This window comes from Microbacterium sp. (genome assembly GCF_036566905.1).
Lineage (GTDB): Bacteria > Actinomycetota > Actinomycetes > Actinomycetales > Microbacteriaceae > Microbacterium.
The window spans coordinates 1-54,893 of record NZ_DATCVK010000173.1; the positions used below are offsets into that span (position 1 = coordinate 1).

Sequence of the window (54,893 nt, forward strand, 5' to 3'; positions counted from 1 at the left end):
CTACTTGTGCGGGATGCCGGCGATCATGCCGCCGTCGACGACGAACTCGGCACCGCTCGTGAACGACGAGGCGTCGGAGGCGAGGAAGACGATCGTGCCGGCGAGATCCGACGGCTCACCCGGTCGTCCGAGCGGGATGTCGAGATGAGCGGGATCGATGCGCGTCGTCATCTGCGTGTTGATGAAGCCCGGATGCACCGAGTTGACCCGGATGCCGAACGGCCCGAGCTCGACGGCGAGCGACTGCGACAGCCCGCGCACGCCGAACTTGGCGGCGGTGTAGCCGTGCAGGCCCGGGCTCCCCCGCATGCCCTCGACCGACGAGATGTTGATGATGGAGCCGCGCCCCTGCGCCTTCATGATCGGCACGACTGCGCGGCAGCCGAAGAAGACGCCGGTGAGATTCACGGCGATGACGGAGTCCCACTTCTCGGTGGTCAGATGCTCGATGGGCGCCGCGTTGGCGATGCCGGCGTTGTTCACCAGGATGTCGACGACGCCGAACGCATCGACGGATGCCTGGATCGCGGCATCCCACTCCCCCTCGTCGGTCACATCGAGGTGCGCGAACAGCGCGCGATCGCCGAGCTCTGCGGCGAGCGCCGCTCCGTCGTCGTCGAGGATGTCGGCGATCACGACGCGCGCCCCGGACTCGTGCAGCGCGCGCACGTATGCCGCGCCGATGCCGCGTGCCCCGCCCGTGACGAGCGCGACCCGGCCGTCGAGCGCGAACCGATCCGCGGTCACGTCGACACCGAGATCACGACGCGGCCCACCGTGGTGCCCGACGCGAGCGCCGTCAGCGCCCGCGGCGCGTCGGCGAAGGGAACGACGTGGTCCACGACGGGGTGGATCCGCCCCTCGTCGGCCGACCGCGTCAGCGCGGCGCGGGCCTCGTCGATGAGGTCGGGGCGCACGCCGGGGTACAGCCCCCAGTGCAGCCCCACCACCGAGTAGTTCTTGACCAGCACGTGCCCGGCGGGCACGGTCGGGATCGTGCCGCCGGCGAAGCCGACCACGATGATCCGCCCTTCGAACGCGATGCACTTCGTCGATGCGTCGAACGCCGCGCCGCCGACCGGATCGAACACGACGTCGGCGCCGTGGCCGCCCGTCGCGGACTTGACCCCGGCGACGAGGTCGTCGACCCCGCGCACGAGCACGATCTCGGCGCCCGCCTCGCGGGCCACGGCGGCCTTGGCCGCCGAGCCCACGACGCCGATGACACGGGCGCCGGCGGCGACGCCGAGCTGCACCGCCGCGAGTCCGACGCCGCCGGCGGCGGCGTGCACCAGCAGCCATTCGCCCTGGTGCAGCGCCGCACGACGGTGGAGCCCGAACCACGCGGTCTGGTAGGCGACCGTCAGTCCCGCAGCCTCGGCATCCGAGAGCGAGGAAGGAGCAGTCCACACATCGGATGCCGGGAGCACCGCGTACTCCGACAGCACGCCGATCTTCGACCCGACCACGCGCTCGCCGACCGCGACCGCGGAGACCCCGTCGCCGAGCGCGGCGACCGTGCCGACGAACTCGATGCCGGGGCTGAAGGGCAGTTCGGGCTTCACCTGGTACTCGCCCCGGCACAGCAGCACGTCGGGAAAGTTGGCCGCGACGGCCGCGACCTTCACGAGCACCTCGCCGGTGGCGGGTTTCGGCACGGGAACGGTGTCGAGCGACAGTGCCTCGGCGGGCTCACCGAGCCGCGCCACGCGCCAGGCGCGCATCGACGCGGGCAGAGCATCGGCGACGTCGGGCCTCACGGCCTCGTCAGGTTGCGGCATCCGTTCTCCTCAGACTGGTCAGGAACAGGTCGGTCAGCTGCTCGGCGACGAGCGTCTTGTCTTCGGGCCCCTCGGGCGAGTACCAGTGCGACAGGTAGTGCACATCGCTGAAGAAGTGGGCGACGAGCATGGCGAGCGGGATGTCGCTCCGGTACAGCCCCTCGGACTGCCCGCGTGAGATGAGCTCGGCGAACTCGTCGTGGTAAGCGCGGCGGCGGCGCGTGACCTCCTGCTGCCGGGGCGCAGACAGCATGTTGAGGCTGCGGAAGAACACCGCCCCCTCCTCCATGGAGTCGATCGAGGTCTCGAGGACGTCGACGCAGACGGCGCGCAGCACCTCGTCGACGGTGCCACCGCGGGCGATGATCTGGTCGAGGTGCGCCTTCTGCAGGTTCAGCAGCCGCTCGTAGATGCCGAAGAGCAGATCGTCCTTGGACTCGAAGTAGTGGTACATCGCGCCCTTGGTGACGCCGGCGGCCTCGACGATCTGCTGCACGCTCGTGTTGGCGTACCCCTGGCGGGCGAACAGCTCGACGGCGGCGCGGGTGACGTCGTCGGCGACGTGGGAATCCTTCATGCCTTCATCCTTCACCCGAACCGGCGGCGCTCCTCGTCAGACGAGCGGACGGATGCCGGCGCCGCCGTCGATCGCGACCGTCTGGCCGGTGATCCACGCGGCGTCGTCCGAGAGCAGGAACGCGACCGGTCCGGCGACGTCGGCCGGCTCACCGAGCCGTGCGAGCGGATAGGCGGCGGATGCCTCGGCCTCGTGCCCCTCGTACAGGGCCCGGGCGAACGCGGTCTTGATCACGGCCGGCGCGACGGCGTTCACGCGGATGCCAGGTGCCAGCTCGTACGCGAGCTGCGCGGTGAGGTTGATGAGCGCGGCCTTCGAGATGCCGTAGAAGGCGATGCCGGGGCTGGCACCGAGGCCGGCGACCGAGGCGATGTTGACGACGGAGCGGGAGAGCCCGGCGGCGAGCGCGGCGCGCGTCCAGTCGAGCGTCGCGACCACGTTGACCTCGAGGATCTTGCGGGCGGCCTCGACGTCGATGTCGACGATCGGGCCGTACACCGGGTTGATGCCGGTGTTGTTGACGAGGTGATCGAGCCGGCCGTGCCGCTCCGAGATATGCGCGAACACAGCGGCGCGATGATCGGCGTCGTCGGCGCGACCGGCCACCGCCGAGGCGGTGTCGCCGAGCTCCGCCACGGCGGCGTCCAGGGCGTCCTGCTTGCGGCCGGTGAGCACGACCGCCCCGCCCTCGTCGACGAGGCGCCGGGCGATCGCGAAGCCGATGCCACGGCTCGAACCGGTGACGAGCGACACCGTGCCCTCGAAACGGCGGGCGTGGTCGTGGGTCATGGCGCCTCCTTGCGACAGAACGACTGCGACGGACCGACATACCGGCTGGTCGGTTTTCCACGTTAGCAGACGGAGCCGGGTGCGTTTCGTCTCGCTTCGCTCGCTCAACGACCGGTGCGTCGGCAGGCTCACCTTGTCGCCTACCTCGACCCCGGTCGTTGAGCGAGCGAGGAACGAGCGAGACGAAACGCGGCCAGCAGGAATCCGATGACACTGAGTACTATGGTCGGTGGGATTCAGTTCCATGCGGACCGGATGCCGCACCACCCGCCAGCACGCGTCAGGAGCCCGATCGTGACCGACTTCCAGCCCCGCCCCGGTCAGAGCGTCGAAGGCTACGACGTCACCGCCCGCCGCGGCACCGACTACTACGCGGTCTTCGCCGACATCCCCGTCGCCGATCGTGAGGCCTGGGAGCGCGCCGAGGCGTACATCGACGAGGTCGGAACGCGCATGCTCGACGCGTGGGACACCGCCGAGTACCCGCTCGACCTCGCGATGCGCATGGGCGGGCTCGACCTCTTCAACGACGGCATCGTGCACCCGTCGCTCACGCGCCTGTCGCCCCTGGCGGCGGGCCTGGTGAACATGGAGATCTCCCGCGGCGACGGGTCCCTGGGCACGGTGCTCGCCGTCCAGGGCGGCCTCGCCCTGCGCACCCTCGCACTGTTCGGCAGCGACGCGCAGCAGGAGCGCTGGCTGGTGCCCGTCGCCCGCGGCGAGGTCCCGGCATCCTTCGCCCTCACCGAGCCCGACCACGGATCGGACTCCGTGTCGCTCGAGACCGTCGCGCGGCGAGCGGGCGACGAGTGGGTGCTCGACGGCGCCAAGAAGTGGATCGGCAACGGCGCCTCGGGCGGCATCACGTTCGTGTGGGCGCGCGTCGACTCCCCCGCCGACGAGTTCCATGGTGCGGTGCGCTGCTTCCTCGTCGAGCAGGAGACGCCGGGCTATGTCGGCACGGTGATCCAGGGCAAGGCGTCGCTGCGCGGCATCCATCAGGCGCACATCGTGCTCGACGGCGTGCGTGTGGCGTCCGATGCCGTCCTTCCCGGAACGAAGAGCTTCAAGGACGCCTCGACCGTCCTCTACTCGACACGGTCGGGTGTCGCGTGGTCAGCGCTCGGACACGCGACCGCCTGCTACGAAGCCGCCCTCGCCTACTCGCAGCAGCGCATCCAGTTCGGCAAGCCTCTCGCCAAGTTCCAGATGGTGCAGGAGCGCCTCGCGAACATGCTCGAAGAGCTCACCGCGATGCAGCTGTACTGCCGCTGGATGGCCGACCTCGAGGAGCGCGGCGAACTGCGCCCCACGCAGGCGTCGCTGGCGAAGTACCACAACACCCGCGCCGCGCGGCGGATCGCGTCCACGGCGCGCGACATGCTCGGCGGCAACGGCATCCTGCTCGAGAACGGCGTCATGCAGCACATGGCCGACATCGAGGCGATCCACACGTACGAGGGCACCGAGAGCGTGCAGGCACTGCTCATCGGCCGCGACATCACCGGGATGAGCGCTTTCGCATAGTCGGCGCGCGCCACGCGCGCAACCCGCAGGCTCCGGATGCCGCCTGCCAATACCCTCGGCGCATGGGACTGTTCCGGAACGACCCCCAGCGCGTCGTCGTCGAGTCGCACGACGTGGAGCCGCACGCGACCCGCGCCCCCTGGAGCCTGTGGGCCGACGGCTTCGGCAAGCTCGGCATCCGCGCGATCCAGATCATCGTGGTCGTCACGGTGGCCGCGGCCATCTTCTTCGCGATCCAATCGCTCACCCTCGTCACGATCCCGCTCGTCATCGCGCTGATCCTCGCGTGCGCGTTCCACCCGGTGATGAGCTGGATGCGGCGGCGCGGCATCCCATCGATCCTCGCGACAGTGATCACGCTGCTCGCCATCGTGGTGATCCTGGGCCTCCTGGGCTGGCTCATCGTGTGGGCGGTGCGCGACCAGTGGGACGACCTGTACGCGCAGGCCGAAGACGGCTTCCAGCGTCTGCTCGCCTGGACGCAGACGCTGCCGTTCGACTTCGTGCAGCCTGATCAGCTCGACGAGTGGGTGAAGACGCTCACCGACTTCGTCACGAGCGCGCAGTTCGGCTCCGGCGCCCTCGCCGGCGTCGGGGCGGTCGCGAACTTCGTGACCGGGCTCGTGCTGATGGTGACGATCCTGTTCTTCTTCCTCAAGGACGGTCCGCAGATGTGGGAGTTCCTCCTGCGCCCGTTCCGCGGCGAGAACTACGTGCGTGCGCGGCGCATCGGCGACAAGACCACGACGGTGCTGGGCTCGTACGTGCGCGGCACGGCGACCGTCGCCGCCGTCGATGCCATCGGCATCCTGATCGGTCTGCTCATCCTTCAGGTGCCGCTGGCGATCCCGCTCTCGGTGCTCGTCTTCCTGCTCGCCTTCATCCCGATCGTGGGCGCGACGGTGGCCGGCATCGTGGCGGCGCTCGTCGCGCTCGTCGCGAACGGGCCGCTCAACGCCCTCCTGGTCGTCGGGGTGGTCGTGCTCGTCAACCAACTCGAGGGCAACTTCCTGCAGCCCGTGCTCATGGGCCGGTCGATGAAGCTGCACGCGTTCGTCATCCTGGTCGCCCTGACCGTGGGCACGGTCCTCGGTGGCATCGTCGGCGCCGTGCTCGCGGTGCCCATCACCGCCGCGGCGTGGGGCGTCATCCAGGTCTGGGACGGGCCCGAGCTCCCCGCACGCTGGGCGCGGCCGAAGCGGCCCGTGGCGCACTGAGGCTTCGCCGGCGGCCGTGTCGCCGGCTCGCCGCCTTAGGCCGCGGGGCGGTCCGTCTAAGGCACCGCAGCCGTCAAGACAAGGCGATCGCCCGATGGGGCGGACCCGCCTTAGCGAGGACAGTCGTACCTGTCAGCACAACCGGAACCCTCCGACGTTCCGCCGCAGACAGGAGAGACTCATGAACGACACCACCTTCACCGGCTACATCCTCGACCAGCACCGCGCCGTCGACCTCGCTCGCGAGAACGAGCTGATGGTCGCCCAGCGCGAGCAGGGCCGTCCGGCAGAGCGCCCGCACGGGCGCACGCTCGCGGCCTGGTTCCGCACCGCGACCCACCACGACCCGCGCACCGCCGCCGTCGCGTAGCCGCATCCCGCCCACGCATCGAAAGTGCCACCATATGACCATGCCCGCACTCCACTCGAGCCCGCGCATGGTCGGCCGGCACACCGAGCTGGCCGCGCTGCTCGAGGCGTTCGACGCCGGCGTCGGCGGTACTCCGCGCACCGTCGTCGTGCGCGGCGAGGCGGGGGTCGGCAAGACACGACTGGTCCAGGAGTTCCTCGCCCTCGTCACAGCCGACCCGCTCGGCGCGCGGACGGCACCCGGCGAAGGCCCCGTCGTCGCCTTCGGCCAATGCGTCGACCTCGGACCGATCGGCGCGCCGTTCGGGCCCATCCGTCGCGTGCTGCGCGACCTGCACGCCGCGGTGGGCACGGACGCCCTGCGCGACGCCGCCGGGTCCGCGGCGGCGATCGCGAGCCTCGCAGCGCTCGTTCCCGGCATCGCCGACGAGCCTGCGGAACCCGACGAGCCCGCGGCCGAGTTCGCCGAGGCGATCGAGGTGCTCCTCGAGCAGCTCTCGCGGCGCCGGCACGTCGTCGTCGTGCTCGAAGACCTGCAGTGGGCGGATGCCGCGACCATGGCGCTGCTGAAGACCCTGGCCAGCACGCTTCGGGGCCGCCGGCTCACCATCGTCGCGACGTATCGCTCCGACGACATCGACCGCTTCCACCCGCTGCGCCCCGTGCTCGCCGAGCTCGACCGCACCCGCTCCGTCGTGCGTGTCGAGGTGGCTCCGCTCACGCCGGACGAGGTGGCCGAGCAGGTCGCCCAGCTGGCCGGCGGCCTGGATCCGCGTCTCGTGGAAGCCCTCGCGGAGCGCAGCGGCGGCATCCCGTTCCTCGTCGAAGAGCTGGTCGACCTCGGCGACCGCGCCCTGCCCGACACGCTGCGCGAACTCGTCCTCGCGCGCTACGCCCGCCTCGGCGACGACGCGCAGCAGGTCGTGCGCACGATGGCCGCGGGCGGCGTGCACGTCGACGATGACGTGCTCTCGGCGGTGACCGCGCTCGACGAGCGCGCGCTCGATGCCGCGGTGCGCGAGGCGATCGACACCCGCGTCATCACCGCCGACGGCACCGGCTACGCGTTCCGTCACGCGCTGACGCGCGAGGCGGTCGAGGGCGAGATGCTGCCGAGCGAGCGCGTGCGCGTGCACCGCCGCTACGCCGAGCACCTGCGCGACCATCGCGGCGACTCGCCCGACGACGCGTCCGCCGTCGCCGAACACTGGCTCGCCGCCCGCGACCTGCCTGCCGCGTTCGACGCGACGGTCGCAGCCCTCCGCCAATCGCGGTCGCGGTTCTCGCCCGCGACATCGGCGAAGCTGACCGAGCGCCTCGCCGAGCTCTGGGGTCAGGTGCCGGATGCCGAGACGCGCGCCGGCACGACCCTGCCCGCACTGCACCTCGACGCCGCGCAGGCGTGGAACGACCTCGGCGATCCCGAGCGCTCCCTGCGGTCCGCCAACGAGGGCCTCGCGGTCTGCCCCGACGATCCGCTCATGCGCGCGGCGCTGCTGCGGCAGCGGTACGTCCAGACCTTCAACCTCGAGCACACCGGCCGCCCCGCCGACCTCGACGAGGCCGTCGCGCTGCTGGAGGGCGTGGACGACCGCCGCGCCCGGGTGCTGCTGTCGCGCGTGCTCACCAACATGGCGATCGACGAGCACGGCACGTATGCCGCGGAGCACGCCGCGCGCGCCATCGCCCTCGCGGAGGAGACGGGCGACGACCCCGCGCTGGCGGTCGCACTGACCGTGGAAGCGTGGCGGCTCGCCGGCGACGAGGATCAGGATTCGGGCGCACTGGCGCCCCTGGAGCGCGCCGTCGCTCTGCGGCTGGACCCGCCGATGCGCGCCTACGTGGGCAACGCGCTCACCCACATGCTGGTGTCGGCAGGGCGCCTCCACGAGGCCGTCGTCGTCGGAACACAGCACTACGAAGACGTCGTCCGCGCCGGCATCGAACGGGGCTCCGGAGCGGCGATCGCCCAATCGGTCGCGTTCGCCCTGTTCGCCACCGGAGAACCCGAGACCGCGCTCCATTACGCGCGACGCGCGCGACGGCTGATGAGCCGGGCCGACGCAGCCTCCACGGTGCGCTTGCTCTCGTCGCACTTGGTGTGGGACGACCGCCCGCACGAACGCGACGACCTGCTCGCGACCGAGCGCGGCCGCATCGAGGAGTCGCAGCGCCTGTATCCCGAGAAGGCCGCCTGGTGGGCGGTCGAGCGGGCAGATGCCGCCCTGACCCTTCACGCCCGGGAGGGGACGGATGCCGCCACCGCTGTGCTGGCCGCCGCCGAGCATCCGGAGAGCCGCACGGTGCGCCGCTATGCCGTGCTGACAGCGGCGCTGCTGACGCACTCCCCCGGCCGCGCAGGCGACTCCGAGGTGCGGGCGCGCGTGGAACGAGCCCTCGACGGCTGGCCCGACAACGAGCTCGCAGGGCGCGTGTCGAGATTCGTCCGCGCCGTGCTCGCGGACGGCGACGGCGCCCCGGCCGACGACCGCGTGACGGCGTGGCGCGCCATCGTGGACGAGCTGAGCCCCGGCGGCATGCCCATCTGGCACCTGCAGACGGCGCGCTGCCGCCTGGCCTGGGCGTTGATCGACGCCGGCGAGCGCGACGACGCCGCAGACCTGCTGGCCGCGATCACAGCCGAGGCGCCGCCACTGGGTGTCACGCGCGTCGCGCGCTGGGCCGCAGAGCTCGCGGCGCAGGCCCGCCTCGTTCCGGCGGACACCGCCGCCGCCGCGCAGACGAAGGCCGGGATCGTCGCATCGCTCACACCGCGGGAGCTCCAGGTGCTCGAGCTCATCGCCGAGGGCTTCACGAATCCGCAGATCGGCCAGCGCCTGTTCATCAGCCCCAAGACGGCGTCGGTGCACGTCTCGGCGATCCTCGCCAAGATCGGCGCCGCCAACCGAGCCGAGGCCGCCGCGCTGTACGCCGCGGCGGTTTCTGCGTCCGCGTCGGCCTGACCGGGTGCGCCGCGGCCGCGGCATCCGCCTGCCCGTGAGCACTGTCGGGTGTCGGCGGACCACGGCAGGATGGTGCGCATGCCGTACGAGATCCCCGCGCCGATGCTCGCGAAGTCCGTGCCCGACGTCCCCGATGCGACGAAGGTGCCGGGCGGGCTCAGCTACGAGCCGAAGTGGGACGGGTTCCGCGCCCTGATCTCGTGGGACGGTGAGAACGTCGAGATCGGCTCGCGCGGGGCGAAGCCGCTGACGAGGTACTTCCCCGAGCTCGTCGAGGCGTTCGCCCGTGTCCTTCCCGAGCCGTGCCTGCTCGACGGCGAGATCGTCGTGCCGGTCGACCGCGACGGCCGCCGCCGGCTCGACTGGGAGTCGCTGTCGCAGCGCATCCACCCCGCGGCATCCCGCGTCAACATGCTCGCCGAGCAGACGCCGGCGATGTTCATCGCGTTCGACCTGCTCGCCGTCGGCGACCGCGATCTGCAGAACGAGCCGTTCGCGACCCGGCGCGAGACCCTCGTCGACCTGCTGCGCAACGTGCCCGATCCGGTCCATGTCACGCGCACGACCGACGACCCCGACCTCGCGCGCCGCTGGCTCGCCGAGTTCGAGGGAGCCGGACTCGACGGCGTCGTCGCCAAGCCGCTCGACCAGCCGTACGCACCGGGCAAGCGCACCATGTTCAAGATCAAGCACGCCCGCACCGCGGATGTCGTGGCGATGGGCTACCGGATCCACAAGTCCGGCGAGGGCGTCGGCTCGCTGCTGGTCGGCCTCTACGGCGAAGACGGCACGCTCTATCCCGTCGGCGGCGTCGCCGCTTGGAGCAACGCGCGCCGCCTCGAGCTCATCGACGAGCTGGCTCCGCTGGTCGAGCGCGATGCCGAGGGCCAGGCGCTGCGCGGCGAGGGCGAGAAGTCGCGCTTCCAGGCCGGCCGCGCCGACTCGTCCTTCGTGCGGCTGCGCCCCGAGCGCGTGCTCGAGGTGCGCTACGACCAGCTCGAGGGGTGGCGCTTCCGCCACACGGTGCAGTTCGAACGATGGCGTCCCGACCGCGACCCCCGCTCGTGCACGTACGAGCAGCTCGAAGTGGTCGCCGCCTACGATCTGGCCGACGTCCTGGTCTGAGCCGACGATGGCCGGTGATCGCTCCCCCTCGTTCGTCGTCACCGGCGCGAGCGGCGGCGTCGGCGCCGTGATCGCCGAGCACCTCTCGTCGATCGGACACGTGGTCAACCTCGACCCGGCGCCCGCCGCAGGCCCGAACTCGCGAGTGCATCACCTCCGCAGCGATGCGGGTGATGCCGCTGCGGCCGCGGCCGCCGCCGAGCTCGCCGAGACGCACGGCGAGCTGAGCGGCTGGGTCAACAATGCCGCCGTCTTCCGCGATGCCGGCCTCGCCACGGCCACCGCCGACGAGATCGGCGCCCTGGTCGCACTCAATCTCAACCTCACCCTCGTCGGGTGCCACACCGCCGTGAGGCACTTCCTCACCCGCGGGCGGCCCGGCTCGATCGTGAACGTCTCGTCCCACCAGGCGCAGCGCCCGGTGCGCGGCGCCTTGCCGTACGCCACCGCGAAGGCGGCGGTCGAGGGGCTGACGCGCGCGGCCGCGGTCGACCATGGCCCGCACGGCATCCGCGTCAATGCCGTCGCGCTGGGCTCGATCGCGACCGAGCGCTACGAGGAGTACCGCCGCACGCATCCGGGTGCCGACGAGCAGATGGCTGCGCTGCACCCTCTCGGCCGCGTCGGCCGGCCGCTCGACGTCGCCCGCGCGGTCGCGTTCCTGCTGTCGGCCGAGTCGGACTTCATCACCGGCGCGGTCCTTCCCGTCGACGGCGGACGCGCCGCACTCGGCTTCGACCCCGAGAGCACGGAGGACGTGTCGCTAAAGCGTCATGCTCAGAACGATCCGGCGTGAACCGCTTCGGGACTGGTCGTCTTCGACGCGGTGCATCCCGATCTTCTCGGCCACTCGCTCGGAGGCGCGATTGTCCGGGTGGATGATCGCGACCAGCTCCCGTGCGTCGACGTGTTCGCGCGCGAAGTCGCGACATGCCGTCGCCGCCTCGGTCGCGACGCCGCGACCTTGCCACGGCGAGGTCACGTGGTATCCCACCTCGAGTTTCCTGACTCCGCTGACTTCTTGCCACGTCAGGCCGCAGTCTCCGACGAAGTCGCCCGCGTGCGTCTCGATGATCCAGAGTCCGTAGCCGTGTTCGGCATAGTTCCGCTGGTTCCAATCGATCCACGCCGCCGCTTGTTCACGGGTCTTCGGCGCGGGGTAGAACCGCATGACTTCCGGATCACCCAACAGGCCCGCCATCGCGTCGAGGTCCGCCGGCGTCATCTGACGGAAGCGAAGTCTCGCCGTGTCTCGGGGAAGCACCTCAGCACGATGGGTGAGTCCTTCACTCATCCTTCGGCCAGTTCTCGGGGTTGATGCGGCTCGGCTGCACGCGCGGCGGCTCGCCCGGCATCTTGGGGAAGTCGGGCGGGAAGGGCAGCTCGCCGAGTCCGTCGTCGAGATCGCGCTGCCACCACTCGAGCAGCGTGTCGATGCGTCCCGGCTTCGCCAGCAGGTCCGCCCACGGGTCGCCGATCTCGGCGAGCCGCTGCGGCACGGTTCGCACCGTGAACGCGGTCGGGTCGACGCCCGCCTCGAGCTCGTCCCACGTGAGCGGCGTCGACACGGTGGCGGCGGGCAGCGCCCGCGGGCTGTAAGCACCCGCCATCGTCCGGTCGCGGTTCGCCTGGTTGAAGTCGATGAAGATGCGCTCGCCGCGCTCTTCCTTCCACCAGTTCATCGTCACCTTGTCGGGGAGGCGCCGCTCCAGCTCACGTCCGGCGGCGATGACGGCGTGGCGCACGTCGAGGAACTCCCACTCCGGCTCGATCGGACAGAACACGTGGATGCCGCGATTGCCGCTCGTCTTGAGGAACGCCGTGAGGCCTGCCTCTGCGAGCACGTCGCGCAGGGCGGGGGCGACGGCGGCGGCATCCGCGAAGTCCGTGCCGGGCTGCGGATCGAGATCGATGCGCAGCTCTACGGGGTTGTCGGTGTTCGCCGTCAGCGAGGCCCAGGGGTGGAACACGATGGTGTTCATCTGGACCGCCCACACCGCGGCGGCGATCTCGGTGAGGATGATCTGCGGATGCCGGCGCCCGCTGTTGTAGGTGACCGTCTGCGCCTCGACGAAGGCCGGTGCACCCTTCGGCGGGTTCTTCGAGTAGAACCGCTCGCCGTCGACCCCCTCGGGGAAGCGCTCGAGCGACACCGGCCGGTCGCCGTTCGCGGCGAGGAAGGGGCCGCTCACGGCGATGAGATACTCGGCCAGCTCCTGCTTGGTGATCCCCAGCTCGGGCCAGATCACGCGGCGGGGATTCGAGATCCCGACCTCGCGATCGCCGTCCGGACCGGGCACGGTGAGGGTGATGCGCTCCGAGGCCATGGTCCGACGCTAGCGGGCAGCTGCGACAGAGGCCACCGTCACCGCGCGCTCGCTACTTCTCGACGGGGAACACCATGTGCGTGACCCGCGTGCTCGGGATGATCGTCGTCGGGTCGCCCAGCCGCACGGCGGCCGGGTCGACGTCGGCGAAGTAGCGATGACCGCTGCCGAGCACGACCGGCACGAGGTCGACGGCGACCTCGTCGACCAGCCCTGCAGCCAGCGCCTGACCGGCGATCGTGCCCGCCGCGAGGGCGACCGTGCGTCCACCCGCGATCTCCTGTGCCCGGGCGATCGCCGCCTCGATGCCGTCGGTCACGAAGTGGGCGTTGCCGGTGTGGGCGTGGGCCCAGTCCGTCGGGGCCGCGTGCGTGAGTACGACGAACGGCACACCGAGCGGATGCTCACCCTTCCAGCCGTCGGTGATGTCGAACAGCAGCCGTCCGACGACGAGACAGCCGATCTGGCCGACCCAGTCCCGCCAGTAGTCGGCGCTTGTCGGAGCGAGGTGGAACGCCGCAGGTTCGCTCGCGGTGACGACCTCGACGTCTCCGGCCTCGTACCAGTCGAACAGGCGCCCGGGGTCGTTGTTCTCGTGCGCGACGAAGCCGTCGAGCGACATCGAGGCGGAGCAGACGACCTTGCCCATGCCTCAGCTCTCCCCGGCGAGCAGCTCGTCGAGCTTCTCGTAGCCTTCGCGCATGCCGCGCTCCATGCCCTCGGACTGCATGGCCTCGAGCGCCTCGACGCTCGAGAACACGCTGTGGTCGGCGATCCGCGAGCGGCCGCCGTCGAGCGACTCGAACCGGATGGCGTCGATGCTGACCTCGTCGGGCCAGCCCTCGTACTCGAACGTCTGGATGATCAGCTCGTTCTCGCGGATGGTGTGGAACACCCCGCGGAAGGCGTACTCCCCGTTGCCGTCGCGCTGGACGAAGCGGTAGCCACCACCGGTGCGGAAATCCCAGTGGGTGATCTCGGTGCGCTCCTCGCCCGGGCCGATCCACTGCCGGAACAGCTCCGGATCGGCGTGGGCGCGGAACAGGGCCTCGACCGGGGCGTCGAATTCGCGCGTGATGTCGGCGTACGAGGTGCCGGGAACGGCTTCGATGATGAGCGGGTTGCTCATGATTCCTTCTCCTTCTTCGTGTCGGTCGTGCGAGGGGTTCGTGAGGGAGGCGAGGCGGGGACGGTCTGCACGGCCGCCAGCACCGCGTCGAGCCGCCGGTAGGCGCGCTCGGCGTCGAGCCGGTAGCGGTCGATCCACGCCGTGAGCTGCTCCAGTGCGGTCGCCTCGAGATGCACGGGGCGGCGCTGCGCATCGCGAGACCTCGTGACGAGGCCCGCGTCTTCGAGCACCTTGATGTGGCGCGAGACGGCCTGCATGGTGATCGGGAACGGCTCGGCCAGCTCGCCCACCGTCGCCGGGCCGCGGCTCAGGCGTGCGATCATCGCCCGCCGCACGGGGTCTCCCAGTGCGACGAACGCCCGATCCAGCTCCTGGTCGTCCATTGATCAACTCATCCCTTTATCAACACCTATGTTGAATAGGGTACGCCCGGACGTGCGCATGTCAACCCCCGGATGGCACGCGGGACCGCCCGGTCGGCAGCGAGCCGGGACAGGCGGATCGAGCCCTCAGTCGGTCAGGGCGAGCACCGGGCCGAGCTCGTCGCGAGTGAGGCGGATCCACGGACCCGCGGGGTCCACGACGACGCCGGTGATGGCTGTGTCACCACGCACCGCCTGCGAGAGCTGGGCGCCGGTGATCGGTGCGGCGTTGTCGCCGCGGCCCATGACGGCGACCTCGAGCGGGTGCGAGTACACCTCGAGGTAGCGCGCCCCGTCGGCGTCGCGGGCCTCGGCGAGACCCGGCACTCCCCCTTCCGCCGTGCCGACGGCGACCCACAGCGGCACTCGCGTGAGAGCCTCCGCCACCTTGCCGTTGACCTCGGGCGTGCGCTCGGCGGCGAGCAGCGTCTTGACGGTGAGCTGCGGGTCGGCCTGATCGACGGCGCGCTGCAGCAGCTCCTTCGGCAGCACGGCACGCGACGGCGACGACGCGGGGTCGATGATGATCCCGTCGTACGAGCTCTCGAAGACGTGCCGCAGCACGGTGAGCACCGGCTGGCCCATGGCCGAGGTGTCGGTGTCGCCGTCGGCCTTCAGACTGGCTTGCAGCGCGGCGCCGCTCGAGAACACGAGGGCGAAGCTTCGTTCGCCGGCGGTCGCGACAGCCAGCGGCAGTCCCTTCCCCTCGGCGAGAAGCGTGCGCGCGTCGCCCTTGACGCGCAGGAAGACGTGCCCCTGCAGCAGCTGGCGCGTGACATCCAGCAGCGCCTGCGACGCCGGCGCATCGCCGACGCGGCCGAGTGCTGCCCGCAGCAGGACGTTGTCGCGGAGGCCCGGAACGGTCTCGGTCTGCTCCGGCGCCGTCCGCATCCACTCGCGGGTGCCGAGTCGCGGACGCGGGCCCGACGGCATCGGCGGGTCGCTCTCGGCCGGATCCTGCGGTGCCGAGGGCTGAGTGGCGGCGGGAGTGACGCCAAGCCCGCCGAACGATGAGACCGAGATCGACACCGATGCCGCGGCATCCGCCTCCCCCTCCCCTGCAGGCGGAGTCGCGTCGGCGCCGTCGACGGCCGCCTGCTCGCGCCCCGGGCCTGCGGACTCTTCGCCCAGTACCTGCTCGCTCACAGCGGGAGCGTCGGGGGCGGGCGTCGCGTCGCCGGTCGCCGCGTCAGCCGGCGACGACTCGGGCGAGGGCGTCGACTGCTCGGCGGGCTTCTTCGGACGGCGCGAGAACAAGGCCATTGTGCGAGCCTAACCCGCCACTGCGAGGCCCACGCCCGGTTCCCAGGGCAGGCTCAGCCCAGTGCGGAGACCCCCGCGACGATCACGCCGATGCCGACCGCGAGAAGGGATGCCGCGAGCACCACGACTCCCGCCCACAGGAGTGCGATGGCGCGCCCCGGACGCTGTGGGTCGCGCCCGAGCACCGAGAGGAAGAACCCGCCGGGGATCAGGATCGCGCTGGCCAGCACGCCGACCGACGCCCACTGCACGACGAGCGCCGCACCGGCGGCCGTGGTGAGCAGCAGGCTCACCAGCCCGAGGAGCACGAGGACGCCGGCGTGGGCGTGCCCTGCCCGGAAGAACGTCTTCTGCAGGCCGTTGAACGGCAGACCGCCCGAGGCGATCCGCAGCAGGAACGTGCCGCCCGACATGATGCCGATGACGGTGAGGATCGTCGCGCCGGCGACGATCGTGAGGATCGGGTCCATGATGACCTCCGTTGGATAGTTACGCTCTCCAATATTAGATAGCTATAGTATCCACCACAAGGGTCGGGAGGGCCGCGATGAAGATCTCTGAGCTGTCGGAGCGGAGCGGTGTCCCCGTCGCGACCGTGAAGTTCTACATCCGCGAGGGCATGCTGCCTCGCGGGGAGACCTTGTCGGCGACGCGCGCCGAGTACGGCGAGGAGCACCTCGCCCGCCTGCGGCTGATCGCGGCGCTCGCCGATGTGCGCGGCCTGCCCCTGGTGCGGGTGCGCGAAGTGCTCGACCTCGTCGATTCCCCTCTCGACGACCCGATGGAGACCCTCGGGCGCGCGGTCGGCGCGCTGCCGCCCTACGTGGAAGGCGGCCGGGACGACTACCCGCGCGCCCGCGACGCGATCGCAGCCCTCGGTCTCACGTACGACGCCGACTTCACCGCGGTGGCTCAGCTCGACGAGGCGCTGCGCGCCCTGGATGCGGCCGGGTTGGATGCCTCACCCGCCGTACTCGGCCGCTACGGCGACGCGATGCGCCAGGTCGCGGCCCACGAGGTCGCGCCGATGGCGGGCATGTCACGCGCCGACGCCGTGACCTACGCCGTGCTGGGCACAGCGATGTACGAGCCGGTCATGCTCGCACTGCGCCGCCTCGCCCACCACCATCTCCTGGTGGAGCGGGGCGCGTCAGCGTCGGGCCGCTGAGCGAGCGGGGCGAGACGAAACGCGGTGCGCCGGGGACGACCGAGGGCCGACCCCTCCTGGAGAAGCCGGCCCTTCGTTGCCGATGAGTGCTCTAGCGCGTGGCGACGGGCCCCGTCGGCACCGACGTCTGCATGACGCTCTGGTAGCCCGGCAGTGATCCGGTCACCACGACGGTCAGGCGCGCGCCCGCCAGGTCAGGCGTGAGCTCGAGCGAAGCACCAGTCTCGTTGGCGATCGGTTCGCCGTCCGCGAGCCACTGGAACGCGAACTGCGTGCCCTCGGTCCACCCGCGCGGGTGAGCCTTCACGGCAGCGCCGACGCGGAGCTGACCGGTGACCTTCGGGATCGATGAGTCGAGCACCGGGAGGGCGGCTGAGCCGAGGACGGCGTCGATTCCGGTGCGCTGCTCGGCATTCACGAGGCGGATCGGGGTCGCCGAGTCGGAGTCCGCCGCGTTCTCCCACCACTCGGTGACGAGTGCGCCGTCTACTTCGGCCGAGAACGACACCCGGTACGAGCCCGCAGGCAGCGCGGTCATCGACCACGCTCCGCTCGCATCGGTCTGCGCGCCGTCTCCCCACGTCCCGGCGTCGACCGACACGCTGACGCCCTCGAGCGGATTCCCGGTCGCATCGGTCACAACGCCAGAAAGCGAGGCGGAGTTCGTCTCGAGCACCGAGCCATCCTCGACCGAGAGCACCGCGTCGATCCCCTCCGCGGTGGTCCCCGCGACGGTGACGAGGTCGTCGGCGGACGCGAGGTCCGGCGCGTTGTTCCACCACTCGCTGAGGAACGACCGCTCACCGACCTGGGTCCGGAATTCGAGGCGATACGAGCCCGTGTCGAGTCCCTGGAAGCGGTACGAGCCGTCGGGTGCTGTCCACGCGTTCGCGAGCCAGGTGCCATCGACGGCGTGCAAGGAGACCTGCGCGTCAGTCAGCGGAGCCCCGCTGCCATCACGAACGACTCCGCTGATCCCCGCTCCTGGCGAGAGCACCGGACTGACGCCCGCTACCGATTCGCCTTCCCCGAGCGTCAGCACGTCAGCTGCCGCCTCGGTCTTCGCATCGTTCCACCACTCGCCAGCGACGTTCGTCGCCGCCTGGTCCGTCTCGAACTGCACGCGGTAGTCGCCGGGGGCAAGCCCGCTCAGCGAGTAGGTGCCGTCCGGCGAGGTGCTCACCCCGGTCGGGAAACGTGTTCCATCGCCGGCGGTCGGCCGCGCCCAGACCGCGACGTTGCCCACCGGCTGCCCCGCCTCATCGGTGACGACGCCGGCGATCGTAGCCCCGACCGTGAGTTCGCCGTCGACGGATGTCGTCGATCCGGCTTCCACCGTCACGGGAGTAGCCGACCAGACGTCGGCCGCATCGTCGTACCACTCGCCGAGAAGAGATCCCCAAGTCGAGAACTGCACCTTGTACTCACCAACGGCCAGCCCCGTCACGCTGTACGCACCCGATGCATCGGTTGCTGCCGATCCGGCCCAATCGCCGATGCCATCGCTGCTCGCGCGGTAGACACCGATGTACGCGTTCGGCGCCGGAGCGCCTGTCGTGTCCGTCACGACACCAGAGATGGACCCCGCCCCCGCGAGCACGGCGTCGATTCCCCACACCGAGCCGCCGCTGGAGACAGTGACGACCTCAGCGTCCGCGCGAGAGGCCGCATCGTCCCACCACTCACCGGCGACCGGACCGCTCACGCCGAGCGGAGCGAACTCGATGGCGTATCCGCCCGCCTTCAAACCGGTCAGCTCGTAGGCGCCGGCGGCGTCGGTGTTCGTGTAACCGCTCCAGTTCCCGAAGGCCGGGTCGATCGCACGGACCGACACTCCCGGCACCGGTGCACCGGACTCATCGGTCACCGTGCCGCTGATCGTTGCGCCGGCGCTGAGGCTCGCGCTGATGCCGGTGATCACCGTGCCGCCTGAGACGGTGAGGGTCGTCGCCGACCAGACGTCCGCAGCATCCTCCCACCACTCGGGTGTCAAGCTCGCCGACGCGTAGCCGGTCTGGAACTCGATGCGGTACTCACCGTCGCGAAGCCCGGCGAGGGAGTAGGTGCCGTCCGCGCCGGCGGGCGCCGACGTCTCCCACATCCACGTGCTCCAGTCCGACCGATAGCGGTGGGCGACCACCTGCACGTCCGCGGCCGGCTCGCCGGCTTCGGTCGTCACGACACCCGAGATCGAACCGCTCGCCGCCGGCTCCGGCGGCGGATCCGACTCGACTCCCCACGCCGGCTGGCCCCCGATCAGTCCGGCGACAAGCGCGCCGGTGAGGGCGACGATCGACCAGGTGCGGGCGACACCGGGCGCGGAGCGCCGGCGTGGCGAGGGAACTGTCATCGGTCCTGCTTTCTCATCGGATAGGTCGCCCAGGCGACCGCGATCGGGTGGCGGAGGCTGGCCGCCGTGCCTGCACATGTAGTTGTCGGAGCGCTCGAGATCCTGACCAGAGAGGATCACGATTCGGTAACGTCGCCGGGGGTTCTCCACACGTCCCCGACCGTGGGCCCGGCGCCGCGACCGCGATGTGCTTACGTTGATCGCTTACGCGCATAAGGACCTCGAGTGACCGATCCCCCCGGCTCGACGGCGACGATGGAGTCGCTGTTCGAAACGCATTACCCCTCGCTGGTGCGTTTCGTGTTCCGTCGGGTCGGCGATCAGCAGCTCTCGGAAGACCTCGCCGCCGAGTGCTACGTGCGCGCGATCCGGCAGGCGCGACGGGCGCCGATCAACGCCGGTTGGCTCTACGGCACCGCGCGCAACCTCATCGGCGACGCCTACCGTCGTCGGGAGCGCGAGCGGCGTCTGCTGCAATCGCTCTCATCGACGATCGCCGAATCATCAGAGACGGATCATTCGCCGTTGATCGGCGCTCTGTCGGAGCTCAGCGCGCACGACCGCGAGCTTCTCGTCATGCTGCACGTCGACGACCTGCCCGCCGCCGACGTCGCCGAGGTCCTCGGGGTGTCGCTGCCGACGATGTGGAAGCGGGGCAGCAGGGCGAGAGAGCGCCTTCGCGGCATCCTCGTTCGCACCGGCCACACGTCGCGGGGCGGGGGTGTGTTCGCCGTTGAGATGGACTGACGAGCAGATCGCCGACGAGCTGCACCGGCACGACCCGGCGCAGCGCCTCACCGATGACAGGATCGACTTCGCCACCGCGCGGGCGAAGCTCGCCGCCGCCGCCGGCTCCCTCACGCCTCGACGTCGGTCGCGCGTTCCCCGACGGTCGCTCTTGATCTCGGCCGTCGCGGTGACTGCCGCCGCGGCGATCGCCGGCACAGTGTTCAGCTACACGCTCTGGGAGACGGAGGAATAGTCGCCGTCAGAGCTTCGAGATCGGCGCGATCTTGATCAGCAGCTTCTTCGGCCCCGCCGAGTCGAAGCGGACGTGCGCCACGCGCTTCGCGCCCTCGCCCGTGACGGCATCCACTCGACCCTCGCCGAAGTCGTCGTGACGGATGCGGTCGCCCGGCGCCAGCTCGAGATCGCCGTTGTCGCGCACCTTCGAGGGGATCTTGTTCGCGAAGCGCTCGAGGTTGCCGGTCGGCTCGCGGCGCGCGAGCGGCACGAGATCGTCACCGTACCGCTTGCCTGAGCCGGAACCGGACCCGCCGAAGCCGCCGCGGCGCGCGTTGAGCGCGCGCGACTGCGTGCCGCCGCGCGAGTTGACGTCGCCCGGCGACTGACGCCAATGCAGCAGCTCGAGCGGGATCTCCTGCAGGAAGCGGCTGGGCATCGCGACCGTGACCTCGCCGAACTGGGCGCGGGTCATCGCGAGCGACAGGTAGAGGCGCTGACGGGCGCGCGTGATGCCGACGTAGAACAGGCGCCGTTCCTCCTGCGGCCCGCCCGGCTCCCCCGCCGAGATGCGGTGAGGGATGAGGTCCTCCTCGACGCCGGTGACGAACACCGCGTCGTATTCGAGGCCCTTGGCGGTGTGCAGGGTCATCAGCGACACCGAGCCCGAGGCGTCCTCGAGGTCGTCGGCGTCCGACACGAGCGCCACCTCGGTGAGGAAGTCGAGGAGCGTGCCCTCGGGGTTGTTGCGTGCGAACTCGCGGGCCACGGCGACCATCTCGTCGAGGTTCTCGATGCGGGCCTCGTCCTGCGCGTCCTTGCTGGCACGCAGCGCGTCGTAGTAGCCGCTCTTGTTCAGCAGCAGCTGCAGGCCGTCGGCGACGGCGGTCGGCGGTGCGAGCTCGCCCGACGCGGGCAGCATGATCTCGGTCGCCTCGGCCAGGACCGCGTCGAGATGGGCGATCGCCGCCTGGATCTTGGGGCCGACCCCGAGCGCCGACGAGTTCGCGAGCGCGTCGCGGAACGTGATCTGCTGATCGACGGCGTAGCGCGAGATGGTCTCGATCGTCACATCGCCGATGCCGCGTCGCGGCCGGTTGATGATGCGGCGCATCGCCATCTCGTCGGCGGGATTGGCGACCGCCACGAGGTACGCGAGCGCGTCTTTGATCTCGGCGCGCTCGTAGAACTTCGTGCCGCCCATGATCTTGTACGGCAGCGCGGAGCGGATGAAGATCTCTTCCAGCGCACGGGACTGCGAGTTGGTGCGGTAGAACACCGCCATCTGCGAGTAGTCCACGCCCGCGCGCCGCAGCGCCTCGATCTCGTCGGCGACGAACTGCGCCTCGTCGTGCTGCGAGTAGCCGGTGAAGCCGATGATCTTCTCGCCCTCGCCGACGTCGGTCCAGAGGCGCTTGTCCTTGCGGTCGAAGTTGTGGCTGATGACGGCGTTCGCGGCCGACAGGATGTTCTGGGTCGAACGGTAGTTCTGCTCGAGCAGCACGACCTTGGCGCCCGGATAGTCCTTCTCGAACTCGCTGATGTTGCGGATGTCGGCTCCGCGGAACGCGTAGATCGACTGATCGGAGTCACCGACGACCGTGAGCGACGCACCGTCCTCGGCGGCCGGCTCGGCCTCGAAGATCATCATGCCGCCGGAGCCGGCGAAGGGTGCGGCATCCGATCCGGGCGGGCGCGTCAGCTCGTGGATCAGCGCGTACTGCGCGTGGTTGGTGTCCTGGTACTCGTCGACGAGCACGTGCCGGAACCGGCGTCGGTACACGTCCGCCACCTGCGGGAAGGCGCGGAACAGGAACACCGTCTGCCCGATGAGGTCGTCGAAGTCGAATGCGTTCGCCCGCTGCAGCTCGCGCTGGTACGCGGCGAAGAGGTCGACGAAGACCCGCTCGGCAGGGTCGCTCATGTTCGCCGTGCGGGCGTAGGACTCGGCATCCGCCAGCTCGTTCTTCAACTTCGAGATCTTCGACTGCGTGGCCGCGGGCGTGAGCCCGAAGGCGTCGGCCTCGTGCTCTTTGACGAGCCGCTTGATGAGCGCACGGGAATCGCCCGAGTCGTAGATCGTGAACGACTTCGTGAACCCGAACTGCTCGGCCTCACGGCGCAGGATGCGCACGCACGCCGAGTGGAACGTCGAGATCCACATGCCGCGCGCCGAATCGCCGACCAGGTGCTCGACGCGCTCGCGCATCTCGCCGGCGGCCTTGTTCGTGAACGTGATCGCCAGGATCTGGCTGGGCCACGCCTCGCGGTTGCGCAGCAGCGAGGCGATGCGGCGCGTGAGCACGCTGGTCTTGCCCGAGCCGGCACCGGCCACGATCAGCAGCGCCTGCCCGCGGTAGGTGACGGCTTCGCGCTGCTGCGGGTTGAGTCCGTCGAGCAGGTCCTCATCGGAGCGCGCGCCAGAGCGTGGCGCAGCGCCTCCGTCGAGAACGATCGGACGAATGGTCCCCGCAGCGGGCGCGGTGGGAGTGGCGTCGGTCATGTCCCACCAAGTCTAGGTCGCCCGGCCGACACCGGCCGGGCGCGCTGCCGACCTCGCATCCCCGGACGTGGGCCGGTGTTGCTCACGAAAGACGGGATGCCGCGGCCTTCAGTCGCCGCATCGCCTGCGGGACCTCGTCGAGGCGTTCCGCCGCCTCGTCCCGCGCCACCTCGGCGATCCTGTCGTACGCGTGCGACAGCTCCCCCGCGCGCCCGGCGAGGGCTGCTTCGTGATCCACCCGCTCGGCGAGCAGCATGGCGTCGCGGTGCGCGCCGAGCGCATCGTGGATGTCGTCGCCGGCCTCGACGAGTGCCTCCATCTCCTTCGTGCGCAGCTCGGGAGCGGCATCCGTGACGGATTCCGCCACATACCGCATGCGACGTGCGGCCTTGCGGAGGGCGTGGTAGCGCGCATCCGTGCCGTCGAGGCGGGACTCAGCCTTCTCCACGCGACGCGCCTGTCGCGCCACCGCTGCGGACAGCACCTCCGCAGCCTCGCGATCGGGCTCCACGGGATTCGCCGCATCGACGAACTCCCGCAGCAGGCGGGCGCGCTCTTCGGCGCGCGGAGAGGCTGCGAGCTCCACCAGCCGCTGATGAGCCACCGAATACGCCTCCTGCTCGCTGTCGACGAGCCGCCGCCGCACGTCCGGATCGTCGATCTCCGCCCGCGCCAGCATCTCGGCCGCGACCTCGGCGCGCACCTCGATGTCGCGCACGACACCGAGTTCACGCCCCCACTCCGCGTAGGCCACGCGCACCCGCTCGGCTGCGCGGGCGTCGAGTGCGTCCCGGAAGCCGCCGAGCACGCTGCGCAGGCGCCTCACCCGCACGCGGTGCTGATGCACACCGTCGGGCTCGTCGGCGACCGCGGCCGGCAGGGTCGCCTCGACCTCGTCCGCGGCGCGGCGCACGATCGCGCCGAGCACCTCGCCGAGCATCAGGCTCCCCTGCGGTCTTCCCACGTCCCGAGCCTAGAGATGCCGGCCACGTCGCGCGATCCTCACCTTCTCCGACAGGCGAGCACGCCCTGAAGGCCGCGGACGCGGTTCAGAGCAGGCGGCGCTCCGATGCCCACGCCGTCAGCTCGTACCGCGACGACAGCTGCAGCTTGCGCAGCACCGCCGACACGTGCGACTCGACCGTCTTCATCGAGATGAACAGCTCGGCCGCGACCTCCTTGTAGGCATAGCCGCGGGCGATCAGCCGCATCACCTCCTGCTCGCGCGCCGACAGGCGATCGAGCTCGTCGCTGGTCGCGGCGGTCTCGCCGACGGCAGCGCCGAAGGCGTCGAGCACGAAGCCCGCGAGGCGCGGGGAGAAGACTGCGTCACCCTCCGCGATGGCATGCACCGCGCGGCTGACTTCGGCTCCGGACGACCCCTTCGTGATGTAGCCGCGCGCGCCGGCGCGGATGACCCGCACCACGTCCTCCGCGGCATCCGACACGCTCAGCGCCAGGAAGCGCGTCGTCGGCACCGCCGGGCCGGCAGCGCGGATCACGGCTTCGCCGCCCGCCGCGTCGGGACCGGATGCCGCGGCGCCCTGCCCGGACGGCAGGTGCACGTCGAGCAGCACGACGTCGGGCCGGGTCGCCTCGATCACCGACACGGCGGCGGCGGCATCACCTGCCTCGCCGACCACCTCGATCGAGCCGTCGAGGTCGGCACGCAGGCCCGACCGGAAGATGGAGTGGTCGTCCACGATCACGACCCGCACCGGTGCCTCAGCCATGTGCATCCCCCGTTCCCACTTCGGAATCTGCGGGGTTCACACGGCCAGTCGCTCCACCTGGCGCGCCGGCGGCCGAAGGAAACGCCTGGGGAGCAGTCACGAATCGCAGGTGCACCTCGGTGCCTCCACTCACTCCGCGGCGCACGGTCGCGGATCCCCCGGCGCGCCGCATCCGGCCGAGGATGGACTGACGGATGCCGAGCCTGTCGTCGGGCACATCGGCCAGGTCGAAGCCGGGCCCCCGGTCGCGGACGTACACGTCCACGGCGTTCTCGTTGCCCTCGATGTACACCGAAACGTCACCGCCGGCGTGGCGGGCAGCGTTCAGGATCGCCTCGCGGGATGCCGCTGCGACCTCGCCGCTCGCACGCTCCGCCGGCAGTCCCGCCGAGACGACGTCGATGCGCACCGGATAGTCGAGCTCGAGCGCGGCGGCGTAGTCGCGCAGATCGGTGGCGAGGTCGCTGTCGGCGGGAGCATCGCCGTCGTAGAGCCACGCGCGCAGTTCGCGCTCCTGGGCGCGGGCGAGGCGGGCGACCTCGCTGGAGGCGCCGGCGCGGTTCTGGATGAGGGCCAGTGTCTGCAGTACCGAGTCGTGCAGGTGAGCGGCCATCTCGGCGCGCTGCTCCTCGCGGATGCGACGCACACGCTCCCCCGACAGCTCGCGCCATTTGTCCACCAGCATCGAGGAGTACACCAGCACGATCCCCACGAGCGGCATCAGGGCGTAGACGAAGCCGGCCACTCCGACCTGCTGGAGCGTCGAGAGCTGCGCCAGCAGCAGCACGATCAGCACCATGGTCACCGCGGCGCGCACGACGTTCTCGTGCCGGGGACCCCGCGCCGGGTCGCGCCGATCGACCAGCGTGGCCCACGAGCCTGCCGCGACTGCCACGGCCGTCGCGACGAAGACGCCGCCGATCCACCCGGGCAGCGAGGCTCCGACGACGCCGTTGCCGGCGAACACGGCGATGGCCGCGACCGTCGCCAGCGTGGCGACGATGGACCCGGCCGTCAGGATCCAGGCCACCGGCGCCCGGCGCGTCGGCACCTGCGGGCCGTGCGCCTCTGCTGCGGGGTCACCGGTCGCGACGTCGTCCCACGGCATGAAGAGCCACAGCCACGCATAAAGCAGCACGCCGGCGCCCGAGACGAGCGTGAGCGCCAGGAAGGTGGTGCGCACCATCCAGACGGGCCAGCCGAGATGCCGCGCGAGCCCGGCGGAGACGCCCGAGACCACGCAGTCCCGTGGCCGACGCAGGGCGGGACGCTCGAACGCCGTGTGCACCGCGGGGGCGGTGACAGTCGCGTTCGAGGGCAAGCCGCCATCCAATCATCGCCCGCCGCCCCCGACCACACCGGGGCACGAGGATCAGGGAAGGGTCAGGGGATCACCCCATAGCGGGCACCGTCTCACCGCCGCCAGGGTGGAAGCATGACCGACACCACCTCCGCTCCCCCCACTGATCCGGGACCACCGCCGACCGCCCCTCCTGGGGTACAGACAGGCTCGGACCGGTTCTTCGCGTGGGTGCGAGGCCTCGGCATCGTGCGGGGAGACGCCTGGCTGGGCGGTGTGTGCGGCGGCCTCGCGGCTCGCCTGCGGATCGACCCCCTCATCGTGCGCGGCATCTTCGTCGTGGTGGCGCTGCTCGGGTTCCCGGCGTTGCTCGTCTATGCGATCGCGTGGGCGCTGCTGCCCGACACGGACGGCCGCATCCACCTCCGCGAGCTGTTCCACGGCCGCTACGACCCGGCCATGACCGGCATCTTCATCCTCACCGCCGTCGGCTTCATCCCAGTGGTGCCGTGGCTGCGGAACCTGCTGCTGTGGCCCGTGTGGGCGGCGTTCGGCGGCGGGTATCCGTCATCGATCTGGGACGTCGGATCGCCCCTCGGCGGCTTCGGGGTCATCATCGTGCTCGCCCTCATCGGGCTCGCCACCTACTTCATCGTCCGGTCGGCCCGCGCCGACCGCTCCCCGTGGGCGGGTGCGCAGACGGCTTCCGCGCAGCCCGCCCCGACCGTCGCGTCGCATTCGGGTGACGACGCGACCTCTCCCCTCGCGGCAGCTGCTGCGGGCGTCGTGGACTCGGCCGGTCGGGCGCCGGCCGAGTCCACGACCGGAGCCGCCGACACCGCCGACCCGCAGGTCGCCGATTGGCGCGCCCGGCAGGAGGCATGGCGCACGGAGCACCACACGTGGCAGCGCAGCCAGCAGGACGCTGCCCGCGCGGCCCGCGAGCAGGCGCGGCGCGAACGTGAGAGCGCAGGAACGGCCTTCGCCCGCGAAGCCGAGGAGCGTCGTCGCGTCCGCCAGGCAACCCGACCGCGCACGAGCTTCGTGTTCGTGCTCACCGCCCTCGGTGCCGCGCTCGTCGCCGGCGCCCTCGCCGTCCTCGCCGCCGCCTCCACTCCTTTCGCGGGAGCCATCGGCGTGTTCACCGCAGCCCTGGTCACGGCCCTCGCGATGGTCGTCGCCGGCGTGGCCCGCCGCCGCAGCGGCTTCCTGACCGCCGTGACGATCGTCCTGCTCGTGATCGGCGGTTCGGCGGCCGCGGCATCCGGTCCCGATCGCTTCGCCCTCGGCAACGTAGTCCTCGGCACCGCCAGCTACGACCAGGCAGTCGTGCAGCCGTTCGGCAGCACGACCCTGTCGGTCTCGCCGCTGTCCGGCAGCGATGACGTCCGGGCGGGCGACGTCGTTGTGACAAAGGGCTACGGCTACACCTACATCGAGTTGTATCCCGGCACAGCGCTCGAGCTGGACGCGACCCTCGGCAGCGGCGCGCTGGAGTACAGCCGTCTGCCGGGTTCGGACGGCGGCGACGTCGAGTCGGGCACTGTGGAGCCCGGCAGCGACGGGAGCCTCAGCTGGAGCGTCCGCAGCGAAGACTCCGCCACCGATGCCGTCACGACCCAGCGCATCACCCTCGACCAGCGCAGCGGCTCGGTCGAGGTCACCGTCTACGAGAAATGAGCCCCGCCATGAGCACTCCTGAAACTCCGGATGCCGCACCCGCCGACCCCATCACGGTCGACGACCTCGTCCCGCCCACGCCCGAGGTGCCGGTGGCGCCGGCCGTCCTCCCGCCGGCGTTCACCGGCGCTCGGCCGCCCGCATGGGAGCCGCCGACGACGGCATCCGACCGGCCTGAGACCGCGGCATCCGACCGGCCTGCGGCGGCGGCATCCGTCGCCCTCTCCCGTCCGCGGGTCCGCTGGGCGGGCATCGTGTGGGGCCTCGTCCTCGCCGCGATCGCCGCCGGCGCGGTGTGGTTCCTCACCGACCCTGCCCGTCAGGCCGCGCTCGCGTCGTGGCTGGTGTCGCTCAGCCCCGCCACCACGATCGCCATCGGCGTGCTGGTGCTGGGCGTGTTCGCCCTCATCACAGGTGTCGTGGGCATCGCCCGCCGGGCGCAGCGCGGCATCGAGCAACGACGCACCGCATCGGCTGCCGGCACCGCCTGAGCGTCGCGGGCTACTCCCCCGGCAGCCAGGCCTCGATCGCCTCGACGACCTCGGGAGCGTCAGGCTTGGTCTGCGGTGAGAACCGCTTCACCTCACCCGAAGGGCTGACGAGGAACTTCTCGAAGTTCCAGGTGATGCGGCCCTTCTTGCCGTCGACGTCGGGCGTCCCGGTCAGCTCCTGGTAGAGCGGGTGGGCGTTGCGGCCGTTGACGCGCACCTTCTCGGCCATCGGGAACGTGACTCCCCAGGTCGTCGAGCAGTACTCGGCGACCGCCTCTTCGGTCGAGAGCTCCTGCAGGAACTGATTGCTCGGAAAGCCGATCACGGTGAAGCCGCGGTCGGCATACTCCTTCTGCAGCGCCTCGAGCTGTTCATACTGCGGCGACAGTCCGCACCGCGACGCGACGTTCACGACGAGGGCGAGCCGCCCGTCGGTGAGGTCACCGAAGGTGGTGCTGTCTCCGTGGATCGTGGTGACGGGGATCTCTTCGAGGGTCATGCGTTTCCTTCCTTGCCGTTCATGAGGCGATGGATGCCGCGCGCGCGTCGTACCCGCGCATCGAGGTGCGCAGCGACCGGAGCGTTCCGATGACGGACTCGGCTTCTGCGGGCGCGACCTGCATGGCCTCCGCGACGCAGCGCTCGATGTGACCGAGCTCGCCGCGCACCGCGAGCGCGTGCGCGGTGGCGGTGATCCGCACCGAGCGGCGGTCGGTGGACCGGTGCTCGCGCTGGAGATAGCCCATGCGCTCGAGCCGGCCGACGAGGCCCGACACGCTGCTCGCGTCGAGGCAGAGCGCCTCGGCGAGCTCGCCTGGCGACACCTCGTCGCGCTCCCACACGACCGCGAGCACCATGAGCTGCTGGTAGGTCAGCCCCCACGGCTCCAGCAGGTCGCGGTAGAGCTGCAGCGTCGCCTGCATCGACGTGTACAGCGCGAAGCACACCGACGATTCGAGCGGGGTGGCGGTCGTCGTCATGGGCATAGCTTTGCATACAAACTATTGGCATACAAGGTACTTCTTCCCACGAGCCCGACCGGCGCGGTGCAGGCAGACTGCCGCAGAAACGCGTTCGCGCCGTGCACCCGAAGGCACACGGCGCGAAGGCGGTGGATCCGGCGCCGCCCATGCGGGCGGCGCCGTGGGATCACTCGGCGACGAGGCTGCTGCAGCCCTCGTCACCCGAGCCGACGCAGACCACGAGGGTCTCGGCGTCCACGAGCGCCTCGGGCACCTGGAAGCTCCACACGAACGTGTACGACTTCTCCGGCGTCATCGGCACGTCGACCGAGCGCTGCGACACGGCGTCGGCCGAGAAGGACTCGTCCTCGGTCGAGCGCAGGACGGGTGCGACGTCGACGTCCGAGAGGTCCTCGTCGGTGACCCACTGGGCGACGTTGACGGTCACCCACTGGTTGCCGGCTTCCGGCTCGTCCAGGACTGCCGCAGCGCTCTCGTCGGGGACGATGCTGCTCCACACCTCGAGCTCGTTGCCGTCCACGCCGACGCGCTCACCGGCGGCCGCCGGCTCGGTGACCGACGACTCGACGACCGACGACGCGGCCGATGTGGGCGTGGCCTCGGGCTCGGCGGTCGACGCGCAACCGGCGAGGAGCAGGCCGGAAACGGCGGCGATGGACAGGAGTGCTGTGCTTCGTGAGCGCATGGTGAATACCTCTTCGAATCGTTTCGGGGATGCTTCTAAAGTACTCCTCCGAAGTGAGTGGTCGAGGACGGCCGGCGCCGCACTCCCTCCTTCAGGAGGGGGCGTTCACGCGCCGTCTCACCGCGCGGCCGGCACGTCGCCGGCCGCCTCTGGGAGCGTGGATCCCGCCGCGCGACGACGTCGCCAGGGCAGCGCCAGCGCGACGCCCACGACGAGCAGCACGGCCGCGAACCCGGCGGCCGCCCACGCAGTGGCGTCGGGGATCTCGAGGTAGGTCGTGATGCCGAGGATGCGCGCGAGGCCCCAAGGCAGCAGGCCCATCTCGTCGTTCCAGAGCGTGAGCGCCGCTTCGAGGCCGATCACGCCGACCGCGGCGGACGGCACGAGCAGCCCGGCGCCCACGGCGGCCAGCACGTACCCGGTGGCGCGGCGGGCGCGCACCTGGGCGGCGAGAGCCCAGCCGGCGGCGACGAAGACCCAGACGAAGAGCGCGAACGCCACCGTGATGTACACGGTGCGCAGCACCGGGTCGGTCCAGAACGCGAACCAGTAGCCGCCGGGTCCGGTGAACGACAGGGCGAACAGGGTGAGGATGCATCGCAGCATCACGACGCCGCCCACTGCGGCGATGACCGGCCACGGCGACCGCTGCCAGACGAACAGCCGCACCACGAGGGCGAACACCGCCCACGCCCCGATGGTGACGGCCAGATGCGTCCACGACAGGAACGACGTCTGCACCGCCCGCGTGGCGACGAGCAGCGCGGTCGGCACGATCAGCAGCAGCCAGCGGTCGAGCTCGAGCATGCCGAGCGTCGACTCGCGCGCGCGCCACGGACGAGTCGAGGCGATCCACGTCGCCCGCGCGGCGGCGGCACCGGGCCTGGCGACCAGTCGTGTGCGGGCGGCGAGCATGCCGATCACGACCCAGGCGATCGCCAGCAGCAGCAGGCCGCGTGCGAGCCACGCCATCGTGAGGTCGCGCTCCGCCCTCTCGACGCCGAGCTGTGCCGCGGTGAGGTTGAACGCGGGGTAGTCGAGGCTGCCCTCGTACCGCTCGAGGTGCGTGACGGCGAGCGCCTCGTAGGCGGCGCGATCGGCATCCCACTCGGCGTACGACTCGGGCGAGAGCGTGTCATGCCACTCGCCCTGGTGCAGGATCATCGCCCGGTACGCCTCGAGGAGCCGCAGGGTGTCGAGCTCGTAGTCGAGTGTGCCCACGAAGGCGTCGCGCATGTCGGCGGAGTGCCAGGTCGCGGCATCCGTTCCCGTCACGAGGTCACGCATCTTCTCGACGGCGGCGACCGCCTGCGCGCCGTCGGCGATCGCCTCGTCGATGCCGGCGCTCGAGGCCCCGGCAGAGGCGTCCGCGCCCGACAGCCCGCTATCGCGCACGATCGCGTAGAGCACGTCCAGCACGGCGGAGTCGCCGGTGAGGATGTCCCACTCGAAGATCCACATCATGGGCGGCGGTTCGAGCCCGATCGCGAACACACGCTGGTCGGCGAACTGCTCGATGTACATCCCCTGGGCGATCGCGTCGCGCGAAAGTGTCATCGCCTCGGCGATGGCCTGCACGGTCGCGGGGTCGTCCGAGAACCACTGCCGCGCCCAGCCGGCGGTCACCTCGGCGACATCGGTCTCGGGGTCCTGCGCGAGCGCGGCGGCCATCTGGGTGTTGAGCTCGTACAGCTGCCAGAAGCCCGACTTCAGGTACAGCGACATGGGTCCGGCGCGCCAGGGACCGCCGTCCTGCGTCCACACCCAGACGCCCTCGATGCGCTCGTTCTCGGCGAGCAGCTGCTGCAGCGCTGCTTGATACTGCGGGCCGAGGTCGTTCGGGAAGGCGCCGAAGTTCTCGAACTCGCGGCGGCTCTGGAACTCCACGATGCGGCGCTGGGCGCCCTGCTCGAGCGTGTGGTTCAACGGCAGCCACGTGTAGAAGTCGCCGAGCGTGTACTTGGTCGACACGATGAGCGCGGGCGAGTCGATGCCGTCGAGCACGGCCTCGTACGACGCGTCGTTCGTGTGCATGTCGCCGACGGCCCCGACACCCACGCTCCACGTGCGGAAGATGACTTCGCGATCGGATGCCTCGGCCTGCGCCGTGAGCGCCCCGAGCATCGTCCGCACGGCGTCGACGGTGGTCACTTCGAGTGCGGAGTAGTAGTCCCAGCCGCCGACGTCGTAGACCGGCCCCGCCTCGCCGATGCGGATCAGCACACCGTCGAGCGCGGGAACCGCCTCGTACAGCTCGTCGAGGCCGGCGGCGTAGACGCCCCAGAACTCGGGGTCCTCGGTGTCGAGCGAGCCGAACCGGTCGATCAGGTACCGCTCGAGCGGTCCGGTGAGGGCGAGCATGTCGGTGCGCAGGAACACCTTCACGCCGAGCTCGTCGGCGCGCTCCCAGAACGGCGCGAACGCCTCGCGGAGAGCCAGGGCCTTGTCGCGGTGGTCGTCGCCGTCCGCATAGACGGCGCCGCCCGGCACGTCGTCGAACGTGACGAACTCGACGAACCCGGGGAACGCGACGGCGTTGATGCCGTTGGCGAGCGAGTGGCGCAGGAACCCGTCGAAGTCCTCGTAGGCCGCGGCGAGCGCGGCCTGGTCGATGTACGGCGGCTCGGGCTGCACGACGGCGGCGAACGCCTTCGACGCGTGCGAGTAGTCGTCACCGCTCTCCCACTCGGCCGGGTCGGGGATCACGCCGACCGCCCCGAGGTCGCTCATCCGCAGCGGAAGACGGGATGCCGCGTGCTCACCGAGCAGGTCGGTGAGGGGCTGCGCCGCGCGCACCTGGGCCGCGAGGTCGTAGATCGCCCGTGTCGCGCCGGCCTCCGTGGCGGCGCGGATCCGCAGCGCTGCGGCGTCGCCGTCCAGCGTGTAGCCGTCAGCCACGCCGCCGGCGTCACCGTCTGCCATCTCGACGGTGAGGGATGCCGTGCCCTCACGCGCGGAGGCATCGGCGACGGCGTCCCGCAGCTCGTCCATCGCCACCCTGACACGCTCCGTATCGGGCACGTCCAGTGCGGCGATCTCGGGCGCGGCCACGGCATCCGTCGCAGCCGCGACCACCGGCGCTGCGGGCTGCATCTGCGCGGCCGGCTCGGTGCGGATGCCGAGCGCATCGCCGACGACGAACGCGACGCCCGCACCCATCGCGAGGAGCAGGATGGCCGTGACGGCAGCGAGGATGCCTCGCCGTCGCGCCGTCGTCATCCTCTGATCCTAGGACCGCGCACGCTGCCGCCGATGCCACCCTCGAGCATGCCTGCCCACACTCTCGGATCCGCGCTCAGCTCGCCTCGAGACCCCGTCGGGCGCCCGCACACGCACGGATGCCGCGGCTCGAAGCCGCGGCATCCGCTTCATGGTCAGCTGCTCTTGCGCATGGCGCGGATGCCGACCGCCAGGCCGAGGATCGCGAGGACGACAGCCGCGACCCAGCCCCACAGGACCGTGATGTTGCCGAGGTCGCCGGCGAACAACGCCCGCTCGGCCTGCACCACCCAGTTGATCGGATTGACGGTGGCGACCGCCCGCATCCATCCGGGTGCCTCGTCGAGCGGCAGCAGCATGCCCGACAGGATCAGCAGCGGGAAGATCAGCGTCTGCTGCACGCCCCAGAACAGCCACTCGCGGTCCTTGGTCTTGAGCGCCAGCGTGTACGACAGCGCCCCGAGCCCGATGCCGAACACGGCGAGCAGGGCGAGCCCGATCACCAGTCCGGGCACGTTGATCGTGAAGCCGAACGGCCACGCGATGAGCACGATGATGAGCGCCTGCACGACGATCGGTGCGATCTCCTTCAGCGCGCGACCGACCAGCAGCGACGAACGCGCGAGCGGGGCGACCAGGGTGCGCTCGTGCGAGCCCGTCATCATCTCGTACTGCAGGTTCGAGCCGGTCGCCCCGGTGCCGAACAGCACGATCATCACGAGCACGCCGGGCACGAACCACTGCAGGGTCTCCCCCACCGGCTGGCCCGACGAGCCGACGAGGAGCGGCGCGAAGAGCCCGAGGAACACCAGCGGCTGCACCAGGCTGAAGATGAGCGTGAACGGGTCGCGCACGACGGGCTTCAGTTCGCGCGTGAGCACGTTCCACGTGTCGCGCGCCGGGTTCGCCGTCACCGCGGTGTCGGGTCGGGTCTGCGTCTGGGCGGTCATCGGTTCGCTCCTGTCTTCTCGATCGCCGGTTCGGCGGGGCGGGATGCCGCGTCCGCGGCGTCTGCGCTCTTCTCGTCTGCGTCGTCGGGCTCGCTCTCGCCCTCGCCCGCCTCGCGCAGCGTGCGGCCGGTGAGTGCGAGGAAGACGTCGTCGAGCGTCGGCGGAACGCCGGTCGCAGTCCGGACGGCCAGACCCGCGGCGTCGAGCGCGCGCACGGCCGCGGGCAGCAGGGCGTCTCCCTCGGGTGCCGTGACGGTCACGTACGTCTGCGCGGCGCCGGCGTCGGCCGCCTCCCCGCCAGTCCGGCGCACGTCGCGGTCGGTCAGCCGCTGCACAACGGCGACGGCGGCTGCGGCATCCGTCTCCGTCGCGAAGCCGAACGTGAGCACGTCGCCCGCGAGCTCGGCCTTGAGGCGCGTCGCAGTGTCGTCGGCGATCACGCGGCCGCGGTCCATGACCATGACCCGTTCTGCGTAGCGGTCGGCCTCCTCGAGGTAGTGCGTCGTGAGGAAGACCGTCGTGCCGTGCTGCGCACGCAGGTCGATGATGTGCTGCCACAGGTTGGCCCGGCTCTGCGGGTCGAGTCCGGTCGACGGCTCGTCGAGGAACAGGAGTGGCGGCGCGTGCATGAGCCCGAGAGCGATGTCGAGCCGGCGCTTCTGCCCGCCCGACAGCTGCTGCACCGAGCGCGTCGCGAAGCCGCCGAGGTCCAGCGACTCGATGAGCTCGTCGGCACGCGTGCGCGCCGCGGCCTTCGACATGCCGTAGAACGCTCCCTGGCTCAGCAGCTCGTCGCGGGCGCGCTGCGAGAAGCTGCCGCTCGTGAGCTGGCCGACGTATCCGATGCGCGCTCGCACGTCGGCGGGCTGCTTCAGGATGTCGAAGCCGACGACCTTCGCCGTGCCCGCGGTCGGGGGAATGAGGGTCGTGAGCATGCGCAGGCTCGTCGACTTGCCGGCGCCGTTGGGTCCGAGGAACGCGACGAGCTCGCCGCGCGCCACCTGGAACGTGAGGTCGGTGACGGCCTCGACGGTCTTGCCTTTCACGGTGAAGCGCTTGGTGAGTCCCTGCGCTTGGATGATCGATTCGTTCGCCATGACCTCAGGCTAGGAATCAATGCGGACAGTTCCGGTCCGCAATCTCGGGCAATCTTGAGTCATGTCCGATACGACGACGCGAGCCCTCTCGCTGCTGAACCTGCTGCAGACGCACCGGCACTGGCCGGGATCCGAGCTGGCGGATCGCCTGGGCGTGACGGAGCGCACCGTCCGACGCGATGTCGAACGGCTGCGCGACCTCGGCTATCGCATCGAGTCGTCGCCGGGCGCGGCCGGCGGCTACCGCCTCGAGGCCGGCAGCGCGGTGCCGCCGCTGCTGCTCACCGACGAAGAGGCCGTGGCCATGGCGATCGGCCTGCGCGTCGCGGCATCCCAGCGGCTCGTCAGCGGACCCGAGACGACCATCACCGCGCTCGCGAAGCTCGAGCAGGTGCTCCCGGCTCCCCTGCGCCGCCGCGTCGCCGCGCTGGCCGAGACCGTGCAGCCGGCGGGCCTCAACGCCGGCGCGGCCGTGTCGGGCGAGGTGCTCGGCGAGCTCGCCCTCGCCACCCGCGACCACGAGCGGGTGCGCTTCACCTACACGGCGGCGTCCGGCGAGGTCACCCACCGCCGCGTCGAACCGCACGCCCTGGCACCGGCCGACCGGCACTGGTACCTGCTCTGCTGGGACATCGAGAAGGAGGATTGGCGCACCTTCCGCGTCGACCGCCTGGCCGATGTCGAGCACACGCGCGTGCTGTTCGAGCCGAAGCCGCTCACTCCCGATGAGATCGAGGAGTTCATCTTCGTGGCGCGCTCGTGGGTGCGGCAGGCGGTGGAGGCGGACGCGGTGATGGAGCTGCCGCTCGAGGCGATGCGCGACTACTTCGGCCAGTGGGGCCAGGGTGCTTCGGATGAGGGCGATGGCCGGACCCGGTGGCCGGTCGGCGGCGGCGACTTCCGCGAGACGATGTACGGACTCTCGTGGATCCCGGCCGGCGTCGAGTACACGACCGATCTCGACTCGCCCGCACGCGAGCAGCTGCGCGACACCCTCGAGCGGATGCTGCGCGCGCTGGACGCGCCGCCGCCCGCGGTGTCACCGCGGCGCGTGAGCGAGCGGGCGCTCCCGTCGGCGTGACTCCGGCCCTCGGCGCGTTTCGTCTCGCTCGTTCCTCGCTCGCTCAACGACCGGGTCGATGTTGCGCGGGACGACCGTCCCGTTCGTAGCCGGTCTACGCGGACCTCGCGCGTCTCAATTCGGTGAGCAGGAGCCGGTTGGGCTCTCGCCATTGTCGTTGCGGGTCGACCCAGCCGGGTGGTCGCACCTGCGGCATGCCGTCGACCATACGGATCTCCCGCCCGCTGGTCTCGATGCCGCGATGATGATGCCAGCAGAGCAGAACGCCGTTGTCGACCGAGGTCGGGCCGCCCTTCGCCCAGTCGATGACATGGTGCACCTCGCACCAGGCGGCAGGAACGGTGCAGCCCGGGATGACACAGCCACCGTCGCGGGCACCGATCGCCTTGCGCTGCCAGTGGTTGAACACCCGGTCCTCGACATGAAGCGCCTTGATGGCGCCGTTCGCCGCAAGGGTGAGCCGGTGGATCGTCCCGTGGCAGCCGACATGCCGGGCGAACGACGCCGGAACCGGCACCGGACCGGCGGCGCTCTCGACGAACGCGACACCGTTCGGCTCAGCCAGGTCGTGCTCGGTGGTGGTGACGATCAGGGTCGGTGCGGCACCGCCCAATGTGGGGGTCTCGGCCGCGCCCGCCGCTGCAGACAGGATGGACGCGAACGCATCGTGCCGCTTCTGGTCGATGGTCCGCGGATCGGGCACGCATTGGTCCGGCGCCTCGTCGGCCGTGGCATCCACGAACCGCGGCCCGCGGTCCTGTGCGCGAGGGTTGAGGTGCGCGTCCACGAGTCGGTCGAACTGCGCCGCGACGTCGTCCGTGACATCGCCGTAGATCCGGCGCAGTCCGCGACGCGACCGTCGGCTGACGCGGATCCCGCGCATCCGCTCTGCGTACTCCTCATCGGGGAGTGCGCCATCCGGGTCGAGGAACAACGCCCACGTGGTCGCCATGACCTTCAATTCATGGATGCCGCACGCCGGTGCCTCGGCATCACCCACGGCCGCCCCCACGAGCTCGAACTCGGCCGCCTCGAGCTCATCGACCGAGCAGCGCCCCAGCAGCGGTCGCAGTGCGTCGACGATCGTGGTCAGCGCATCGGCGCTGAGCCGCCCTGACGCGAGCGCCGCACGCGCATGCTCGAGCGGTGCCGGACGCGTCTGCCCGGTCAGCGTCACCCGGCTGGTGATCGCCTTCGCATCGCGAAGCCGTGCCCGCGCCGTGGCGCTCGACACCAACGTCGTGCGTTCGACCAGTTCCTGCGCCGACGCGCATCCGAACTGCGCCGTGATGGCGTCGTCTCCGAACTCGGAGTCGGCGCGTCGCCCGACGTCCCCGGCGAGCGCGAGGCGCGCAGCATCCGTGATCCGCCCCAGCCGTTCGATAACACCTACGGCATCGACCAACTCGCGGTGCGATAGAGCCCGATACGCCTCGCTGCCGAGCGCCACCGCGAGAGTGTCGCCGAGCAGATCGGCCACGCTCCTGAGGTCGGCGAGCGGGAAGTTCATACCCCGATTCTGGCGAGGGGTTCCGACATCCAGTAACCGCAAAAGCGCTGGTCAGCGCCGGTTCTGTGGACAACGTCGAATCAGCCCGCGAAACCACTGCCTGGGGAGGAATCCCCGGCCCGTCGCCGCGCTGCCGGGGATCCCGCCCCAAGCTCGCGGCCCGTCACAGAGGACGGATCGATCGAGCCGACCCGGGACAGTAGGTAGGTTCGTCCCATGACCGACGACATCGCCGCCCAGCTCGCCCGCGTCCAGGCCGACGAGGCCGAGCTCGTGCTCCCTCGCTTCGATCTGTCGGATGCCTGGGCTCTCGGCACGCGGATGCGCCAGGCCGCCGCGGCAGCGGGGCTGCCGATCGTCATCGGCATCACGCTCGGCGAGGCGCGGGTGTTCCACACCGCGCTGCCCGGCTCGAGCGCCGACAACGACGGGTGGCTGGAGCGCAAGACGCGGGTCGCCCGGCAGTACGGCCGGTCGTCGTTCGGGGTGGGGCTGTCGTTCCGGGCGGCCGGCAAGAACTTCGACACCGATGCGCGCCTCGACATCACCCAGTACGCCGCGCACGGCGGAGTGTTCCCGATCACGATCGAGGGCGTCGGCGTCGTCGGGACGGTCGGCGTCTCGGGCCTGCCGCAGGCCGACGACCACGCGTTCGTGGTCGAGCAGCTGCGGGCGTGGCGGGCAAACGGATCGTAACCGAACTGCTGTAGCCCGCCGAGCCGGCCGAAGAGCTCGTCAGACGTGCTGCTGCCCGAAGGTGACCGAAACCGGGTCGCCGAGTGAGCCGTCGGGCTGCGGAATCTGGTGCGTCATCGTGACGGAAGCGAAGCCCAGCGAGATCTGCACGACCGGATCGTCCCCCGAGTGGGTGGTGCTGACGGTGGTCACGACCGCGTCGCTCAGGCGCAGGGTGAGGTAGTCGCCGATCATCCCGTGCCGGCGAACGGACAGCAGAGCCTCGCCGAACCGCTTGCCGCGCGCACAGGCCTCGAAGAGGAGCGGAGTGGCCGAGTCGAAGCGGAGCACCACCATGATGTCGGACAGCTCCGCTTTGCCTACCCTGCCTCCCCCACCCGGCGCGTCGGACGATGCGTGGGAGACGAGCCAGCTCCAGTTCAGCACCTCGATCGACCCCGGATGGCGATCGTCTTTCACCTCACCCGGAATCGAGGGAATGGTGAGGAATTGCTCGTCGGACATCGGACGGTCCTTTCGCCGGTCACCCCCGCGGCGTCATCCTCGGGACTCCGACGATTCCACGCGACGGGACGCACCTCAAGGGCGTGGATGAGACCTGCGCGCCGTGAGCCCGAGCCTCACCCGAGCGCCGACGTCGCCTCGCGCCACAGCCCGCGAAGCCGCCGGTTCGGCTCGGGCGCGACGCGGTTTCCCGAGCGGAACTGAAACCGCCAGGCCACCTCCGGTACGACGACCTCGAGCACGTCCCGCGGCACGCGGTCGGCCTCGACCACGAGCTCGTCGAACGCGACGTCGACGAAGCTCGCCGTGCGCCGTGGATCGGCGAAGTGCGCATCCTCGTACGGTTGCGTCAGCACGGTGCCGTGCCCGATGAGCCCGTACGACCCGCCCTGCCGCAGCAGCCACGCGTCGGTCCCCGGCTCCACCTCCTTGCGGGCGCCCACCGACCACTGCGTCACAAACGGGGTCCCGGTCGCGACGCCCGCCACGACACCCGCATAGGTGCCGGGCCATTCGTCCCACAGGTTCGGATTCCAGCCCATGATGATGCCGGCGTCGCGCCAGTGATCGGATGCCTCGGCCATGGGCCCGACCCTAACCCGCTGCGACGCGACCCGGTCGAAGCATCCGCGTCTCCCGTCCCGAAGGAGGATCGTCGGCCGCCTGAACGGTAGGTCGGCCGCACTCGGCCCACTGGTAGCCCGGCGGTTTGCGCCATATCATTCGCGTATTCGGCGGTGTTGCCCGAGTCGTGGACCGTCGGAACGTGCGGCACGGAGGGGGATGCTGTGACGTCAGCGACTCCCCCGGATATCCGGCTGAACGATCCTTGGACGGCACTCAACGTCACGACGTATGCCGCAGGCATCGTCTATCTGCTGTTCCTCGCTCCATTGCCCCGCCTCTTGTGGATCTTCGTCAGCGAGATCGGCCTGAGCATCGCTGTCACGACGGCCTGGCGTGTCGGCAAGCCGTTCTGGCTCGAGGCGATCTTCGTCGTGGTCACGGTCGTGCTGATCGAGGTCCTGCGCGCGGTCTCGCTGACCGCGGTGCGGCGGCCGGGCGTTCTCCAGAGGCTGAACGGCCGGCCGGCTTTCAAGGATCTCGAGCTCATGCCGCTGTCGCAGTTCAAGTTCCTGCTGCGATGCATCGGTGGACTGAAATTCACGTTCGATGCCGAGGGCGAAGCGCTGATGCGCTCCATCGGCACCACCGACGAGCTCATGTTCCACGACACCCTGAGGCGGCAGTACGTCGCAAAGTACGGCGACGAGGGGTGGGCAGACGCGTGGGAGCAGATTCGCAACGCCTCGGTCGGTGAGACGACATTCGTCACCGCTATGAAGTCCGGACTGCTCGGCATTATCGGCCTCAAGAGGCGCACCCTCAGCGACATGCTCGTCGTGCCGGTGCTGCTGTACTTTTCCCTGACATTCCTGCTGCTCTCCGATGCACTGATCCGCAAGGACGCGCTGATCCTCCTGCAGGCGACCCTGGTCGGCGGCTTGATGGTGTCGGGGCTGTCCTTCGCGCAGATGACCGTGATGCTGCGTCAGGTGACGGTGCTCGACCCTGACGAGCAGGTCCTCACACAGACTGAAGCGATGCTCATCACCGATGACGAGCGCGCACGGATGGACGAGGCAAGTGAGGCGATGCGTGCGACGGAGGCGTACGCCGCACTCAAGAGCCATGCGGGAGCAGTCTTCCTGCCGACCGTCGAGATACGTCCGCTCTACATCTCCAGCGTCCGCTCTCTGGTCGTGCAGTTGGTCTTCTTTCTCGCATTGGGCGCTGCTCTGGTCTGCGTCCCACTCCTGCTCCTGCAGTGGGCAGGCGGCCTCGTGTTCTCGGAATGGCCACCGGAACGCCTCGCGCTGTGGAGCGGCTGGATGCTGCTCGGCACGGCGCTGCTTCCCCTCGGAATGTCACTGGCTGTCCTGTTCGGCTTCTGGCTGTTCACGCAGTTCAACAGGTTCCTCGCCCTGGCGATGGCCGCGATTCTCACTGCCGTCGTCCCGTCCGTCCTCGCCTACGTGCTGGGCGTCGAATCAGCGCGGACGGTTGCGATCACCGCGCTCGTGACCGCCGCAGTCGGAAGCATCCCGATCGCCGTGGCGGAGCTGATCAAGAAGCAGCCGGCTGCGACTGTTCCGACCCAGGTCGGGTCTCCCGCCGCCTCCGACCCACCATCAGCAGTCGCTTCCGGGACGAGTTCCCGCGGGCGGGACGAAACGCCTCGACCCCCTCGATCGCGGAACGAGGTGCGCGCGAGGCGACAGACTCCCACTCCGCCGTCGGTGAGCGAGCGAGGGGCGAGCGAGTCGGAACGCTCCGGGCAGACGCCTCCTCCAACCCGCCCCTCGCGCCCGCTGCGCCGCCGGCCTCCCTCGACTGAAGCGTGAACAGGCTGGCATCGCGCAGCGGATCCGACGTCCTCGCGTAGTCCGTGTGCAGCAGGTCGATCACGTCGAGGATGAGCGCGCCGGCGGTCGCGTTCCTGAGATGACTGGCCGCCGCCGGCTCAGTCGTCGAAGATGCCCACCGACGCCGACAAGCGCGTGACCTCGTCCGCGCTGAGCTCGAGGGATGCCGCCTGAGCCGAGTCGATGATGGATGCCGCGCGCCGCGCACCCGGAATCGGAATGACGTGCGAGCCCAGCGCCAGCTCCCACGCAAGCACCGCCTGCTGCGGGCTGACGCCGTGGGCCTCGCCGACCTCGCGGAACGCCGAGAACCGATCGCCGACCCGGCGCGCTCCCCCGCCGGTGCCGCCCAGCGGACTCCAGGGCAAGAACGCGATGCCGTGCTTTCCGCAGAAGCGCAGCTCGTCGACGCTTCCCGGATGCTTCGGCGAGAACTCGTTCTGAACACTGGCGAGGTTGCCTTCGCCGAGCACATCGATCGCGATCTGGATCTCTTCGACGCTCGCATTCGAGATGCCGACCGCACGGATGAGCCCGTCATCCTGCAGCGCCTTCAACCCCGTGATGATGTCGCCGTAGACGAGCGATCGATCGGGACGGTGATACTGGTAGAGGTCGATCTGGTCGACACCGAGGACATCGAGAGACTTCTCGGCCGCCGAGCGCAGGTATGCCGCCGATCCGTCACGCCCCTTGGCACCGTCGTCTCCCAGCGTGATCCCGCCCTTCGTCGCAACCAAGATGCTCGACGCGTCGCCGTCCCAGGTGCGCAGTGCCTCGGCGACGATGCGCTCGTTGTGCCCCATCTCCTCACCGTCCGGGGCGTAGATGTCGGCGGTGTCGATGAGGGTGACACCGGCGTCGAGCGCGGCATGCACGGTGGCCACGGCATCCTCGAATGACGGATACACCTTGTCGTTGTTCATCGACAGCGGCATGGCCCCGAGCCCGATCGCCGACACCTGTCGTCCCGCCAGCGTGCGCTGCTTCATCGCATCTCCTTCTCGCATGGGCTCAGCCTGCCAGGGCGGTGCGAGACGGAGCAGGGACTGGACAACCCCGGTGCCGAGGTCGTAGAGCGCGCGTGCTCGCGTGGGTATCCCTCCTCCAGTCCTCGCGAAGCCGAGCGAGCGAACGACTGAGCGTGCTCTCGTCGTCCCTCGAGCTCGCGACGGGCTACGGGAACACGATCTCCGAATCCGGATGCCGGATGAGGAAGCCCTGCGCGCGATCGCAGCCCAGCAGCACCGCGATGTCGAGATGGCTGAGAGTCTCGATCCCTTCGGCGACCACTCGCAGCCCGTGTGCGTGCGCGATCTCGACGCTGTCGCGCAGCGCATCCAGCGCGGGCCCCGCTGCCGACCGCACCAGGTTCCCGGGGAGCTTCACCTCCGTCAGCGGCACACTCCGCAGTCGATCCAGCGAGCCAGGGCTCGCGCCGTATCCCGCGAAAGAGATCTCCACTCCGATCTCGCGGAGCAGGCGCAGTTGCGGCAGAACCACACGTTCATCGACCGGCTGCGCGTCCTGGGTCAGCTCGAGAACGAGCGCCCCCGAGGTGAACATCCGCCGCCCGAGTTCGGTGGCGACATGATCTGCGAAGGACTCGTCCTCGAACTGCAGCGGCGAGACGTTGACGGCGACGGCCCAGTCGCGGCCCATCTCACGCCATCCGGCGAGTGTGTCGAGGCACTCATCGATCATCCTTCGGCCGAGCGCATGGATCACGCCGCTCTGTTCCGCGACACCGATCATGGTCGCGGGATCGATGTCGCCGAGCCGCGGATGCCGCCAGCGGCACAGTGCCTCCGCGGCCACGATCGACCCGCTCTCCAACGACACCTGCGGCTGATAGGCGGCGTAGACGTCGGCACCGCGGACGGCGGTCGCCAGATCGTCCGCGAGGTCTTCGGTCGTGGCCATTGGTCAAGTTCACCCCGTCCGGCCATGCCGTTGCAAACCGGCGTTGCGACGGGCGGCCATCGGCTACAGTCCGCTCTGCAGCGTCGCCGAGCCGCGGCATCCCATCCGATTTCCCACCCGCACCGAAGACCTTTCACAGCACGGCAGATCGCCGCCGCTGAGAAAGAGAGGTCTCTCATGGGATCGTCACCGAACCGCATCGTCGCCACGGTCTTCGGCGCCGTCTACCTCCTCGTCGGCCTTCTCGGCTTCGCCTTCACGGGAGGCGTCAGCTTCATCGCCACCGAGGGCGGACTCCTCCTGGGCATCTTCGAGGTCAACCCGCTCCACAACATCGCGCACCTCCTGATCGGCGCCGCGCTGCTGATCGCCGGGATCGCAGGAGCACGACCGGCCAAGATCGTGAACGTCACGGTGGGCGCCGCGTACCTGTTGCTGGGCGTCGTCGGGTTCTTCCTCGTCGGCACGCCGGCGAACATCCTCGCGCTCAACGCGCCCGACCACTTCCTGCACCTCGCCAGCGCCATCGTGCTGCTGGGCGTCGGGCTGGCGGCCGAGCGGACGTCGCGGCTCGCGACGGCGTGACCGCGATGGCCGCAGCATCCACGACCGAGCGCGTCAGCCGTGCTTCGTCGTGGGTGCCCGTCGCCGCGTGGGGCCTGGGTCTCGTCGACATCGCTCTCGGAGCCGCGGCCCTGGTGGGGATCCAGGCCGACGGGCTGTCGCGAGCACTCGGCGTGCTCGCCGTCGTCCTGGGGGTCGCGGCTCTGGCGTGGGGCGCGGCGAGCCTGGCCCTCGACCGGACGCCGGCGCCGCGTGCGGCGGTGGCCGGAGCGGCGGCCGCGGTCGCCATCGCCGTGGCGCTCCTCGCCACGGCACCCGGTCGCGCAGGCATCCTCGCGATCATGACGGCCACCGGCCTGGGGGTGGCCGTCGCCTGCGGGGTCGTGCGGGGAACACGGCGTCCGTCGCGCCGGACGAGCCTGTGGAGCCTCATGGCCGCAGCCGCCGTCGTGACGCTCGTCGTGGTGCCCGCGCTCGGGGCGTGCCAGGGGGCGGCGCTCCTCGACGCCGACGGCACGGTCCTTCCCGTGGTCACCCACGAAGGACACTGACGGATGCCGCAGCCGCCGCGGCGGCTGCGGCATCCGTCATACATCGGCTGAGGTTCTGCGCCTGAGACCGTCCGTCGCTAGGACGCGGGAACGAGGACGCGGTCGATCGTGTGGATCACGCCGTTGGTCGCGGGGATGTTGATCGCCCATACCACCAGGCGCGGGTCGCTCAACGCCGGAGTCTCGTCGCGCAGGGTGATGCCGCGAGGCTGGACGATGCCGCCGTTGGCCATGGTGAGGGAGCCGGCCGTGATGACCTTGACCGGGCCGAGCTTCTTTCCCGCGACCACGTGGTACAGCAGGATGTTCGAGATCTGCTCGGCAGTGAAGGTCGTGGTGATGGTCGACAACGCCGCCGCCTCGCTCTCCGGCGCCGTTCCGGTGAGATCGGTCACGAGCCGCAGGAACGCGCGGTCGTTGGGCGCGAACACCGTGTAGGTCTGCCCGGCATCCGCAAGCGTTCCGTCGAGCCCGGTGGCCACCAGCGCCTGAACGAGGATGTCGTAGTCCCAAGGGTTGCCGTCGGGTGTCCCGCCGCCGGATGCGGCGACGGCGACATCCACGATCGTGCCCGCGGGGGCGGCGCCGCCGTACGCCTGGGCGGGCGTGGACGTGAATACGAGAGCCAGGGCGGCGACCGCCGCGACGGCCAGGCGAGTCTTCTTCATGGTTCCGATCTCCTTCGATGCGATTCCCGGCACGGTCCGAACGGAGGGTGCCGTAGAGGTATTCGCTCGAAGCGGCCGAGACGGATGCAGGGGCGACAAACTTCATTTCAGACATCACCGCGCCCGGACACAGAGCGCCGCGGGTCAGCTGAACTCGAGCTCGCCGCGCACGATCGAGTCGCCGGAGTGAGTGGGATCGCCGTCGAGCGGCTCCTGTGAGACGTCGACGAGCACGTAGTCGCTCAGATCGACGTCAGCGGGGACGACGAACGTGCCCTTCCTCCCGTCGAGCTCGCCGAGACTCACCAGCGCCGAGGCGTCCGCCGTGATGAGCCAGACCTCCCGGAAGCCGTCGCCGTCGTCGGAGTCGTCGAGGCTCACGGTCAGGGTGCGCTCTCCGTCGGAGAGCTCGGTCACCAGCGCTGTCCCCTTGGCACCGGGGTGATCGGGGAACGCGGCGAGGGTTGCCGACGCGATCTCGACCGACTGCGGCGCTCTGACCAGGTTCCAAACACCGACGACGGCCAGGACGGCGGCGATGCTCGCCGCCAGGGCGAACAGCACGCGTCCGCCTCCCCGCGTGCGGCGCCGCTCGGTCTGCTGGTCCGCGACCGGCACCGGAGACACTGCGGCCGCGGCCGTGCTGTCGTCGGATGCCGCGGACGGCTGCGACCTGACCTCGTCGAGGATGCGATCCCAGACCCGCTCGGGCGGCGCCTCGAGTTCGCCCAGCGTCACCGTGGACCGGCCGACCGCCACCGTGTGCTCGAGTTCTGCCAGCTCGAGGGAGCAGGCGTCGCACGTGGCGAGGTGTTCGTGCTCGGCATCCGTCACCGCTTCTCCGACGGCGACCAGCGCGAGACGCTCGGGATCAAGGTGAGACATGAGACACCTCCAATCGGTCGCGCAAGCGGGTGAGACTTCGGCGGATGTGACTCTTCACGGTACCCAGCGGCATGTCGAGGCGGGTCGCGATCTGCTGGTGGGTGAGGTCGTCGTAGAACGCCAGCCGAACCACGCGCTGTGCGTCGGGCTCGAGGCGGTCGATCTCGTCGGCGAGCAACAGTCGGTCTCCGAGGTCGATGTCGGACGCGATCGCCTCATCGTCGGTGACGGCGAATCGCTGCAGCTTCTCCTGCAGCTCGCGCACGCGCCGGCGCGCCTCCAGCGTGTCGGCGATGCGGCGGCGGGTGATCGTGACGAGCCACGTCGACAGCCTGCCCTTGGCCGGGTCGTACGACGCCCGCGAGGTCCATGCCGAGACGAACGTCTTCTGGGTCACGTCCTCCGCATCCCCTCTCTCGCCGAGCACCCGCAGCGCGAGGGTGAACACGATCGGCGACCATCGTCGGTAGATCTGCTCGAGGGCGCGCTCGTCACCGGCGGCGAAACGGCCGCACAGCTCGCGCTCTTCCTCGTCGTCCACGCTGGTTCCCCTCTGGTCGTCCGGCGCCATCGCCGGCTCACGTGATCGGGGTCGCGATGGCGACCACGTTATCCGCGTACCGGCCGGTGCGGGAGTCGAACTGCCCGCCGCACGTGATCAGCACGAGGGTTCGGGTGCCCGATCGGGCGAACAGCTCGTCGACCGGCAGGTCCGCCTTCGGGTAGTACGTGACGCTCTGCACCTGGTACCGGCGCACATCGCCCGCGGCATCCGTCACCTCCACGACCTCGCCCGCGGGGAGGTCCCGCAGCCGGCTGAGCGGACCGATCGGATACTGCGGCGCATCGACGTGGGCCGAGATCACGACGTTGCCGTCGGATGCCGCCGGGTCGGACCCGAAGCGGTACCACCCGCCGGTCGCGGGGTCGACCGGGAGCTCCATGAAGCCCCCGGCCTCCACGCCGACGGGCACCACCGGCATGTCGACGTCGATGGAAGCGGCGACCACCCTGACCGGCGGCACGGGCCGCCGTGTGGGGGACGGGGTGGCCGCCGAGATCGGCACCTCGACGGCGGGCGTCGGACGCGCCGTCGCCGTCGCCGTCGCAGATGGTGCCGGCGCCGACGGGGCGGCCCCTGGGGACGAGCCGCACGCCGTCAGCGCGAGGGCGATCGCAAGAGATGCTCCGACTCCTGCGACCGCCCTGCCCATGGTTCGGGATCTCAGCGGCGTGCCCGGCTGCGCACGACGACGAGAGCGGATGCCGCGACCGCCGCCGCGACGACGAGACCGCCGATCGCCCACAGCGACTGCTGGAACATGTCGCGCTGCGCGAGCTGGCCACCGGTCCCCGAGTTCACGCCGTCCGGCGCCGAGTGGAGGCCCGTGATCGTCTGCACCGCGAGGGCGAGGTTGTCGTCCTCGAGGCTGCCCCACGCGTACGCGATGGTGAGCGCGCCTTCCTGCACATCGACGGGCGCCGGGCCGATCACGGGATCGGTGGTGCCGGCCGCGGCCACGGAGGCCTCGATGGTTGCGGCGGGCAGATTCAGGGATGACTCGTCGGGATTGGCGAGCCCCTGGATCACTGCGGTTCCGCCCGCGAGCACATCCACCGCGGGCGCGGCCGCGTCATGCCGCACGGTGAGGCGTCCCTCCCCCGCCGCCGTGGGCGAGGTGTCGTTGACGTACGGCGTGACCGTCGGCGAGCCGGATTCGTTGAGGTGCGCGACAGCCGTGTAGTTCTTGCCGGCGTCGAGCGTCAACGTCACCGGCCCGAGCACGGGCGAGCTGTCGTCGGCGGCGTCCGTCGCGGTGAGGGCGACCTCGTAGTCGCCCGCGGGCAGATCCAGGGGTCCAGCCAGGTCACCCGGCTGGAAGTCGTCGAGCGTGAGTGCGCCGTTGACGTAGACGTCGACAGGCGTGTCGGGTATGCCGTGCAGTACCGAGAGCACGGCGTTGCTGTTCGTGGCCGCGTTTGCGGGGATGCCCACACTGAGTGCGGCGACAATGCCGGCGGCGATTCCCGCGAGAACCTTCTTTCGCACGGTCTTCCTCCTTCTCTGAGCGGCCAGTCGCCGCCTGTTGAAGAGTTCTTCCGACGGAGGAGGGAGTTCGGATGCAGGCGGGGGCGAAGTTTCTGGATGAGCGGCGTCCGTCGTCACATCTCTTCATCACCGGACACGCTCCGTCACCCTCGCGCGCCTCGAGCCGAGGGCGTCTACGGTGGTGTCATCGCGGCGATCCGGGCGGTCCCGGGCTCCGGTTCATACCCGGCAGCGTTGCGGGTTCGACTCCCGCCGTCGCGTCGACTCCTCGGACATGTAAATTCCTGATCAAGGTGGCTTTCCCGGCGCGCAGGTCGTGGCCAGATGCGCTTTTGCCCACATTTTGCCCACACTTTTCGAGCTTGGCGCCCGCTGACCTACGCGCTAGTACGCAAGAGCTTGCTCAGGCCTGCGTGTCGCCGGTGACCGGCCGCAGCAATCGAGCCATTCACTGACCCTCGCGGCGGAGTTGGCTGGCACATCAGCGTGTCAAATGACCATCCCCCTCCGGGCATGATCGCGGCGGGCTTTACGGGCGCACCGCGACTGCACAGCCGCGGCACCGCCTCCCCTTGTTGAGTTCGATCGCTGAGCGACCGGGCTACGTGCGAGACGTTGCCGACCTTCGTATCTCACGGCAGAGTGGCCACCATGCGGTACACCATCCCTGCGATCGTCCTCGTGGTCGCCGCCGCGATCTTCGTCGGCGCGATGTGGCTCGCAGCAACGGCGAACTGGGATCTCATGCTGCTCGACGCGGTTGCTCTCGCGATTGCCTCGTTCGTCGCTGCCGCGTGGGCTGTCGGCAGGATCCGTCGGACACGAGCGATCACACCCGAGGCGATTATCACGCCTCCCGGTATGCCCGAGTCGGTGATCTCGAGCACAAGGCCTCCAACGGCAGCGGCGTCCAAGTCGGCTCAGTGAAATTCATAAGGAGCGAGACATGACGAAGCGAACGATCATCGTAGGCGCGCTCGTGGCCGCGGCCGGTTTGGTGGCAGTCGGTGGTCTGGCTGCGTCCGGTGGAGCATTCACCAACCCTGAGGCAGGACCCCTGCCCGAGGGTGTGGAGGTCGTCACGCAGCAGGTGTACGAGGACGCCTTCGCTAAGTTCGAGGCGTGCATGAACGAAGGCGGCGCCTCGCTTGCCGCCAAGCACGATGTCGGCGGTGTGCACCAGTTCTCCTACCTAGCCGAAGCGGCGCCGGTGTATGACAAGTGCTACGTCGTCTTCGCGCCTGTGGACTTCCGGTGGCAGGTTTCCAGGTCGTACTACATGCCGGAGTTCGACAGGTATCGCGAGTGCCTGACGGACATCGGCATCGAGCCGGGAAAGGACGCTGACACGATCTTGGCCCAAGTCAAGGACAGCGGCATGGACGTCCGGAAGTGCTTCGATGAAGGCACAACGAACGGGTGAACTGAACACCACGCCGGCGCGTCGGCCGACTGACGGGCAGCAGGTGGAGAGGACAGCGCATTCGAAACGCCGGTCGCGATTACGCAGGATCACCACTCACAGTCGTGCACGGTCACCGATGGGTCCTGAGCATCGACAGTCTTTGCTGAGCCGGGGTGACGCACGCAGTGCAACAGTGCATTGGCCACCAAGCCTCTGCGGCTTGGATACAGGCAAGCGTGAGTGTCAGCGACGACCGATCGAACGCACGATCGCGCCCAGCACCACCAAAGCGCCCGCGGCTGCGGCGATCACCACGCCGGGGTGCTCGCGATAGGTCTGCTTCAGCTTGTCCCTCCACTCCCCCGCGACCGTCTTGGTCTGGGCGACAAGGCTGTCGAAATCAACGTTGTCGGCCACATCCTTAATACTCGCGGTTGCGGCCTTCGCGGCATCGACGGCGGCATCAGCGGCTTTTCCGGCCGCGGCCCTCGCCTCGGACGCAGCGCTCTTGGCTCCATCGACGACGTCCCCGACCTTCGCGCTCACCGTGTCTGCGATGTCGCTCACGGCTCCTGCGACATCGCTCTTCGTGGCTTGCGCGCCAGCCGAGACCTCGTCAGCGATCTGCTCCGCCGTGGCGCCGAACGATTCTGCACCGTCGGCGGCCGACATGCGCACTCGCTCGGCGGCGTCTCGCGCCGCCTGTGTGGCTTCGGAGTTTCCCTGGGTGTCGGTCATTCTCGTCTCCCTTCGTCGTGCGGTCGCGCAATCGTACGCGCGCCACCCGTGACCGAGCATGAAATCGAGGTGGGGTTGCCAGCGGCTCGGACGGATGCTACGCCCCTGGGTCGCCTCGACGACCGCCGGCCCATCCGCGGCGGGGGCCAGTTGCAGGATCAGATCGATGTCGGACCATCGGTCCTCGGTGCCGCGGGCGGCCGACCCAGCCAGCGCGGCGCCCGCGATACGAGGGTCCATCTGGGCGGCCTCGGCTAGGGCGCTACGGATTTCGGTGCGGTCGGCGACGGAAGAACATGCCTCCAACATCACACATCGAGACCATTCCGCTGGGGAAAGTGCGGGTTCGAAGCCCGACGTCGCATGCACCAGGGTTCCCTCATCGCGCGCGCTCCCGTGACCGACTGCGAACTCGCGACCGTGGAGTGACTGACGAAACTCGAGATCGTGCGCGAGGAGCGGTGCGTCGGAGCGTCCGCGTCTGCGACGCGCCACACCAGAGTGACCTCGCGGATGCCTAGCGTCAGCCTGGCTCGTGCCCAGAAGTGAAACTGCGCGCCCGCCTTGAACGTGCGAGGCCGGTCTCCGTCGACCTCTAGGAGGGTGGCTGCCTCAATCGGCGCCACATCGACATGGTCAAGAGTGATGGGCCGTTCTGATGTGTTGCGGACTACCCAGAGATCTCCAGAGCCGCCCTTGGCCGCGCCCCAGGCCTTTGGTCGGCCGCGGCGCTCGCGCGCGCTCGACGCGCAACGCCGAGCGCCCATACCGGACGACGTCCGCTCCCTGACGGACTACTTCAGGCCGGAGCGCACGAACGCGTCGACGACGTAGCGCTGCAGGAAGATGTAGATCAGGAGCACGGGAACGCACGCGAGTCCGGCGGCGGCCATGGTCGCTCCCCAGTTGTTGCCCTCGGCGGAGAGGAAGCTGCGGACGCCGACCTGGATCAGCGCGTCGCCCTGTCGCATGATGAGCGCCGGCCACAGGTACTCGTTCCACGCCGAGATGAACCCCATGATGCCGAGAGCGGCGAGCGCCGGCTTCATGTTGGGCACGACCACGGTCCACAGCGTGGACCAGCTCGAACGGCCGTCGAGTTGGGCGGCCTCGAGCAGCTCGCGCGGGAAGGCGCGCATGTGCTGGACCATGAGGAGCACGGCGAATGCTCCAGCGAGCTGCGGCACGATGACGCCGCCGACGGTTCCGAGCAGTCCCATCTGGGAGACGAGGAGGTAGTTCGGGATCATCGTCACCTGGAACGGCACCAGCCATGAGCCGATGAACAGGAACATGAGGAACTTGCTGCCGACGAAGTCCCATACTGCGAAGCCGTAGGCAGCAAGGATCGCGATGAACAGCTGCACCGCCGCGAGGATCAGCGACATCACGAAGGTGTTGATCAGCATGCTGCCGATCGGGACGGTGTTCCACACGTAGGCGAAGTTCTCGAAGCTCAGGGGCCACGGCAGGAGCGTCTGGTCGAGCGCGTCTCCCGGCGCTCGCAGCGCGGTGGCGAACATCCAGTAGACAGGGAACACGCTGAACAGGGCGAGGGCGATGAGGATCACGTGGCCCACGATGACGCCGGCGTGGCTGCGCGAGCCGACCGCGAGGTCTTCGACCTTGGATTGCAGGGTATTGGCGCTACCAGTGACGGCGACCGGTGCGGCGACGGCGACGAATGCCATGTCGTGGTTCTCTCAGTTGTCGTAGAAGCTCAGTCGGTCCTGCAGCTCGAGGAAGACGAGCGCGATGACACCGAAGCCGAGGAAGAAGATGACCCCCGCCGCCGACGAGATGCCGGTGTCGAAGTTCTGGAAGCCGAACTGGTAGAGCAGGTAGTAGATGTTGGTCGTCGAGTTGGTCGGCCCGCCCTGCGTGAGCAGGTCGATGATCGGGTAGGTCCACTGCGCCGCCAGCAGGATCGTCATGAGGGCGAGGAAGACGATCGTCGGCGACAGCAGCGGCAGCGTGATGCGGCGTGTGATGGTTCCCGTTCCGGCGCCGTCGAGCGAGGCGGCCTGGCCGTACTCGGGGCTGATGCCGGCGAAGCCCGCCGCGACCACGAGGACGCCGAAGCCGAGCATCTGCCAGCCGACGATCACGATGACTGCCCAGATGGCGAGATCTGCGTCGCGAAAGACGTTCGGCATGTCGATGCCGGCGCCGGCGAGGACCGTGGCGATGGCGCCCTGTTCCGCGAACAGCCAGCGCCACACCGCGCTCGTGGCGACCGGTGTCACGAGGAAGGGTACGAAGATCAGCGCCTGGTAGAAGGTGCGCAGCCGTCCGCGGACCTGCCGCGCGAGCATCGCGATGGCGATCGGCAGCACCAGCGAGAAGACCAGGAACGCCGCGACGTAGATCACGGTGTTGACGATCGCGGTGTGCAGCTCGGGCAGCTGCGCGACCTCGATGTAGTTGTCCAGGCCGACGAAGGTCTTCGGGCTGGTCGGCAGGAGGTTCCAGTCGTAGAACGACAGCCCGAACGTCTGGACCAGCGGGCTGTACGTCCAGAGCAGCAGGAACGCGATCCCGGGCAGGACGTATAGGTAGGGCACGAGCCGGGCGGCGCGGATCCGACGCCGGTGAGGCGTCGGATCCGCGGTGCCGGCGACGGCTCCCGTGGGGGCGGCGACGGTGACGAACATGACGGTACGGCCTACTCCTGCACAGACGCGTTGACGACCGCGAGCTGCTCTTCCGCGCTGAGCTTCATGTATGACTCCAGCATCTCAGGCGTCATCTCGTACACGGTCGGGAACTGCCCGATCGGCACCACCGAGTGCAGCACCCGATCCCCGTACACGTGCACGAGGTTGTACGACTGGGCGCCGTCCTGACCCCGAGCACCCGGGTACACGACGTTGAGGTCCTGCGTGTAGCAGGTGGCGGAGGCTACCGACACCGGCACGCCGGCGAACGTGCTGTGGGTCGAGTAGTGGAGGTGACCGCCGAGGATGCCGCGGACGTCGGTTCCCGCGATGACCTCGGCGAACTTGTCCTGATCCTTCAGCTCGACCAGCGCCAGGAGTCCCAGCGGGCTCGGGACGGGCGGGTGGTGCAGGGCGATGAGCGTGCCGTCGGGTGCGGGCACCTCGAGCTCGCGGCGCAGCCAGTCCAGCTGCTCGTCCGAGATCTCGCCGTAGTGCTGGCCCGGCACCGTCGAGTCCAGCGCGATGATGCGCAGCCCGTTGATGTCGAACACCCGGTCGACGGGCTCGGACTGCTCGCCCCCTTCGTCCAGCAGCCCGCGCCGGAACGCGACCCGCTCGTCGTGGTTGCCCATCACCCAGATGACCTGGGCTCCGAGCTTCTCGGCTGCGGGCTCGACGAGCGCGCGGAGCCGCTCGTATGCGTCTGCCCGCCCGGTGTCGGCGAGGTCGCCGGTGAACACGATCGCCTCGGGGCGTGCGTTGGACTTCGCGAAGCCGTCGAACAGCTCCGCGAGGTTCTTGTCGGAGTCGATGCGCGCGTGCAGCAGGTCGCCGTTGCCGACGAAGTGGGTGTCCGACACGTGGAGGATGAAGTGCTCGGGCGCGGGATGCTGCGCCTGGATTCCGGTCATGGGTTTCTCCGTTCTGGGTGGTGTGTCAGTCGATGAGTGCGCGGGTGAGGCGTTCGAGTTCGGCGTCGGTCAGGCCCTGCGCCCGGAGGTAGGCGGCCGTTGAACCGTGCTCGCGCTCGATGCGGTCCAGCAGGGATGTCATGATCGGGGCTGGGCTCGCGGTCACGAGCTCGACGATCTCGGGGGTGAGGTCGTGCCCTCGGCCCTCGAAGGTCCGCAGCATGGCGTCGGCCCACTCCCCGCGAAGGTTGTCCGACGTCTGGGCGTAGTCGGCCACGACCTCGTCGCGGTCGACCCCAGCGGCGCGCAGCGCGAATGCCACCACGAGTCCCGTGCGATCCTTGCCCGCCGTGCAGTGGACAAGCACCGCTTCGTCGTCGGCGGCGTCTGCGATCACCCGGATGGCGGCGGCGAGGTGCGCGCCGCGTTCATCGACCATGTGGTCGTAGATCGGCGCGAGCCCGATAGGGACACCCGCCTGCACTGCCGGAGCCGCGTCGTCGAATACCGGCAGGTGGTGCACCCGGGCGTCGAGCCCGTCGAGCAGGCTCGGCGCCGTGCGCCGCTCGTCGGTGCCGCGCAGGTCGACGATGTGCGCAATGCCGAGCTCGGCGAGGCGGGCCCGCCCGGCAGCGTCGATCCGGTGCAGTGCGTCCGAGCGGAAGAGCTTGCCCCAGCGGGTCGTCCCGGCGGTGGCGCGGTAGCCACCGGTGTCACGAAGGTTGTACACGCCCGGCACGGCATGCAGCCGCACCGGTGCTTCGGCGAGGGTCTCGTCGGTGGTGCTCATTTGATCAGCTCCTGGGCGCGGTCGGCGGCATCCGTCATTGCGGTCTCCGCGTCGGCGCCGTAGAAGATCGACTCCTCGATAGCGGTCGCCAGCACCTGATCGACCTGCGCGTAGCTGTCACCGGGATACGAGACCCACGGTTCGAGGTCGTCGAGCTGAGCGAGGTTGGGCTTGACCAGCGGGTTCTGCTCCACCCACTCATGCAGCGGTCCCCCATCCTCGGTGAGCGCGGTGCGCAACGGCAGGTAGCCGATCTCGGTCGAGATGAGCTCGTAGGCGCGCGGGCTGGTCAACCACTGCATCAGCTCCCAGGCGGCCGCCTGCTTGGCGGGGTCGCTCGCGAACATGGCGAGGAACGAGCCGGAGTTGGTCGGTACGACCGGCAGGTCGTCGAAGGCGGGCAGCGGCCGGGCGTCCAGCGTCCAGCCGCCCGCCTGCGAGCCCTGCATGAACGCGCCCTGCAGCGCCGACGTGTTGACGTGGATCGCCGTCTTGCCCTGCGCGAACGCCTCATACTGCGACGTGGAGTCCTCGTTCGTGAGGAAGCCGTCGTCGAACATGTCGCGGAAGACCTGCACCGTGTCCACCGCGGCGTCCGAGCCGAACCCGATCGTGGCACGGTCATCGCTCAGCACCTGCGCGTCGTTGGAGCGGAACAGTCCCTGCATGCACCAGCTGCCGCCGGTCACGACGCAGGTCACGCTCAGTGACGGCGCGCCGGTCGAGGCCGTGATCTGCTCGGCGGCCGCGGCCACCGCATCCCATGTCGACAGGTCGACCGTCGCGGGGTCGAGCCCTGCCGCCTCGAACTGCGCCTCGTTGATCCACAGGATCGGCGTCGAGAAGACATAGGGCAGGCCGTAGGTCTCGCCGTCCCAGTCCGCCAGCACCCGCGCACGCTCGTGGTACGGGTACTCGCC

56 protein-coding genes and 1 tRNA gene (1 of these 57 running past the window's edge) are annotated in these 54,893 nt (G+C 70.1%); 19 read left to right on the forward strand and 38 right to left on the reverse strand.

The genetic code is table 11. The features are described 5' to 3' along the window. Genes VIP82_RS13635 through VIP82_RS13650 form a run of 4 tightly spaced genes read right to left on the reverse strand, consistent with a single transcriptional unit; the run spans position 1 to position 3,147 of the window. On the reverse strand, positions 1-747 hold the full coding sequence (locus tag VIP82_RS13635; protein ID WP_331909477.1) for a glucose 1-dehydrogenase: 747 nt from the start codon (positions 745-747) through the stop codon (positions 1-3). Then, positions 744-1,781 carry an NADPH:quinone oxidoreductase family protein gene (locus tag VIP82_RS13640; RefSeq protein WP_331909479.1) on the reverse strand — a complete coding sequence of 346 codons (1,038 nt, stop codon included), beginning with the start codon at positions 1,779-1,781 and terminating at the stop codon, positions 744-746. Before VIP82_RS13640 ends, VIP82_RS13635 begins: the two co-directional genes overlap by 4 nt. Continuing rightward, on the reverse strand, positions 1,768-2,358 hold the full coding sequence (locus tag VIP82_RS13645) for a TetR/AcrR family transcriptional regulator (RefSeq protein ID WP_331909481.1): 591 nt from the start codon (positions 2,356-2,358) through the stop codon (positions 1,768-1,770). Before VIP82_RS13645 ends, VIP82_RS13640 begins: the two co-directional genes overlap by 14 nt. 36 nt (positions 2,359-2,394) lie before the next feature. After that, positions 2,395-3,147: an SDR family oxidoreductase gene (locus VIP82_RS13650; RefSeq protein ID WP_331909483.1), complete on the reverse strand. Its 753-nt coding sequence runs from the start codon at positions 3,145-3,147 to the stop codon at positions 2,395-2,397. Between the two features lie 294 nt (positions 3,148-3,441). Between VIP82_RS13650 and VIP82_RS13655 the strand changes: the two genes are divergently transcribed. The 6 genes from VIP82_RS13655 to VIP82_RS13680 all read left to right on the forward strand — a co-directional run bounded on the left by VIP82_RS13655 (position 3,442) and on the right by VIP82_RS13680 (position 11,144). Next, on the forward strand, positions 3,442-4,674 hold the full coding sequence (locus VIP82_RS13655) for an acyl-CoA dehydrogenase family protein (RefSeq protein WP_331909485.1): 1,233 nt from the start codon (positions 3,442-3,444) through the stop codon (positions 4,672-4,674). Positions 4,675-4,736: 62 nt separating this feature from the next. Continuing rightward, on the forward strand, positions 4,737-5,891 hold the full coding sequence (locus VIP82_RS13660) for an AI-2E family transporter (RefSeq protein ID WP_331909487.1): 1,155 nt from the start codon (positions 4,737-4,739) through the stop codon (positions 5,889-5,891). Between the two features lie 181 nt (positions 5,892-6,072). Then, positions 6,073-6,261 (forward strand): hypothetical protein, encoded by a 189-nt coding sequence (locus VIP82_RS13665; protein ID WP_331909489.1) that lies wholly within the window; start codon positions 6,073-6,075, stop codon positions 6,259-6,261. A 40-nt stretch (positions 6,262-6,301) separates the two neighbouring features. Beyond that, positions 6,302-9,223 carry a helix-turn-helix transcriptional regulator gene (locus VIP82_RS13670; RefSeq protein WP_331909491.1) on the forward strand — a complete coding sequence of 974 codons (2,922 nt, stop codon included), beginning with the start codon at positions 6,302-6,304 and terminating at the stop codon, positions 9,221-9,223. Between the two features lie 78 nt (positions 9,224-9,301). After that, positions 9,302-10,348, forward strand: coding sequence for an ATP-dependent DNA ligase (locus VIP82_RS13675; protein ID WP_331909493.1), 1,047 nt, complete (start codon positions 9,302-9,304; stop codon positions 10,346-10,348). 7 nt (positions 10,349-10,355) lie between these two features. After that, positions 10,356-11,144: an SDR family NAD(P)-dependent oxidoreductase gene (locus tag VIP82_RS13680; RefSeq protein ID WP_331909495.1), complete on the forward strand. Its 789-nt coding sequence runs from the start codon at positions 10,356-10,358 to the stop codon at positions 11,142-11,144. Here the strand turns inward: VIP82_RS13680 and VIP82_RS13685 are convergent. The 7 genes from VIP82_RS13685 to VIP82_RS13715 all read right to left on the reverse strand — a co-directional run bounded on the left by VIP82_RS13685 (position 11,112) and on the right by VIP82_RS13715 (position 15,959). Then, a complete protein-coding gene (locus VIP82_RS13685; protein ID WP_331909497.1) occupies positions 11,112-11,612 on the reverse strand; it encodes a GNAT family N-acetyltransferase in 501 nt (166 codons plus the stop codon). The two genes, VIP82_RS13680 and VIP82_RS13685, sit on opposite strands and share 33 nt — an antisense overlap. Before the next feature lie 22 nt (positions 11,613-11,634). Then, positions 11,635-12,675 carry a non-homologous end-joining DNA ligase gene (gene ligD, locus VIP82_RS13690; protein WP_331909499.1) on the reverse strand — a complete coding sequence of 347 codons (1,041 nt, stop codon included), beginning with the start codon at positions 12,673-12,675 and terminating at the stop codon, positions 11,635-11,637. Between the two features lie 52 nt (positions 12,676-12,727). Further along, positions 12,728-13,324, reverse strand: a complete 597-nt coding sequence (locus VIP82_RS13695) for a dihydrofolate reductase family protein (protein ID WP_331909501.1) — start codon at positions 13,322-13,324, stop codon at positions 12,728-12,730. 3 nt (positions 13,325-13,327) lie between these two features. Then, a complete protein-coding gene (locus VIP82_RS13700; RefSeq protein WP_331909503.1) occupies positions 13,328-13,804 on the reverse strand; it encodes an SRPBCC family protein in 477 nt (158 codons plus the stop codon). Beyond that, positions 13,801-14,187, reverse strand: a complete 387-nt coding sequence (locus VIP82_RS13705) for an ArsR/SmtB family transcription factor (RefSeq protein WP_331909505.1) — start codon at positions 14,185-14,187, stop codon at positions 13,801-13,803. The genes VIP82_RS13700 and VIP82_RS13705 overlap by 4 nt, the downstream gene beginning before the upstream one ends. A gap of 126 nt (positions 14,188-14,313) precedes the next feature. Further along, positions 14,314-15,489, reverse strand: a complete 1,176-nt coding sequence (locus VIP82_RS13710; protein WP_331909507.1) for an SseB family protein — start codon at positions 15,487-15,489, stop codon at positions 14,314-14,316. A 53-nt stretch (positions 15,490-15,542) separates the two neighbouring features. Next, positions 15,543-15,959, reverse strand: coding sequence for a hypothetical protein (locus tag VIP82_RS13715; protein WP_331909509.1), 417 nt, complete (start codon positions 15,957-15,959; stop codon positions 15,543-15,545). Positions 15,960-16,036: 77 nt separating this feature from the next. On the opposite strand from VIP82_RS13715, the gene VIP82_RS13720 reads away from it, so the two are divergent. Then, entirely contained in the window at positions 16,037-16,657 is a 621-nt protein-coding gene (locus VIP82_RS13720) for a MerR family transcriptional regulator (protein WP_331909511.1), read from the forward strand. Between the two features lie 91 nt (positions 16,658-16,748). On the opposite strand, the gene VIP82_RS13725 is transcribed toward VIP82_RS13720, so the two are convergent. Then, a complete protein-coding gene (locus tag VIP82_RS13725) occupies positions 16,749-19,007 on the reverse strand; it encodes a carboxypeptidase regulatory-like domain-containing protein (RefSeq protein ID WP_331909513.1) in 2,259 nt (752 codons plus the stop codon). A gap of 225 nt (positions 19,008-19,232) precedes the next feature. Between VIP82_RS13725 and VIP82_RS13730 the strand changes: the two genes are divergently transcribed. Together VIP82_RS13730 and VIP82_RS13735 are read left to right on the forward strand one after the other, a co-directional pair. Further along, entirely contained in the window at positions 19,233-19,754 is a 522-nt protein-coding gene (locus VIP82_RS13730; RefSeq protein ID WP_331909515.1) for an RNA polymerase sigma factor, read from the forward strand. Next, positions 19,741-19,989: a hypothetical protein gene (locus VIP82_RS13735; protein WP_331909517.1), complete on the forward strand. Its 249-nt coding sequence runs from the start codon at positions 19,741-19,743 to the stop codon at positions 19,987-19,989. Before VIP82_RS13730 ends, VIP82_RS13735 begins: the two co-directional genes overlap by 14 nt. A gap of 6 nt (positions 19,990-19,995) precedes the next feature. Here VIP82_RS13735 and VIP82_RS13740 read toward each other — a convergent pair whose 3' ends face one another. From VIP82_RS13740 to VIP82_RS13755, 4 genes are all read right to left on the reverse strand, one after another. Beyond that, positions 19,996-22,473, reverse strand: a complete 2,478-nt coding sequence (locus VIP82_RS13740; protein ID WP_331909519.1) for an ATP-dependent helicase — start codon at positions 22,471-22,473, stop codon at positions 19,996-19,998. Positions 22,474-22,555: 82 nt separating this feature from the next. Next, positions 22,556-23,437, reverse strand: coding sequence for a CHAD domain-containing protein (locus tag VIP82_RS13745; RefSeq protein WP_331909521.1), 882 nt, complete (start codon positions 23,435-23,437; stop codon positions 22,556-22,558). An 85-nt stretch (positions 23,438-23,522) separates the two neighbouring features. Further along, positions 23,523-24,206: a LuxR C-terminal-related transcriptional regulator gene (locus tag VIP82_RS13750; protein WP_331909523.1), complete on the reverse strand. Its 684-nt coding sequence runs from the start codon at positions 24,204-24,206 to the stop codon at positions 23,523-23,525. Next, positions 24,199-25,527, reverse strand: a complete 1,329-nt coding sequence (locus VIP82_RS13755; protein ID WP_331909525.1) for an ATP-binding protein — start codon at positions 25,525-25,527, stop codon at positions 24,199-24,201. Before VIP82_RS13755 ends, VIP82_RS13750 begins: the two co-directional genes overlap by 8 nt. A gap of 114 nt (positions 25,528-25,641) precedes the next feature. On the opposite strand from VIP82_RS13755, the gene VIP82_RS13760 reads away from it, so the two are divergent. Then, on the forward strand, positions 25,642-27,186 hold the full coding sequence (locus tag VIP82_RS13760; protein ID WP_331909527.1) for a PspC domain-containing protein: 1,545 nt from the start codon (positions 25,642-25,644) through the stop codon (positions 27,184-27,186). Between the two features lie 8 nt (positions 27,187-27,194). Continuing rightward, on the forward strand, positions 27,195-27,677 hold the full coding sequence (locus tag VIP82_RS13765; RefSeq protein ID WP_331909529.1) for a hypothetical protein: 483 nt from the start codon (positions 27,195-27,197) through the stop codon (positions 27,675-27,677). A 10-nt stretch (positions 27,678-27,687) separates the two neighbouring features. On the opposite strand, the gene VIP82_RS13770 is transcribed toward VIP82_RS13765, so the two are convergent. From VIP82_RS13770 to VIP82_RS13795, 6 genes are all read right to left on the reverse strand, one after another. Continuing rightward, positions 27,688-28,176, reverse strand: a complete 489-nt coding sequence (locus VIP82_RS13770; protein WP_331909531.1) for a glutathione peroxidase — start codon at positions 28,174-28,176, stop codon at positions 27,688-27,690. A gap of 19 nt (positions 28,177-28,195) precedes the next feature. Continuing rightward, positions 28,196-28,657, reverse strand: a complete 462-nt coding sequence (locus tag VIP82_RS13775) for a MarR family winged helix-turn-helix transcriptional regulator (RefSeq protein ID WP_331909533.1) — start codon at positions 28,655-28,657, stop codon at positions 28,196-28,198. A 169-nt stretch (positions 28,658-28,826) separates the two neighbouring features. Continuing rightward, entirely contained in the window at positions 28,827-29,345 is a 519-nt protein-coding gene (locus VIP82_RS13780) for a hypothetical protein (protein ID WP_331909535.1), read from the reverse strand. Between the two features lie 117 nt (positions 29,346-29,462). Continuing rightward, positions 29,463-32,564 carry a phosphatidylglycerol lysyltransferase domain-containing protein gene (locus VIP82_RS13785; protein ID WP_331909537.1) on the reverse strand — a complete coding sequence of 1,034 codons (3,102 nt, stop codon included), beginning with the start codon at positions 32,562-32,564 and terminating at the stop codon, positions 29,463-29,465. Between the two features lie 155 nt (positions 32,565-32,719). Next, complete coding sequence (locus tag VIP82_RS13790) at positions 32,720-33,514, reverse strand: ABC transporter permease (protein ID WP_331909539.1); 795 nt, start codon at positions 33,512-33,514, stop codon at positions 32,720-32,722. After that, positions 33,511-34,611: an ATP-binding cassette domain-containing protein gene (locus VIP82_RS13795; RefSeq protein ID WP_331909541.1), complete on the reverse strand. Its 1,101-nt coding sequence runs from the start codon at positions 34,609-34,611 to the stop codon at positions 33,511-33,513. Before VIP82_RS13795 ends, VIP82_RS13790 begins: the two co-directional genes overlap by 4 nt. A 61-nt stretch (positions 34,612-34,672) precedes the next feature. Between VIP82_RS13795 and VIP82_RS13800 the strand changes: the two genes are divergently transcribed. Then, on the forward strand, positions 34,673-35,692 hold the full coding sequence (locus tag VIP82_RS13800; protein ID WP_331909543.1) for a helix-turn-helix transcriptional regulator: 1,020 nt from the start codon (positions 34,673-34,675) through the stop codon (positions 35,690-35,692). Positions 35,693-35,786: 94 nt separating this feature from the next. On the opposite strand, the gene VIP82_RS13805 is transcribed toward VIP82_RS13800, so the two are convergent. Beyond that, positions 35,787-37,202 carry an HNH endonuclease signature motif containing protein gene (locus VIP82_RS13805; protein ID WP_331909545.1) on the reverse strand — a complete coding sequence of 472 codons (1,416 nt, stop codon included), beginning with the start codon at positions 37,200-37,202 and terminating at the stop codon, positions 35,787-35,789. Between the two features lie 216 nt (positions 37,203-37,418). Here VIP82_RS13805 and VIP82_RS13810 point away from each other — a divergent pair, with 216 nt between their 5' ends. Further along, positions 37,419-37,898, forward strand: coding sequence for a heme-degrading domain-containing protein (locus VIP82_RS13810; protein WP_331909547.1), 480 nt, complete (start codon positions 37,419-37,421; stop codon positions 37,896-37,898). 39 nt (positions 37,899-37,937) lie between these two features. Here the strand turns inward: VIP82_RS13810 and VIP82_RS13815 are convergent, their stop codons facing one another. Both VIP82_RS13815 and VIP82_RS13820 read right to left on the reverse strand, forming a co-directional pair. Then, positions 37,938-38,402 carry an Hcp family type VI secretion system effector gene (locus tag VIP82_RS13815; RefSeq protein ID WP_331909549.1) on the reverse strand — a complete coding sequence of 155 codons (465 nt, stop codon included), beginning with the start codon at positions 38,400-38,402 and terminating at the stop codon, positions 37,938-37,940. Positions 38,403-38,518: 116 nt separating this feature from the next. Continuing rightward, complete coding sequence (locus VIP82_RS13820) at positions 38,519-38,986, reverse strand: hypothetical protein (protein ID WP_331909551.1); 468 nt, start codon at positions 38,984-38,986, stop codon at positions 38,519-38,521. 204 nt (positions 38,987-39,190) lie between these two features. Here VIP82_RS13820 and VIP82_RS13825 point away from each other — a divergent pair, with 204 nt between their 5' ends. Next, positions 39,191-40,807: a hypothetical protein gene (locus VIP82_RS13825; protein WP_331909553.1), complete on the forward strand. Its 1,617-nt coding sequence runs from the start codon at positions 39,191-39,193 to the stop codon at positions 40,805-40,807. A 119-nt stretch (positions 40,808-40,926) separates the two neighbouring features. Here the strand turns inward: VIP82_RS13825 and VIP82_RS13830 are convergent, their stop codons facing one another. Both VIP82_RS13830 and VIP82_RS13835 read right to left on the reverse strand, forming a co-directional pair. Continuing rightward, the gene (locus tag VIP82_RS13830) at positions 40,927-41,820 is read right to left on the reverse strand and encodes an aldo/keto reductase (protein ID WP_331909555.1); all 894 of its coding nucleotides are present in this window, start codon (positions 41,818-41,820) and stop codon (positions 40,927-40,929) included. A 184-nt stretch (positions 41,821-42,004) separates the two neighbouring features. Then, positions 42,005-42,751 (reverse strand): EAL domain-containing protein, encoded by a 747-nt coding sequence (locus VIP82_RS13835; RefSeq protein ID WP_331909557.1) that lies wholly within the window; start codon positions 42,749-42,751, stop codon positions 42,005-42,007. A gap of 177 nt (positions 42,752-42,928) precedes the next feature. Here VIP82_RS13835 and VIP82_RS13840 point away from each other — a divergent pair, with 177 nt between their 5' ends. Together VIP82_RS13840 and VIP82_RS13845 are read left to right on the forward strand one after the other, a co-directional pair. Continuing rightward, positions 42,929-43,336, forward strand: a complete 408-nt coding sequence (locus VIP82_RS13840; RefSeq protein WP_331909559.1) for a DUF4383 domain-containing protein — start codon at positions 42,929-42,931, stop codon at positions 43,334-43,336. Positions 43,337-43,341: 5 nt separating this feature from the next. Continuing rightward, the gene (locus VIP82_RS13845; protein WP_331909561.1) at positions 43,342-43,866 is read left to right on the forward strand and encodes a hypothetical protein; all 525 of its coding nucleotides are present in this window, start codon (positions 43,342-43,344) and stop codon (positions 43,864-43,866) included. A gap of 77 nt (positions 43,867-43,943) precedes the next feature. Here VIP82_RS13845 and VIP82_RS13850 read toward each other — a convergent pair whose 3' ends face one another. The 5 genes from VIP82_RS13850 to VIP82_RS13870 all read right to left on the reverse strand — a co-directional run bounded on the left by VIP82_RS13850 (position 43,944) and on the right by VIP82_RS13870 (position 47,469). Next, entirely contained in the window at positions 43,944-44,534 is a 591-nt protein-coding gene (locus VIP82_RS13850) for a fasciclin domain-containing protein (RefSeq protein WP_331909563.1), read from the reverse strand. A 144-nt stretch (positions 44,535-44,678) separates the two neighbouring features. Further along, positions 44,679-45,419: an anti-sigma factor gene (locus VIP82_RS13855; RefSeq protein WP_331909565.1), complete on the reverse strand. Its 741-nt coding sequence runs from the start codon at positions 45,417-45,419 to the stop codon at positions 44,679-44,681. Further along, positions 45,406-45,960 (reverse strand): RNA polymerase sigma factor, encoded by a 555-nt coding sequence (locus tag VIP82_RS13860; protein WP_331909567.1) that lies wholly within the window; start codon positions 45,958-45,960, stop codon positions 45,406-45,408. The genes VIP82_RS13855 and VIP82_RS13860 overlap by 14 nt, the downstream gene beginning before the upstream one ends. Positions 45,961-45,997: 37 nt before the next feature. Then, complete coding sequence (locus VIP82_RS13865; RefSeq protein ID WP_331909569.1) at positions 45,998-46,633, reverse strand: class F sortase; 636 nt, start codon at positions 46,631-46,633, stop codon at positions 45,998-46,000. 11 nt (positions 46,634-46,644) lie between these two features. Then, positions 46,645-47,469: a DUF4397 domain-containing protein gene (locus VIP82_RS13870; protein WP_331909571.1), complete on the reverse strand. Its 825-nt coding sequence runs from the start codon at positions 47,467-47,469 to the stop codon at positions 46,645-46,647. A 188-nt stretch (positions 47,470-47,657) separates the two neighbouring features. Here VIP82_RS13870 and VIP82_RS13875 point away from each other — a divergent pair. From VIP82_RS13875 to VIP82_RS13885, 3 genes are all read left to right on the forward strand, one after another. Next, positions 47,658-47,730, forward strand: a tRNA-Met gene (locus VIP82_RS13875). 390 nt (positions 47,731-48,120) lie between these two features. Next, positions 48,121-48,396, forward strand: a complete 276-nt coding sequence (locus VIP82_RS13880) for a hypothetical protein (protein ID WP_331909573.1) — start codon at positions 48,121-48,123, stop codon at positions 48,394-48,396. Positions 48,397-48,415: 19 nt separating this feature from the next. Beyond that, on the forward strand, positions 48,416-48,892 hold the full coding sequence (locus VIP82_RS13885) for a hypothetical protein (protein WP_331909575.1): 477 nt from the start codon (positions 48,416-48,418) through the stop codon (positions 48,890-48,892). A gap of 225 nt (positions 48,893-49,117) precedes the next feature. Here VIP82_RS13885 and VIP82_RS13890 read toward each other — a convergent pair whose 3' ends face one another. From VIP82_RS13890 to VIP82_RS13915, 6 genes are all read right to left on the reverse strand, one after another. Further along, a complete protein-coding gene (locus VIP82_RS13890) occupies positions 49,118-49,921 on the reverse strand; it encodes a nucleotidyltransferase domain-containing protein (RefSeq protein WP_331909713.1) in 804 nt (267 codons plus the stop codon). A 485-nt stretch (positions 49,922-50,406) separates the two neighbouring features. Continuing rightward, complete coding sequence (locus VIP82_RS13895) at positions 50,407-51,303, reverse strand: carbohydrate ABC transporter permease (RefSeq protein ID WP_331909577.1); 897 nt, start codon at positions 51,301-51,303, stop codon at positions 50,407-50,409. Between the two features lie 12 nt (positions 51,304-51,315). Next, positions 51,316-52,266 carry a carbohydrate ABC transporter permease gene (locus VIP82_RS13900; RefSeq protein ID WP_331909579.1) on the reverse strand — a complete coding sequence of 317 codons (951 nt, stop codon included), beginning with the start codon at positions 52,264-52,266 and terminating at the stop codon, positions 51,316-51,318. A gap of 11 nt (positions 52,267-52,277) precedes the next feature. Next, positions 52,278-53,183 carry a phosphodiesterase gene (locus VIP82_RS13905; protein ID WP_331909581.1) on the reverse strand — a complete coding sequence of 302 codons (906 nt, stop codon included), beginning with the start codon at positions 53,181-53,183 and terminating at the stop codon, positions 52,278-52,280. A gap of 25 nt (positions 53,184-53,208) precedes the next feature. Beyond that, complete coding sequence (locus tag VIP82_RS13910) at positions 53,209-53,973, reverse strand: tyrosine-protein phosphatase (RefSeq protein ID WP_331909583.1); 765 nt, start codon at positions 53,971-53,973, stop codon at positions 53,209-53,211. Then, on the reverse strand, positions 53,970-54,893 hold the 3' portion of the coding sequence (locus VIP82_RS13915) for an ABC transporter substrate-binding protein (RefSeq protein ID WP_331909585.1). The gene runs 429 nt beyond the window's last position; 924 of the gene's 1,353 nt are visible here — the last part of the coding sequence; its start codon lies off the right edge, out of view; the stop codon is at positions 53,970-53,972. The genes VIP82_RS13910 and VIP82_RS13915 overlap by 4 nt, the downstream gene beginning before the upstream one ends.

Bases quoted from the DNA above. Each gene is read 5' to 3' on its own strand.
- VIP82_RS13760 (WP_331909527.1), top strand. From the start codon at position 25,642: ATGACCGACACCACCTCCGCTCCCCCCACTGATCCGGGACCACCGCCG.
- VIP82_RS13765 (WP_331909529.1), top strand. From the start codon at position 27,195: ATGAGCACTCCTGAAACTCCGGATGCCGCACCCGCCGACCCCATCACG.
- VIP82_RS13900 (WP_331909579.1), bottom strand. From the start codon at position 52,266: ATGTTCGTCACCGTCGCCGCCCCCACGGGAGCCGTCGCCGGCACCGCG.
- VIP82_RS13740 (WP_331909519.1), bottom strand. From the start codon at position 22,473: ATGACCGACGCCACTCCCACCGCGCCCGCTGCGGGGACCATTCGTCCG.
- VIP82_RS13805 (WP_331909545.1), bottom strand. From the start codon at position 37,202: ATGAACTTCCCGCTCGCCGACCTCAGGAGCGTGGCCGATCTGCTCGGC.
- VIP82_RS13830 (WP_331909555.1), bottom strand. From the start codon at position 41,820: ATGAAGCAGCGCACGCTGGCGGGACGACAGGTGTCGGCGATCGGGCTC.
- VIP82_RS13785 (WP_331909537.1), bottom strand. From the start codon at position 32,564: ATGACGACGGCGCGACGGCGAGGCATCCTCGCTGCCGTCACGGCCATC.
- VIP82_RS13820 (WP_331909551.1), bottom strand. From the start codon at position 38,986: ATGGCCGAGGCATCCGATCACTGGCGCGACGCCGGCATCATCATGGGC.
- VIP82_RS13840 (WP_331909559.1), top strand. From the start codon at position 42,929: ATGGGATCGTCACCGAACCGCATCGTCGCCACGGTCTTCGGCGCCGTC.
- VIP82_RS13910 (WP_331909583.1), bottom strand. From the start codon at position 53,973: ATGAGCACCACCGACGAGACCCTCGCCGAAGCACCGGTGCGGCTGCAT.
- VIP82_RS13725 (WP_331909513.1), bottom strand. From the start codon at position 19,007: ATGACAGTTCCCTCGCCACGCCGGCGCTCCGCGCCCGGTGTCGCCCGC.
- VIP82_RS13885 (WP_331909575.1), top strand. From the start codon at position 48,416: ATGACGAAGCGAACGATCATCGTAGGCGCGCTCGTGGCCGCGGCCGGT.
- VIP82_RS13815 (WP_331909549.1), bottom strand. From the start codon at position 38,402: ATGTCCGACGAGCAATTCCTCACCATTCCCTCGATTCCGGGTGAGGTG.
- VIP82_RS13855 (WP_331909565.1), bottom strand. From the start codon at position 45,419: ATGTCTCACCTTGATCCCGAGCGTCTCGCGCTGGTCGCCGTCGGAGAA.
- VIP82_RS13645 (WP_331909481.1), bottom strand. From the start codon at position 2,358: ATGAAGGATTCCCACGTCGCCGACGACGTCACCCGCGCCGCCGTCGAG.
- VIP82_RS13795 (WP_331909541.1), bottom strand. From the start codon at position 34,611: ATGGCGAACGAATCGATCATCCAAGCGCAGGGACTCACCAAGCGCTTC.
- VIP82_RS13780 (WP_331909535.1), bottom strand. From the start codon at position 29,345: ATGCGCTCACGAAGCACAGCACTCCTGTCCATCGCCGCCGTTTCCGGC.
- VIP82_RS13850 (WP_331909563.1), bottom strand. From the start codon at position 44,534: ATGAAGAAGACTCGCCTGGCCGTCGCGGCGGTCGCCGCCCTGGCTCTC.
- VIP82_RS13715 (WP_331909509.1), bottom strand. From the start codon at position 15,959: ATGGACCCGATCCTCACGATCGTCGCCGGCGCGACGATCCTCACCGTC.
- ligD (WP_331909499.1), bottom strand. From the start codon at position 12,675: ATGGCCTCGGAGCGCATCACCCTCACCGTGCCCGGTCCGGACGGCGAT.
- VIP82_RS13810 (WP_331909547.1), top strand. From the start codon at position 37,419: ATGACCGACGACATCGCCGCCCAGCTCGCCCGCGTCCAGGCCGACGAG.
- VIP82_RS13705 (WP_331909505.1), bottom strand. From the start codon at position 14,187: ATGGACGACCAGGAGCTGGATCGGGCGTTCGTCGCACTGGGAGACCCC.
- VIP82_RS13895 (WP_331909577.1), bottom strand. From the start codon at position 51,303: ATGGCATTCGTCGCCGTCGCCGCACCGGTCGCCGTCACTGGTAGCGCC.
- VIP82_RS13670 (WP_331909491.1), top strand. From the start codon at position 6,302: ATGCCCGCACTCCACTCGAGCCCGCGCATGGTCGGCCGGCACACCGAG.
- VIP82_RS13770 (WP_331909531.1), bottom strand. From the start codon at position 28,176: ATGACCCTCGAAGAGATCCCCGTCACCACGATCCACGGAGACAGCACC.
- VIP82_RS13880 (WP_331909573.1), top strand. From the start codon at position 48,121: ATGCGGTACACCATCCCTGCGATCGTCCTCGTGGTCGCCGCCGCGATC.
- VIP82_RS13790 (WP_331909539.1), bottom strand. From the start codon at position 33,514: ATGACCGCCCAGACGCAGACCCGACCCGACACCGCGGTGACGGCGAAC.
- VIP82_RS13650 (WP_331909483.1), bottom strand. From the start codon at position 3,147: ATGACCCACGACCACGCCCGCCGTTTCGAGGGCACGGTGTCGCTCGTC.
- VIP82_RS13905 (WP_331909581.1), bottom strand. From the start codon at position 53,183: ATGACCGGAATCCAGGCGCAGCATCCCGCGCCCGAGCACTTCATCCTC.
- VIP82_RS13750 (WP_331909523.1), bottom strand. From the start codon at position 24,206: ATGGCTGAGGCACCGGTGCGGGTCGTGATCGTGGACGACCACTCCATC.
- VIP82_RS13835 (WP_331909557.1), bottom strand. From the start codon at position 42,751: ATGGCCACGACCGAAGACCTCGCGGACGATCTGGCGACCGCCGTCCGC.
- VIP82_RS13665 (WP_331909489.1), top strand. From the start codon at position 6,073: ATGAACGACACCACCTTCACCGGCTACATCCTCGACCAGCACCGCGCC.
- VIP82_RS13710 (WP_331909507.1), bottom strand. From the start codon at position 15,489: ATGGCCTTGTTCTCGCGCCGTCCGAAGAAGCCCGCCGAGCAGTCGACG.
- VIP82_RS13890 (WP_331909713.1), bottom strand. From the start codon at position 49,921: ATGTTGGAGGCATGTTCTTCCGTCGCCGACCGCACCGAAATCCGTAGC.
- VIP82_RS13640 (WP_331909479.1), bottom strand. From the start codon at position 1,781: ATGCCGCAACCTGACGAGGCCGTGAGGCCCGACGTCGCCGATGCTCTG.
- VIP82_RS13695 (WP_331909501.1), bottom strand. From the start codon at position 13,324: ATGGGCAAGGTCGTCTGCTCCGCCTCGATGTCGCTCGACGGCTTCGTC.
- VIP82_RS13775 (WP_331909533.1), bottom strand. From the start codon at position 28,657: ATGACGACGACCGCCACCCCGCTCGAATCGTCGGTGTGCTTCGCGCTG.
- VIP82_RS13845 (WP_331909561.1), top strand. From the start codon at position 43,342: ATGGCCGCAGCATCCACGACCGAGCGCGTCAGCCGTGCTTCGTCGTGG.
- VIP82_RS13800 (WP_331909543.1), top strand. From the start codon at position 34,673: ATGTCCGATACGACGACGCGAGCCCTCTCGCTGCTGAACCTGCTGCAG.
- VIP82_RS13720 (WP_331909511.1), top strand. From the start codon at position 16,037: ATGAAGATCTCTGAGCTGTCGGAGCGGAGCGGTGTCCCCGTCGCGACC.
- VIP82_RS13675 (WP_331909493.1), top strand. From the start codon at position 9,302: ATGCCGTACGAGATCCCCGCGCCGATGCTCGCGAAGTCCGTGCCCGAC.
- VIP82_RS13865 (WP_331909569.1), bottom strand. From the start codon at position 46,633: ATGGGCAGGGCGGTCGCAGGAGTCGGAGCATCTCTTGCGATCGCCCTC.
- VIP82_RS13660 (WP_331909487.1), top strand. From the start codon at position 4,737: ATGGGACTGTTCCGGAACGACCCCCAGCGCGTCGTCGTCGAGTCGCAC.
- VIP82_RS13680 (WP_331909495.1), top strand. From the start codon at position 10,356: ATGGCCGGTGATCGCTCCCCCTCGTTCGTCGTCACCGGCGCGAGCGGC.
- VIP82_RS13700 (WP_331909503.1), bottom strand. From the start codon at position 13,804: ATGAGCAACCCGCTCATCATCGAAGCCGTTCCCGGCACCTCGTACGCC.